Source organism: Luteimicrobium album, assembly GCF_030161555.1.
In the GTDB taxonomy this organism is placed as follows: domain Bacteria; phylum Actinomycetota; class Actinomycetes; order Actinomycetales; family Cellulomonadaceae; genus Luteimicrobium; species Luteimicrobium album.
This window is the reverse complement of record NZ_BSUK01000001.1, coordinates 623606-681276: the sequence shown is the minus strand read 5'-3', so window position 1 is coordinate 681276 and position 57671 is coordinate 623606. Positions and strand designations below refer to the sequence as shown.

46 protein-coding genes, 10 pseudogenes and 1 riboswitch (2 of these 57 running past the window's edge) are annotated in these 57671 nt (G+C 73.0%); of the genes and pseudogenes, 43 read left to right on the top strand and 13 right to left on the bottom strand.

Annotated features, from left to right (window positions below; genetic code table 11):
- Together QQK45_RS03415 and QQK45_RS03410 are read left to right on the top strand one after the other, a co-directional pair.
- Nucleotides 1-665: the 3' portion of a LamG-like jellyroll fold domain-containing protein gene (locus tag QQK45_RS03415; RefSeq protein WP_284292062.1), read on the top strand. It extends 388 nt beyond the left edge of the window; 665 of the gene's 1053 nt are visible here — the last part of the coding sequence; its start codon lies off the left edge, out of view; it ends in the stop codon at nt 663-665.
- 363 nt (nt 666-1028) lie between these two features.
- Nucleotides 1029-4796, top strand: coding sequence for a LamG-like jellyroll fold domain-containing protein (locus QQK45_RS03410; protein WP_284292061.1), 3768 nt, complete (start codon nt 1029-1031; stop codon nt 4794-4796).
- A gap of 61 nt (nt 4797-4857) precedes the next feature.
- On the opposite strand, the gene QQK45_RS03405 is transcribed toward QQK45_RS03410, so the two are convergent.
- From QQK45_RS03405 to QQK45_RS03385, 5 genes and pseudogenes are all read right to left on the bottom strand, one after another.
- A complete protein-coding gene (locus QQK45_RS03405; protein ID WP_284292060.1) occupies nt 4858-5835 on the bottom strand; it encodes a zinc-binding dehydrogenase in 978 nt (325 codons plus the stop codon).
- Nucleotides 5836-5899: 64 nt separating this feature from the next.
- Nucleotides 5900-6520 (bottom strand): MFS transporter, encoded by a 621-nt coding sequence (locus QQK45_RS03400; protein ID WP_284294933.1) that lies wholly within the window; start codon nt 6518-6520, stop codon nt 5900-5902.
- 27 nt (nt 6521-6547) lie between these two features.
- Nucleotides 6548-7761 (bottom strand): annotated as a pseudogene (gene metX / locus QQK45_RS03395) (homoserine O-acetyltransferase MetX); the annotation flags it as partial.
- A 78-nt stretch (nt 7762-7839) separates the two neighbouring features.
- Nucleotides 7840-9209: pseudogene (locus tag QQK45_RS03390) on the bottom strand (bifunctional o-acetylhomoserine/o-acetylserine sulfhydrylase).
- A gap of 272 nt (nt 9210-9481) precedes the next feature.
- Nucleotides 9482-11446, bottom strand: coding sequence for an HNH endonuclease (locus QQK45_RS03385; RefSeq protein WP_284292059.1), 1965 nt, complete (start codon nt 11444-11446; stop codon nt 9482-9484).
- A gap of 254 nt (nt 11447-11700) precedes the next feature.
- Between QQK45_RS03385 and QQK45_RS03380 the strand changes: the two genes are divergently transcribed.
- Both QQK45_RS03380 and QQK45_RS03375 read left to right on the top strand, forming a co-directional pair.
- Nucleotides 11701-12690: a hypothetical protein gene (locus QQK45_RS03380; RefSeq protein ID WP_284292058.1), complete on the top strand. Its 990-nt coding sequence runs from the start codon at nt 11701-11703 to the stop codon at nt 12688-12690.
- A complete protein-coding gene (locus tag QQK45_RS03375; protein ID WP_284292057.1) occupies nt 12687-13892 on the top strand; it encodes a hypothetical protein in 1206 nt (401 codons plus the stop codon). The genes QQK45_RS03380 and QQK45_RS03375 overlap by 4 nt, the downstream gene beginning before the upstream one ends.
- A 75-nt stretch (nt 13893-13967) precedes the next feature.
- Here QQK45_RS03375 and QQK45_RS03370 read toward each other — a convergent pair whose 3' ends face one another.
- The 3 genes from QQK45_RS03370 to QQK45_RS03360 are packed head-to-tail and all read right to left on the bottom strand — an operon-like array spanning nt 13968 to nt 16752.
- Nucleotides 13968-14540: a MutS-related protein gene (locus QQK45_RS03370; protein WP_284292056.1), complete on the bottom strand. Its 573-nt coding sequence runs from the start codon at nt 14538-14540 to the stop codon at nt 13968-13970.
- Complete coding sequence (locus QQK45_RS03365; RefSeq protein ID WP_284292055.1) at nt 14537-15526, bottom strand: hypothetical protein; 990 nt, start codon at nt 15524-15526, stop codon at nt 14537-14539. The genes QQK45_RS03370 and QQK45_RS03365 overlap by 4 nt, the downstream gene beginning before the upstream one ends.
- Nucleotides 15523-16752 carry a MutS-related protein gene (locus QQK45_RS03360; protein WP_284292054.1) on the bottom strand — a complete coding sequence of 410 codons (1230 nt, stop codon included), beginning with the start codon at nt 16750-16752 and terminating at the stop codon, nt 15523-15525. Before QQK45_RS03360 ends, QQK45_RS03365 begins: the two co-directional genes overlap by 4 nt.
- A gap of 15 nt (nt 16753-16767) precedes the next feature.
- Here QQK45_RS03360 and eno point away from each other — a divergent pair, with 15 nt between their 5' ends.
- Both eno and QQK45_RS03350 read left to right on the top strand, forming a co-directional pair.
- Nucleotides 16768-17877 carry a phosphopyruvate hydratase gene (eno, locus tag QQK45_RS03355; protein ID WP_284292053.1) on the top strand — a complete coding sequence of 370 codons (1110 nt, stop codon included), beginning with the start codon at nt 16768-16770 and terminating at the stop codon, nt 17875-17877.
- Nucleotides 17878-17908: 31 nt separating this feature from the next.
- Complete coding sequence (locus QQK45_RS03350; protein ID WP_284292052.1) at nt 17909-18181, top strand: hypothetical protein; 273 nt, start codon at nt 17909-17911, stop codon at nt 18179-18181.
- Nucleotides 18182-18354: 173 nt separating this feature from the next.
- Here the strand turns inward: QQK45_RS03350 and QQK45_RS03345 are convergent, their stop codons facing one another.
- Both QQK45_RS03345 and QQK45_RS03340 read right to left on the bottom strand, forming a co-directional pair.
- Nucleotides 18355-18903 carry a universal stress protein gene (locus QQK45_RS03345; protein WP_284292051.1) on the bottom strand — a complete coding sequence of 183 codons (549 nt, stop codon included), beginning with the start codon at nt 18901-18903 and terminating at the stop codon, nt 18355-18357.
- 40 nt (nt 18904-18943) lie between these two features.
- Nucleotides 18944-19018: riboswitch (Fluoride riboswitch) on the bottom strand.
- A 139-nt stretch (nt 19019-19157) separates the two neighbouring features.
- A complete protein-coding gene (locus QQK45_RS03340) occupies nt 19158-19685 on the bottom strand; it encodes an inorganic diphosphatase (protein WP_284292050.1) in 528 nt (175 codons plus the stop codon).
- 109 nt (nt 19686-19794) lie between these two features.
- Between QQK45_RS03340 and dacB the strand changes: the two genes are divergently transcribed.
- The 20 genes and pseudogenes from dacB (at nt 19795) to QQK45_RS03240 (ending at nt 40267) form a co-directional block, all read left to right on the top strand.
- Complete coding sequence (gene dacB, locus QQK45_RS03335; protein WP_284292049.1) at nt 19795-21252, top strand: D-alanyl-D-alanine carboxypeptidase/D-alanyl-D-alanine endopeptidase; 1458 nt, start codon at nt 19795-19797, stop codon at nt 21250-21252.
- Nucleotides 21189-22337 (top strand): zinc-dependent metalloprotease, encoded by a 1149-nt coding sequence (locus QQK45_RS03330; RefSeq protein ID WP_348525142.1) that lies wholly within the window; start codon nt 21189-21191, stop codon nt 22335-22337. Before dacB ends, QQK45_RS03330 begins: the two co-directional genes overlap by 64 nt.
- A 15-nt stretch (nt 22338-22352) precedes the next feature.
- A pseudogene (gene tilS, locus QQK45_RS22855) lies at nt 22353-23535 on the top strand (tRNA lysidine(34) synthetase TilS).
- 35 nt (nt 23536-23570) lie between these two features.
- Entirely contained in the window at nt 23571-24125 is a 555-nt protein-coding gene (gene hpt, locus QQK45_RS03320; RefSeq protein ID WP_284292048.1) for a hypoxanthine phosphoribosyltransferase, read from the top strand.
- Between the two features lie 170 nt (nt 24126-24295).
- Nucleotides 24296-26393, top strand: a pseudogene (gene ftsH, locus QQK45_RS03315) (ATP-dependent zinc metalloprotease FtsH).
- A 2-nt stretch (nt 26394-26395) separates the two neighbouring features.
- Nucleotides 26396-26971, top strand: coding sequence for a GTP cyclohydrolase I FolE (gene folE, locus QQK45_RS03310; protein WP_284292047.1), 576 nt, complete (start codon nt 26396-26398; stop codon nt 26969-26971).
- Nucleotides 26971-27756 (top strand): annotated as a pseudogene (folP, locus tag QQK45_RS03305) (dihydropteroate synthase); the annotation flags it as partial. The gene folE and the pseudogene folP, both read left to right, overlap by 1 nt.
- Nucleotides 27757-27841: 85 nt before the next feature.
- Nucleotides 27842-28249 (top strand): annotated as a pseudogene (gene folB, locus QQK45_RS21845) (dihydroneopterin aldolase); the annotation flags it as partial.
- A 401-nt stretch (nt 28250-28650) separates the two neighbouring features.
- Complete coding sequence (gene folK / locus QQK45_RS03295) at nt 28651-30495, top strand: 2-amino-4-hydroxy-6-hydroxymethyldihydropteridine diphosphokinase (RefSeq protein ID WP_284294932.1); 1845 nt, start codon at nt 28651-28653, stop codon at nt 30493-30495.
- Entirely contained in the window at nt 30492-30995 is a 504-nt protein-coding gene (locus QQK45_RS03290) for a DUF3180 domain-containing protein (RefSeq protein ID WP_284292046.1), read from the top strand. The genes folK and QQK45_RS03290 overlap by 4 nt, the downstream gene beginning before the upstream one ends.
- Nucleotides 30996-31038: 43 nt before the next feature.
- Nucleotides 31039-31554 carry a PH domain-containing protein gene (locus QQK45_RS03285; protein WP_284292045.1) on the top strand — a complete coding sequence of 172 codons (516 nt, stop codon included), beginning with the start codon at nt 31039-31041 and terminating at the stop codon, nt 31552-31554.
- A complete protein-coding gene (locus tag QQK45_RS03280; protein ID WP_284292044.1) occupies nt 31551-32369 on the top strand; it encodes a PH domain-containing protein in 819 nt (272 codons plus the stop codon). The genes QQK45_RS03285 and QQK45_RS03280 overlap by 4 nt, the downstream gene beginning before the upstream one ends.
- A complete protein-coding gene (locus QQK45_RS03275; RefSeq protein ID WP_284292043.1) occupies nt 32366-33100 on the top strand; it encodes a PH domain-containing protein in 735 nt (244 codons plus the stop codon). The genes QQK45_RS03280 and QQK45_RS03275 overlap by 4 nt, the downstream gene beginning before the upstream one ends.
- Complete coding sequence (locus tag QQK45_RS03270) at nt 33097-34140, top strand: Rossmann-like and DUF2520 domain-containing protein (RefSeq protein WP_284292042.1); 1044 nt, start codon at nt 33097-33099, stop codon at nt 34138-34140. The genes QQK45_RS03275 and QQK45_RS03270 overlap by 4 nt, the downstream gene beginning before the upstream one ends.
- The gene (panC, locus tag QQK45_RS03265; RefSeq protein ID WP_284292041.1) at nt 34137-35039 is read left to right on the top strand and encodes a pantoate--beta-alanine ligase; all 903 of its coding nucleotides are present in this window, start codon (nt 34137-34139) and stop codon (nt 35037-35039) included. Before QQK45_RS03270 ends, panC begins: the two co-directional genes overlap by 4 nt.
- A gap of 119 nt (nt 35040-35158) precedes the next feature.
- On the top strand, nt 35159-35644 hold the full coding sequence (panD, locus tag QQK45_RS03260; RefSeq protein ID WP_284292040.1) for an aspartate 1-decarboxylase: 486 nt from the start codon (nt 35159-35161) through the stop codon (nt 35642-35644).
- Nucleotides 35638-37320, top strand: a complete 1683-nt coding sequence (locus QQK45_RS03255) for an L-aspartate oxidase (protein ID WP_284294931.1) — start codon at nt 35638-35640, stop codon at nt 37318-37320. Before panD ends, QQK45_RS03255 begins: the two co-directional genes overlap by 7 nt.
- Before the next feature lie 114 nt (nt 37321-37434).
- Nucleotides 37435-38394 (top strand): carboxylating nicotinate-nucleotide diphosphorylase, encoded by a 960-nt coding sequence (nadC, locus tag QQK45_RS03250; protein ID WP_284292039.1) that lies wholly within the window; start codon nt 37435-37437, stop codon nt 38392-38394.
- Nucleotides 38395-38484: 90 nt separating this feature from the next.
- Nucleotides 38485-40008, top strand: a complete 1524-nt coding sequence (lysS, locus tag QQK45_RS03245; protein ID WP_284294930.1) for a lysine--tRNA ligase — start codon at nt 38485-38487, stop codon at nt 40006-40008.
- 40 nt (nt 40009-40048) lie between these two features.
- Complete coding sequence (locus QQK45_RS03240) at nt 40049-40267, top strand: hypothetical protein (protein WP_284294929.1); 219 nt, start codon at nt 40049-40051, stop codon at nt 40265-40267.
- A gap of 117 nt (nt 40268-40384) precedes the next feature.
- Here QQK45_RS03240 and QQK45_RS03235 read toward each other — a convergent pair whose 3' ends face one another.
- The gene (locus QQK45_RS03235; RefSeq protein WP_284292038.1) at nt 40385-40789 is read right to left on the bottom strand and encodes a hypothetical protein; all 405 of its coding nucleotides are present in this window, start codon (nt 40787-40789) and stop codon (nt 40385-40387) included.
- Between the two features lie 620 nt (nt 40790-41409).
- Here QQK45_RS03235 and QQK45_RS03230 point away from each other — a divergent pair.
- The 4 genes and pseudogenes from QQK45_RS03230 to mshA all read left to right on the top strand — a co-directional run bounded on the left by QQK45_RS03230 (nt 41410) and on the right by mshA (nt 44306).
- Complete coding sequence (locus tag QQK45_RS03230; protein ID WP_284292037.1) at nt 41410-41739, top strand: histone-like nucleoid-structuring protein Lsr2; 330 nt, start codon at nt 41410-41412, stop codon at nt 41737-41739.
- Nucleotides 41740-41825: 86 nt separating this feature from the next.
- Nucleotides 41826-42221: pseudogene (locus QQK45_RS03225) on the top strand (lactonase family protein); the annotation flags it as partial.
- Nucleotides 42173-42991: a lactonase family protein gene (locus QQK45_RS03220; protein ID WP_348525140.1), complete on the top strand. Its 819-nt coding sequence runs from the start codon at nt 42173-42175 to the stop codon at nt 42989-42991. The pseudogene QQK45_RS03225 and the gene QQK45_RS03220, both read left to right, overlap by 49 nt.
- Nucleotides 42992-43020: 29 nt before the next feature.
- Nucleotides 43021-44306 (top strand): annotated as a pseudogene (gene mshA, locus QQK45_RS03215) (D-inositol-3-phosphate glycosyltransferase).
- Here the strand turns inward: mshA and QQK45_RS03210 are convergent.
- A complete protein-coding gene (locus QQK45_RS03210) occupies nt 44275-44709 on the bottom strand; it encodes a nitroreductase family deazaflavin-dependent oxidoreductase (protein WP_284292035.1) in 435 nt (144 codons plus the stop codon). The pseudogene mshA and the gene QQK45_RS03210 overlap by 32 nt on opposite strands.
- Before the next feature lie 56 nt (nt 44710-44765).
- On the opposite strand from QQK45_RS03210, the gene QQK45_RS03205 reads away from it, so the two are divergent.
- Nucleotides 44766-45503 carry a phosphoglyceromutase gene (locus QQK45_RS03205; RefSeq protein ID WP_284292034.1) on the top strand — a complete coding sequence of 246 codons (738 nt, stop codon included), beginning with the start codon at nt 44766-44768 and terminating at the stop codon, nt 45501-45503.
- Nucleotides 45504-45677: 174 nt separating this feature from the next.
- On the opposite strand, the gene phoU is transcribed toward QQK45_RS03205, so the two are convergent.
- Nucleotides 45678-46328, bottom strand: coding sequence for a phosphate signaling complex protein PhoU (gene phoU, locus QQK45_RS03200; RefSeq protein ID WP_284292033.1), 651 nt, complete (start codon nt 46326-46328; stop codon nt 45678-45680).
- A 143-nt stretch (nt 46329-46471) separates the two neighbouring features.
- On the opposite strand from phoU, the gene QQK45_RS03195 reads away from it, so the two are divergent.
- From QQK45_RS03195 to QQK45_RS03140, 12 genes and pseudogenes are all read left to right on the top strand, one after another.
- Complete coding sequence (locus QQK45_RS03195; protein WP_284292032.1) at nt 46472-47716, top strand: sensor histidine kinase; 1245 nt, start codon at nt 46472-46474, stop codon at nt 47714-47716.
- Nucleotides 47713-48446: pseudogene (locus QQK45_RS03190) on the top strand (response regulator). The gene QQK45_RS03195 and the pseudogene QQK45_RS03190 overlap by 4 nt, the downstream one beginning before the upstream one ends.
- A 522-nt stretch (nt 48447-48968) precedes the next feature.
- On the top strand, nt 48969-50498 hold the full coding sequence (locus QQK45_RS03185) for a sugar ABC transporter ATP-binding protein (protein WP_284292031.1): 1530 nt from the start codon (nt 48969-48971) through the stop codon (nt 50496-50498).
- 39 nt (nt 50499-50537) lie between these two features.
- Nucleotides 50538-51644: an ABC transporter permease gene (locus QQK45_RS03180; protein ID WP_284292030.1), complete on the top strand. Its 1107-nt coding sequence runs from the start codon at nt 50538-50540 to the stop codon at nt 51642-51644.
- Nucleotides 51645-51803: 159 nt separating this feature from the next.
- Nucleotides 51804-52094: a sugar ABC transporter substrate-binding protein gene (locus QQK45_RS03175; RefSeq protein ID WP_284292029.1), complete on the top strand. Its 291-nt coding sequence runs from the start codon at nt 51804-51806 to the stop codon at nt 52092-52094.
- Complete coding sequence (locus QQK45_RS03170) at nt 52085-52819, top strand: substrate-binding domain-containing protein (RefSeq protein ID WP_284294928.1); 735 nt, start codon at nt 52085-52087, stop codon at nt 52817-52819. Before QQK45_RS03175 ends, QQK45_RS03170 begins: the two co-directional genes overlap by 10 nt.
- 66 nt (nt 52820-52885) lie before the next feature.
- Nucleotides 52886-53980, top strand: a complete 1095-nt coding sequence (locus tag QQK45_RS03165) for a nitrilase-related carbon-nitrogen hydrolase (RefSeq protein WP_284292028.1) — start codon at nt 52886-52888, stop codon at nt 53978-53980.
- Nucleotides 53981-54035: 55 nt separating this feature from the next.
- Nucleotides 54036-55034 carry a Gfo/Idh/MocA family protein gene (locus tag QQK45_RS03160; protein WP_284292027.1) on the top strand — a complete coding sequence of 333 codons (999 nt, stop codon included), beginning with the start codon at nt 54036-54038 and terminating at the stop codon, nt 55032-55034.
- A complete protein-coding gene (locus QQK45_RS03155) occupies nt 55031-56053 on the top strand; it encodes a LacI family DNA-binding transcriptional regulator (RefSeq protein ID WP_348525139.1) in 1023 nt (340 codons plus the stop codon). Before QQK45_RS03160 ends, QQK45_RS03155 begins: the two co-directional genes overlap by 4 nt.
- Before the next feature lie 43 nt (nt 56054-56096).
- A complete protein-coding gene (locus tag QQK45_RS03150) occupies nt 56097-57038 on the top strand; it encodes an aldo/keto reductase (RefSeq protein WP_284292026.1) in 942 nt (313 codons plus the stop codon).
- Nucleotides 57039-57092: 54 nt separating this feature from the next.
- Nucleotides 57093-57173 (top strand): annotated as a pseudogene (locus QQK45_RS21840) (hypothetical protein); the annotation flags it as partial.
- A gap of 199 nt (nt 57174-57372) precedes the next feature.
- Nucleotides 57373-57671, top strand: the 5' end (the start) of a protein-coding gene (locus QQK45_RS03140; protein WP_348525138.1) for a GMC oxidoreductase. 1069 nt of this gene lie beyond the right edge of the window; the window shows 299 of its 1368 coding nt (coding positions 1-299); the start codon lies at nt 57373-57375; the stop codon falls past the right edge of the window.

The window sequence follows — 57671 nt, the reverse complement described above, 5'->3', positions numbered from 1 at the left end:
AGTCGACGCACCGGCGGCAGGCGCTGCGCGTCGCGTTCCCGCCCGGCCACCAGAACCCGGTCGGGGCGTGGTCGCTGGACGAGGGCTCGGGGACCGTCGCGCACGACGTCGCCGGCGGCCACGACGCCACGCTCACCGGGGGCGCCACGTGGACGGCCGGCAGAGACGCGGCCGCGTGCACCGCGCTCCAGCTCTCGGGGAGCGGGCAGGCCGCGCAGACGAACGTGCCCGTGCTCGACACCGCCGGCAGCTTCACGGCCAGCGCCTGGGTCCGGCTGGACCGCCTGGGCTCGTGGGCGACGGCCGTGAGCCAGGACGGCGACGTCTCCAGCGGCTTCTACCTGCAGTACTCGCAGGCCGACAACCGCTTCGCGTTCTCGACGAGCGAGGGCAGGGCGCTCGCCGACGCGGTTCCGGAGACGGGCCGCTGGTACCACCTGGTGGGCGTTCACGACGCGGACCAGGGCACGTACACGCTGTACGTCGACGGGGTCAGGCAGGCCAAGGTCTGGGCGCAGGCGGCGGGCGACGCCGCCGCGGGCCGGTTCGCGATCGGCCGTGGCTTCTCGGGCGGCGGTCCGAGCGACTTCTGGCCGGGTGCGGTGGACCAGGTGAGCGTGTGGGGCCGCGCGCTCACGAGCAGCGAGGTCGCGGCGCTCGCGTGACCGGAGCGGGCAGTTCGCTCAGAAGGCGACATGTTCTGTGTTGGGAACTGTCGTTGATTGCTCGTAACTGTTGCCTTTTCTGGTCACCGTTGTCAGACTGTGTCTCGTTGGTGAGCGAAACCTGATCGAGCGGGGCGCCCACCGGCTCAGACGCACCTCGCCGAGTTCCGGCTCAACGATGAGAAGAGGTAGGCAGATGTTCGACCCACCCCCACCCGGGCCACGAGCCACGGGACCCGGCTGCTGCGGTCCGCAGCGATCGGCGTCCTCGCGCTCGCCACGGCGGTCACGGTCGTCCCGACGGCGACCGCCGGGACCCACACGGGTGTCGCCGACGCCCTGGCGTCCGCCGCGACGCCGAAGGTGGACCAGACCGGTCGCAGCGGGCTCCGCGCGGACTACTACACGATCACCAACACGAGCACGTTCGCGCTCGACCCGGCGAACCTCAAGGCGTCGGTCCTCGACCCGGACGTCGACGTCAACGACATGATCCCGGTCTACAAGGCGATGACCGGCGCGACGGAGAACGTCGGCGTGCGCTGGTCGGGCTTCGTCACCGCGGCCAAGACCGGCGACTACACGTTCTCGGCCATCGGCGACAACGGCTTCCGGCTGTGGGTCGGCGGCAGCGACGCGTCCGACCTGCTCATCGACTTCTGGGTCAACCAGTGGGACACGGAGCAGACCGCGACCCACACCGTGCACCTCGAGGCCGGCCAGCCGGTGCCGTTCACGTTCGAGCAGTTCCAGGCCACGGGCGGCGCCAACGTCCACCTGAGCTGGGCCTCGGCTGACGCCGGCGTCGCCAAGGAGGCCGTGCCGGCCTCCGCGTTCACCCCGCCGTCGGACTTCACGCCGTACGACGTCGACGCGGCGATCCCGTCGCAGGGCGACAGCGTCGTCCTGACGTTCCCCGGCGCCGTGGCGAACGTCGACGACCTCGCGAAGCACCTGCGCGTGCCCGTGGACGGCACGGACTACCCGATCACCTCGGTGACGGCGAGCGGCGACCGGGTCACGATCGCGCTCGGCGCCTCGGTGCTCGGCAACGCCTACGGCCGCGTCGTCTACGACGGCGAGGGCTCGCTCACGGCGGGAGGGGACAAGGTCTCCGGCTTCAACGCCGCGATCGACAACGCCTCGACCTACCAGCTCACCACCCAGTGGGCCAAGGACGTCGACCCGAACAACCCGCTGCCCGAGTACCCGCGCCCGCAGCTCACGCGCGACGACTGGCAGAACCTCAACGGCAAGTGGGACTTCGAGCCCCTCGCCGCCGCGGACACCGCGCCGCCCACCGCGTGGGACGACGCGCAGACCGCCGTCGTCCCGTACCCCATCGAGTCCCAGCTCTCGGGCATCCAGAAGCACTACGACCACTTCGCGTACCACCGCACGTTCACGGTGCCGTCGTCGTGGAAGATCGGCGACGAGGCCGGTCAACAGCGCCTCGAGCTCAACTTCGGCGCCGTCGACTACCAGGCCACCGTCTACGTCAACGGCAAGGTCGTCGCCGACCACACGGGCGGCTACGACGCGTTCACGGCCGACATCACCGACGCGGTGCAGCAGGGGACGAACGACATCGTCGTGCGCGTCACGGACACCACCGGCGCCCAGCCCACGGGCAAGCAGTCGGCGAACCCGTCCGGGATCTTCTACACGCCGTCGTCGGGCATCTGGCAGACGGTGTGGCTCGAGCCGGTGCAGCAGGCGCACGTGGACTCGCTCAAGCTCACCCCGCAGCTCTCCGCGTCCGACGACGGCACGGGAGACTCCGTGCAGGTCACCGCGAACGCGGCGGGCGCCTCGAAGGACGCGTCGGTCGTCGTGACGGCGTTCGACGAGAAGGGCAAGAAGGTCGGCGCCACCTCGGGCGGCGCGAACGAGCAGCTCGACCTGCCCATCGCCGGCTCGCACCGCTGGACGCCCGACGACCCGTACCTGTACACGCTGAAGGTCCAGCTCCAGGACGGGACGAGCAAGGACACCGTCGGCAGCTACGTCGGGGTCCGGTCGATCGGCATCAAGAGCATCGACGGCACCAACCGGATCGTGCTCAACGGCAAGCAGACCTTCCTGCTGTCGACCCTGGACCAGGGCTTCTGGCCCGACGGCGTGTACACCGCGCCGACGGACGAGGCGCTCGCGTGGGACATCCAGACCACCAAGGACCTGGGCTTCAACACGATCCGCAAGCACATCAAGGTCGAGCCGCAGCGCTGGTACTACGACGCCGACAAGATCGGGATGATGGTCTGGCAGGACATGCCGTCCGGGTCGAACAGCAACACGGCCCAGCAGGACGAGTGGAAGTCCGAGCTCAAGCGCATGATCGACCAGCACATCTCGACGACGTCGATCATCGGGTGGATCCCCTTCAACGAGGGCTGGGGCCAGTGGGGCATCCCGCAGGCCGCGGACGTCGCGAAGTCGATCAAGGCGCAGGACCCCTCGCGCCTCGTCAACACCCGCAGCGGCCAGAACTGCTGCAACATGCCCGGCGACACCAACTCGGGCGACATCATCGACTACCACGACTACACGGGCCCCGGTGACCCCGAGCCCGACGCCACGCGCGCCGCGATCGACGGCGAGCACGGCGGCTTCTCGCTCGCGACCCTCGGCCACATGTGGGCCGGTGGCTCGATCAACCCCTACGGCGAGGTGACCGACTCCAAGAGCCTCACCGACGCCTACGTGGAGAACACGGCGAAGCTCGTCGGGTTCGCGCGCGACCACCTGTCCGGCTCGGTCTACACGCAGCTCACCGATGTCGAGGGCGAGCTCAACGGCTTCTTCACCTACGACCGCCGCGTCTCGAAGATGGACCAGGCTCGTGTGAGGGCCGTCAACGAGGAGGTCATCGCCGCGGGTGCGGGCGAGCCGGCGGCCACCGGACGACCGGGCATCGACGGGGTCGGCTCGTGGAACTTCGACGCGGCGTCGGGTACGACGGCGCCCGACCTGAGCGGGCAGGCGAGCCCGGCGAAGCTCGCCGGTGGCGCGTCGCTCACCGACGGCAAGTACGGCCAGGCGGTCTCGCTGGACGGGAAGACCGGCCAGGCGACGGCGTCCGTGCCGAAGCTCGACACGACGCAGAGCTACTCGGTCTCGGCATGGGTCCGTATGGACGCCCTCCCGACCGCGTACTCGACGGCGGTCGCGGCGGACAGCGTCCAGGCGACGGGCTCGAGCCCGTTCTTCCTGCAGTACAGCGGGTCGAACAACCCGAGCCAGGGTTTCGCGTTCAGCTTCCCGAACGGGCCGCGAGCCATCGCCTCGGATGTCAAGGTCCAGGTGGGGCAGTGGTACCACCTGGTCGGCGTCCGTGACGCCGACGCCGGCACCATCGCGCTGTACGTGAACGGCACCCTCCAGAGCACCCAGAAGACGACCGAGACGCACGCCACGAACGGCACCGTCTCGATCGGCCGAGGCGAGTGGCAGGGCAACGGCGTCGACTTCCTCCAGGGGGCCGTCGACGACGCGCGGGTGTTCGACCGCGCGCTCACCGCGGACGACGTCGCCCAGCTCGTCACGGCTGCGCCGTCGTCCGGGCCCGAGCTGGCCTTCGTGACCCCGAAGGACGGGGAGACGGTGTCGGGGACGGTGCCGGTCACCGTCTCGCTCGCGGGGACCGACCTCCAGGCGTACAACCTCCGGGTGGACTCGGCGGGTCTGTCGTACGCGTGGAAGCCCACCGCCGGCGACCAGAGCTTCTCCTGGGACTCGACGACGGTCGCCAACGGTGCGCACACGCTGCTCGCGACGGCGACGGACGCCGCCGGGCACAAGTCGACGGTCACGGTGAAGGTGACGGTGCACAACGCGCCGACGGTTCCGGCATGGGACGCGAAGGCCGTCTACGACACCGGTGACCAGGTGTCCTACGGCGGTTCGGTCTGGGTCGCCTCGTGGTGGACCCAGAACCAGAAGCCCGGCGACGTGAACGGCCCGTGGCAGGAGATCGCGACGGCCGCGAACGGCACCGCGCTGTGGACGCCCTCGCGGATCTTCAGCTCGGGTGACGAGGCGGTCTACCAGGGTGCGACCTACGTCGCGCAGTGGTGGACCCGGAACCAGAAGCCCGGGGACCCGAACGGTCCCTGGAAGAAGCTCGGCTGACGGTTCGCCTGTCGACCAGGACCGCCGCCCGCCCGGGAGACCGGGCGGGCGGCGGGTCTCGTCACACCGTCACGACGACCTTGCCCACGTGCTCGCCGGACGCGAGGCGCGCGAACCCGTCGGCGACGCGCGCGAGCGGGTAGGTCGAGTCGATCGTCGGCCGGACGCCGGTCCGTGTGACGAACGCGAGCAGCGACTCCAGGTCCGCCCGCGACCCCATGGTGACGCCCTGGACGCGCAGCTCGGTGAAGAAGATCCGGCTCAGCTCGACGGCGTCCGGGTCGCCCGTGGTCGCACCCGCCGTGACGAGGGTCCCGCCCGGGCGGAGCGACCGGACCGAGTGCGACCACGTCGCCTTCCCGACCGTCTCGACCACCGCGTCGACCCGCCCGGGCAGCCGTTCGCCCGACTCGAACGCGGCCGCCGCCCCGAGGCGCAGCGCCTCCGCGCGCTTCGCCTCCGAGCGCGACGTCGCCCACACCTCGAGCCCCGCGGCCGCGCCCAGCGTGATCGCCGCCGTCGCAACGCCCCCGCCCGCCCCCTGGACGAGCACCCGGTCGCCCGGCCGCACCCGCGCCGCCCGGAACAGCATCGAGTAGGCGGTGAGCCACGCCGTCGGGAGGCACGCGGCCTCCTCCGGCGAGAGCCCCTGGGGAAGGGGCACGAGGTTCGCGGTCGGCACGGCGACCCGCTCGGCCAGGGTCCCCGCGAACCGTTCCGAGAGCAGCGTGCGCCGGTCGCCGGCCTCGGGCCCGGTCGCCTGCCCGTCGCCCCACACGACCCCGTGCACGACGACGTCCCGTCCGTCCGGTGTCCGCCCCACCGCGTCCGTGCCGAGGACCATCGGGAGCTGGTCCTCGCGGAGGCCGACGCCGCGCAGCGACCACAGGTCGTGCTGGTTGAGGCTCGCGGCGCGCACGTCGAGGGTCGTCCAGAACGGCGCGGCGTCGGCCGGGGGCGCGGGCTCGGGCCGGTCACCGACCTCGAGCGCGGCGAGCGGGTCGTCGGGGGAGAAGCGTGCGACGTAGGCGGCGAGCATGTCCCCACGCTACGTGCGCGGTCGGGCGGGTACCGGGTGACGCCGCGGGCGACTGCGCCCGCGGTCAGGCGCGGCGAGGGCGGCGCAGGCGCGGCCCGAGGAGGCCGATCGGCACGACGATCGCCAGCGCCAGCACGCTGAGCGCCGCGCACACGAGGAACACGTGCCGGTACCCGCCGAGGACGCCTGCGAGCGCGACGATCCCACCGGCCGCCACGGCGCCGACGCGTCGGACGTTCGAGAACAGCCCCGACGCCAGGCCGGGCGCCGGGATGATCTCCTGGAAGAACGTCAGGCCGATGCCGGCGACGATCGCGAAGAACGCCGCGTTGAGGACCTGGGACGCGACCAGCTCGACCGGCCCGTGGGCGAGCGCCAGCGCGAGGTAGTAGCCGGCGCCCAGCACGCAGGACGCCGTGATGAGCGTGAGGTTCGAGTACCGGGCGGTGAGCCTGCCCGCGAGCACCGGGATCACGAGCGAGCTCACGAACCCGCTCGCGTTGTAGAGCGCGAGCGCGAGGCCGATCTGCCCGTCGCTCGCACCGAACCGGTCGGCGAGGATCAGGGCGATGGCCGGGTTGAAGAAGGCGAACTGGAGCCCCCAGGCGAGGGCGGCGGCGGGCGCGACCGGGAGGCCGAAGGCGCGGGGAGGGTGTCGCCTCGGGAGCGGCCGGCGTCGTGACAGCCGGCTGCGCGCCGGCGCCGTCCACGGTCAGGAGACCCGGTCGGGCGTGCCGAGGAACTCGGCCACGATCGGGCCGAGCTGGTCGAAGTCGATGAGGAAGCCGTCGTGCCCGTGGTCCGAGTGCATGAGGTGCAGGGGCTCGGCGTCGGGGATGCCGCGCTGGATGCGTGCCGACTCGGCGGGCAGGAACAGCCGGTCGGAGTCGACCGCGACGACGAGCGCGCGCGCGGTGATCTGCCCGAGCGCCGTCTCGACGCCGCCCCGGTCGCGCCCGAGGTCGTGCGTGAGCATCGACTCGGTGAGCCGGACGTAGGTGCCGGCGTCGAACCGGCGGGCGAGCTTGTCGCCGTGGTGGTCGAGGTAGGACTGCACGGCGTACCGGCCCCCGTGCAGCGGGTCCTCGCCGCCCTGCGGCACGCGGCCGAAGCGCTCGTTGAGCTCGAGCGCGCTGCGGTAGGTCGTGTGCGCGATGGACCGGGCGATCGACAGGCCGACGTGAGGCCCGTCGCCGTCCTCGGCGTCGTAGTAGTCGCCGCCACGGAACCTCGGGTCGGCGCGGATCGCGAGGAGCTGGCTGTGGGCCCACGCGATCTGGTCGGCAGACGACTGTGCGGTCGAGGCGATGACCGTGACGGCGTCGACGCCGATCCCGGCCTCGGGACCCATGAGTGCCCACTCGAGGACGCGGAGCCCGCCCATCGACGCCCCCACGACGAGCGCCCACGACCCGATCCCGAGTTCGCGGGCCAGGTCGATCTCGGCCGTGACCTGGTCGCGCACGGTCACGACGGGGAAGCGGGAGCCCCACGGCTGGCCGTCGGGCGCGTTCGACGCCGGTCCCGTCGAGCCCTGGCAGCCGCCGAGCACGTTCGGCGCGACGACGAACCAGCGGTCCGTGTCGATCGGTCGCCCCGGACCGACCATCTCGGACCACCAGCCGGCGGTCGGGTGCCCGTCCCCGGCGTCGCCGGTCACGTGCGAGTCGGCCGTGAGCGCGTGGAGCACGAGGACCGCGTTGTCGCGGGCCTCGTTGAGCTCGCCCCACGTCTCGTACGCGAGCGTGACGGGCAGACGCCCGCCCCCTCCAGGTCCAGCGTCGCCAGGTCGGCGAACTGCCGCCGCCCGACCGGGTCGCCCACGCGCCACGCGCTCGTCACGGGGACCGCGTCGCGCGAGAGGCGCCGGGTCGCGGCCGAGCGTCCGCGCGCCGTCGGCGGGCGTGCGGAAACGAGGGGGACAGGTCGGGGAGGTCACTGGTGTCCAGCCTACGGACGGACAGTCGGAGGGGGTGCGGGCGTCCACGGATCGAACCCTCGGCCTCAGGCTTGCGCGTCCGAGGTCGCCGCGTTGGCACCGAGCGTCGCCTTGGCGGCCGTGAACCCGAGCTCGAGGTCGGCGAGGATGTCCTCGGCGTTCTCGATCCCGACGGCGAGGCGCACCAGGCCCGGCGTGACGCCGGACAGCGCCTGCTCCTCGGGGGTGAGCTGGCTGTGCGTCGTCGAGGCCGGGTGGATGACGAGCGAGCGCACGTCGCCGATGTTGGCGACGTTCGAATGGAGCTGGAGCGCCGAGACGAAGGCCTTCCCGGCGTCCGCGCCGCCGTCGAGCTCGAACGCGAGCACCGCGCCCGGACCCTTCGGCGCGTACTTCTGGGCGTTCGCGTGCCACGGGGACGACTCGAGGCCCGCGTAGTGCACGCGCACGACGTCGTCGCGGCCCTCGAGCCACGACGCCACCTTCTGCGCGTTCTCCACGTGGCGCTCGATGCGCAGCGAGAGGGTCTCGATGCCCTGCTCGATGAGGAACGCGTTGAACGGCGAGATCGCGGTGCCGAGGTCGCGCAGGAGCTGCACGCGCGCCTTGAGGATGAACGACAGGTTCACGCCGAAGATCCCGCCGACGCCGAGGTCGCGCGCGTAGACGAGCCCGTTGTACGACGGGTCGGGCGTGTTGTAGTTCGGGAAGCGCTCGGGGTGCTGGGCGTAGTCGAACGAGCCGCCGTCGACGATCACGCCGCCCACGGCCGTGCCGTGCCCGCCCAGGTATTTGGTCGCCGAGTGCACGACGACGTCCGCGCCCCACTCGAGCGGGCGGATCAGGTAGGGGTGGCGACGGTGTTGTCGACGATCAGGGGCACGCCGACCTCGTGCGCGACGCCCGCGACGCCCTCGATGTCGAGGACGTCCGTCTTGGGGTTGGGGATCGTCTCGCCGAAGAACAGCTTGGTGTTCGGGCGGACGGCGTCGCGCCACTGCTGCAGGTCGTGCGGGTCCTCCACGAACGTCGTCTCGATGCCGAGCTTCGCGAGCGTGTAGTGCAGGAGGTTGTACGTGCCGCCGTACAGGCTCGAGCTCGCGACGACGTGGTCGCCCGCCTCCGCGATGTTGAGGATCGCGAGGGTCTCGGCGGCCTGGCCCGACGCGACGAGGAGGGCGCCGACGCCGCCCTCGAGGTCGGCGACGCGGTTCTCGACGACCTCCTGGGTCGGGTTGTTGATGCGCGTGTAGATGGGCCCGAGCTCCTGCAGCGCGAAGCGTGCGGCGGCGGTCTCGGCGGACGGGAAGACGTACGACGTCGTCTGGAAGATCGGCAGGGCGCGGGCCCCGGTGGCGGGGTCGGGCTGCTGGCCGGCGTGGATCTGACGGGTCTCGAAGGACCACTGCGGCGTGGTCTCGGCGGCGTTCGACATGGCTGCTCCTGGCGGAAGGGGTGGACGGTGCGGCGGGGGAGGGGTGCGGCGATCCGTCGGGGCGAGGCCCGTGCGTCCGGAGCGTCCGAGGGGCGGGGACCTTCTCAGGTCCGGGTCGGCCCGGGGCGACGAACGGCTGCTGGAACGGATCACCGGTGCGGCCGGCGGGCGGCCTGCGCGGGTGCGTTCTCAGCGACACATTCGACGGGACATGGTGGCGACGCTACGACGGCGTCTCACGCTCGTCCACCCCATCTCGCATGGTGAGACCATCATGTGAGATGGAAGCGGGGTCTGTCCGGCAGGTGGCGCTGCCGGACGAGCGGCGCTGCCGGGGACGTCTCGTCAGCGGCCGAGCCCGGCGTCACGACAGGCGTTCCAGGCGAATGCTCAGAAGGGGGTGTGCCGGCTTCGGTCGACGGCTCCGACGGCTCCGGCTCCGTCCCCGGGCGTGCGTGACGCCGTCGTCGGGACACGATGCCGTGAGGGGTTGCTACCCCGCACGGCATCGCAGGGTCGAGCGGTGAGTGCGCCGTGGTGGCACGGCGCGCCAGGCTGGTGGTCCTGGCGCTCACGGGCGAGTTCTCGTTCGGGCTGTTGGCGGCGACGATGGCGGAGGTGTCGATGCGCGAGAGGTCGCGGTCACGGCGTGCGGGGTCGGCGACGTGCGCGCCGACCTGGTGCGTGTGCCCAGTGGGGGCTGTCCATGTCACGTTGCCTGCGCCGTCCCGGGACGTGGCCCAGCCGCCGTGGGTCTTGGCGTTGTGGTGTCGTCGGCAGACGGGGTGCAGGTTGTCGGTCCGGGTCTGGCCGGGCGGTGGCTCGCCCCCGGTCGGATCGGAAGCGTGGTCGAACGGTTCGACATGATCCAGGTCGCAGCGCCACGCCGGGACGGCGCAGCCGGGGAACGTGCAGGTGGCGTCACGGGTGCGGACGAGGTCCCCCATCACGCGGCCGGGGCTGTAGGTGCGACGCGACACGTCCGTCACGATCCCGGTCGCCGGGTCGGTGAGGATGCGCTGCCATGTCGTGTCCTGCCCCGCGGCCAGCCGGCGAGCCAGGTCCGCGGGGATGGGGCCGACACCCGCGAGGTCGCCTGCAGCGTCGTCGAGCCCGAGCAGCGTGGACGCCGCGACCGTGACGTGGACCACGGTCCGCACCGTCGGCGCCGTCCAGGCGACGCCGGTGGCCGCCTCGGCCGGCGGCCACGTGGTGGCACGGCGTGATCCGGTGGCTTCCCAGCGATAGGAGGATGTCGGGCGATCGGTCGGTGCGGCGTCGTCGGCGCGCGGGGCGCGACCGGCGATGCAGTCGCCGCCGCACGGGGTGAACGGGCGGGCGCCCGTGAGGAGCTTCACCAGGGTGTCGGCCCGTACCTGGTCCAGGGTTCGGGACTCGCCCGTCGAACGGTGCGTCGCGACGGCGACCGCTTCGAGATGAGCTCGCGCTCGCGCCGCGTCGTCGGCGGGCAGGAGCGCGGACAGCAACACGGAGCCGTCCGTCGTCGGATCGAAACGGACGTGCCGGTCGGCTCGTGCGCGGACCCGGCGACGTTCGGCACCTGCCGGGTCGCGGGTGGCGACCAGGCGTCGCACACGCTCGCGTACACGCGGGGGTGTCACTCGGCAGGCGGGGCCGGGCGCGGTCGCCGAACCGACGAGCGCCGCGGCGATCTCGTGACGGCCTTCCCGGTCGACCTCGGCCAGGCCGTCGAGGATCGCGTTCGCGCGCCGTTGGTCGAGACGACCGGTCGCGAGAGCGTCCGCGACCACCGGGAGGTCGTCGAGGCCGGCGCCGAGGCCCAGGAGCGTGTCCGCGGCAGGGCGCGTCAGGCAGAGTCGTGCCGCGATCTGCAGTGAGGCGCCTTCGAGGGCCGTGCTGGACCCGCCCGCCCGGGCACTCAGCTCGACGGCTGCTCTGGCCTGGACGGCGAGCGTCCACGACCGCAGTCGCTCAGCTGCCGCGACCACCTCAACGAGCGCGTCGTCAGTGAGGTCGGCGAGCTCGAGCCGCGCCAGAAGGTTCGCGAGCTCGGGGCCGGGCGCTTGGTCCTCGAGGCCTGTGAGCTCGGGGTCGATGGAAACAGCGGGAACGAAGGACTCGGGAACGAAGGACTCGGGAATCAGGGACTCGTACCGGTGATCATGGGCGAAAGGGTCGCCGGCCCAGGGGCCGTCCGCGCAGGGGGACGGCGACGCGTAGCGTCCGCAAGCCTCGTCTCCTGCACATTCGAACATGTGTTCGATTATGCCAGGATGTCGACCGAGATGCCAGTCCCGACCACGTGCCGGTCTCGTCGGCTGATGGATACCCGACGTGCGCCGGACCGCCTCGGCCGCGGACCACATCGGCCGCCGGACCGGCGCCGGCGCGCGGCTCGACACCGGGAGCGCTGCACGTCGAGGGCCAGCGCGCGCTGCGGACACGCCGAGTGCCCTGGGCCGACGCGTGGCTGCGGAGGAACGCGGACGAGGTCTCGTAGGCTCGGGCGGTGGTCGTCGTCACTCCCGCCCCGGTCCCGGAGGCGGAGTCTCGACCACGCATCCTCGAACGGGCCGCGCGGCCCCCGCGCCGGCCTGTGGTGCCGCGGCGCCTCTGGGTGCCCCGTGACCGCCCGGCATCCGCTCCCGAGCCGCCCGGGTTCGCCCAGAGCCTCGCGATTCCTGACGGCGCCGTCACGCTCCCGGCCGTGATGCGCCGCATCGCCGGGCTCACCACGACCACCACCACCACGACGCTGACCGAGGTGGCGGCCGCCGTCGTGGTCGGCGAGACGGCCGTGGTCGCGGAGGTCGTCGAGGAGACCGTCGTCCCCGCGCTGCTGCTCGCACCCCCGCGCGCCCCCGTGGTCCCCTCGCCGGTGCCGTCGGCGCCACCGGCCCCGCCCACACCCCAGGCCGAGGTGCGGTGGAGTCCGCCGCCCGCGCCGCCGTCGTCGGCGCCCCTCCCGACGCGGGGCGCACGCCCGTGGCGACGCCGCCACCCCCGGCTGCGGCTCGCCTTCCTGCTGCTGCTCGCGACGCTCGTCGCGGCGGGCGTGCTGCTGGTCTCGCGCGGCGACGGGATCACCCCGGCCCCCGCGCCGACGGCGCTGACGGCCGCGAACATCACGTTCGACGGCGCGGACGTGCGCTGGCAGCCGACCGGCGACCGCGCGACCGCATACCTCGTCCGGGTGGCGACGGACCCCGCGCTGCGCCACGTCGTCTGGACGCGGACGGTGGACGCCGCCGACCCGCACGTCCATGTGGGCGGGCGCGGCATCACCGAGGACCAGCAGCTCTACGTCGCGGTCACGTCCACGTGGCACGGCGTCACCGGCTCGACGACGCAGCCGCTCGCCGTGCACACCCCGCTCCGCCCGCCGTCGCCCGTGACCGACGTCGTGACGAGACCCGACACGTCCGGCGTGACGGTGAGCTGGGGGCGGCGGCCCGCGCGACCGGCTACCAGGTCGTCGTCGCGAGCGACGTCGCCATGACGAAGGTCCTCCACACGTCCGCCGTCGTGCACGGCATGAAGTACCGCGTGAACCTGCGCGACGGCGCCCGCTACTACGTTCTCCTGCGCACCGTCCGCGGCCCCGCGCACGCGAGCGAGGACGGCGACGAGCAGGTCGTGCGGGGACCCGACAGCCGGGTCCGCGGATTCTCGACGCCCCTCAAGAAGCTCGGCGTGCCGACGACCCCGACGGTCCGCCCGCTCAGCGCCTCCACGGTCACGGTGTCCTGGAAGCCCGTCACGAACGCGACCCGGTACACCGTGACGTTCGCCTCGACGGCGTCGTCGAAGCAGCGGACCGTCCTCACGACCACGCACACGAGCGTGACCCTCGACGGCGTCCGACCCAAGGCCATGCACCTGCGCCCCATCTTCTACGTGCGTGTCGTCGCGGACCGCTGGGGCCTCGTCAAGCACTCCTCGAAGCCCCGCACGGCGACCGTGCTCGCGGGGAACGCGCGCACGCCCGTCGCGTTCACCACGACGGTCGCCACCTACAACCTGCTGCGCACCCAGTTCGACGACGACGCCGGCCGGTCCTGGACGAAGCGGTTCACGCTGTCCGGCAAGCAGCTCCGCGGCGTCGGGATCGCCGGGCTGCAGGAGACGGGCTGGGGCAAGGTCGACGGCAAGCGACCCGTGAGCGTCGTCGCGAAGGCCGCGCACCTCACGGTCGCGAAGCACCCCCACGGCTCGAAGCCCTGCACGACGCAGAACCAGCCGGTGCTGTACGCGGCGGGGAAGTTCACCGTGGTGCACTGCGGGTACCAGAAGATCTCCGCGAAGGGCACGAAGGGCATCGACGCCCGCTACGCCACCTGGGTCGAGCTCAAGGACCGCAAGAGCCACCAGCCGGTCCTCGTGGTCAACGCGCACCTGACCGCGTACACGAGCACGCACTCCTCGACGTCGGCGACCGCCCAGCGTGCCCGCGCCGCCGAGGCGAAGCAGCTCGTGAAGCTCATCGGCCAGCACCGGCGCAGCGGCGAGCCCGTCGTGCTCACGGGCGACTACAACTCCTACCCGGGCCGCTGGGCGACCACGCCCTCGACGTCCTCGCCGCTGCCGGGTACACGAGTGCCGACCTCACCGCACGCAGCTCGACGGACGGCGAGTACGCGTCGTTCCACGACTTCGACGGTGCGCGCGCGAACGACAAGCCCATCGACCACGTCATCATGAACGGCAAGGTCGTCGCGACGTCGTACCGCGTGCACGTGACGAACAGCAAGAAGGCGCCTTCGGACCACTACGAGGTCAGTGCCGTGTTGCAGTTCCACCGGTCGCACTGACCTCGGGCTCCGCTCCGACCGGCGTCTCGGCTGCGAACTCCCGGTCGTACAGGTCGCGGGCGAAGCTCGTCGGCAGCGGGTCGCCGCGCTCGAGCCGGTAGGACCGGCTGCCGTCCTCGCGCCGGGGCGCGCGCAGGTACACGGCCCGCGGATCGTCGGAGATCTGGAGCTCGTGTGCGAGGTCGTAGAGGTGGGTCACCGCGACGACGCGCACCCCGGCCCGCGTGAGCGCCCGCAGTACCTGCAGCCCGATCTCGGAGCCTTCGACCTCGTTGGTCGAGGAGAACGACTCGTTGGACAGCAGCAGGTCGCCGGGCTCGATCCGGTCGGCGATGCCGCTCATCCGGGCGAGCTCCTCGTCGAGCTTGCCGTGCTCGAGCGCGGTGTCCTCCTCCCGGGCCCAGTGCGTGAAGAGCTGTCCGGCGAGCGAGACGCGCAGCTCGCGCGCCGGGACGTGCGCGCCGGCCGACGCGAGGAGCTGCGCGACGCCCACGGACCGCAGGAACGTCGACTTCCCGCCGTGGTTGGCTCCCGTCACGACGACGAGGCGCACCCCTCGGCGTGCACGTCGCTGGGGACGGCGGGCTTCTCCGTGCGCAGCACGAGGCACGGGTCGTACAGCCCCGCGGCGTCGAGCGTGTCGGTCCCGGGCTCGAGGACGTCGGGCAGGCTCACGGGCATGCCGAGCTCCTCGAGCCGCGCGGCCAGCGCGAGACAGCCGAGGTAGAACGCGACCTCGCCGCGCAGCGTCACGAAGAACGACAGGACGTGGTCCACCGCCGACGCCGCCGCCGCGGCCACCCCGACGAGCGCGCGGTCGCGCAGCGCGCCGAGGGCCTCGAAGCCGGCCTCGTCCCGGTCGGGGATCGTGAACGAGTACGTGGGCTTGCGCAGCGCGACGTGGCTGAACAGGGACCGTCCGGCCACCCGCGGCAGGCGCGGCACCTGCTCGGTCGTGGCGCCCCCGGTCGCGAGCCCGGCCGACATGACGAGGCCGTCCTTGCGGGCGAGGTGGTCGAGGGTCTCGCGCAGCTCGGCGAGGTAGGCGTCGTCGAGGTCGCGGCGGACCGTGGCGACGAAGCCACGCAGGCCTCGCGAGCGCAACGCGTCGCCGTGCTCGGCGACGAGGGCACGGAGCTCCTCGACGACGTCGACGAGCAGCGCGAGGACGCGCAGCGACCGGTCCAGCACGAGCTCCGGGCGCAGCCTGAAGACGGACGAGAACACGCTCTTGTCCGCCGCGATCGCCCTGCCCGCGACGTCGTACAGTGCGCGCACCACGTCGGGGTGGGCGCGGGCGTCCTCGAGGACCTCGTGCCGGTAGCGCACCGCGGCGCGCGAGGTCAGCGGCACGAGCAGGGCGGTGCGCACGGCGGACCAGACGAGCGCGTTGCCCGCGGCCGCCGCGTCGAGCACGAACCCGAGCTCGAGGTCCTGCTCGGCGTCGGCCGCCCAGGAGGGCGGTCGGCGGTCGCCCGCCGACGGCACGAAGTCCGCGTCCGCGTGCATCAGGTGGACCTTCACGACGCCGCCTCCGTCCTCTGGGTCTCGCGGTCTCCCGGTGCGAGGCGCTGCCTCAGGTGCTCGTCGGTCAGCCCGTGCTTCGCGGCGAGCGCGAGCGCGTACGCGCGCCCGTCGGCCTCGCGACGCTCGATCCGCAGCGTGCGGCGCGTCGGGTCGTCGGGATCGACCTGGGCCACGACCGACACGGTCTGCGGCCCGAGCCGCGACATGGCGTCGATGAACGTCACGCACACGGCGAGCACGTCGAGCGCGATCAGCCGCTCGAGCACCGTCCGGGTCAGGAAGCGGGCGTCCTCGAGCGTGGTCGACGAGAACACCTCGTTGAGCACGACGACGCTGCGCGGCGTCGCGGTGTCGAGGAGCCGGTGCATGCGCGCGAGGTCCGTGCCGAGCCGGCCCTCGAGGCTGTCGAGCGACTCCTCGCGGTCGAACTGGGTGAGCACCTGGTCGGCCAGGAACACGCGTGCGTCCCGGCCGGGGACGGGGCAGCCGAGCGCCGCGAGGTGGTGGAGCTGGCCGAACGTGCGTGCCGCCGTCGTCTTGCCGCCCTGGTTGGGGCCCGAGACGACGAGGATCCGCTCGGCGTCGTGCAGCTCGAGGTCGTTCGCGACGACCGGCTTGTGCTCCGAGACGCGCACGCGGGCCAGCGCCAGGTCGTAGGTGTCGCGCACGTGGAGCGCCTTGGTCGTGGTGACGTCGGGCAGGCACGTGGCGAGCCCGGCCTGCTCGAGGGGGCGGAGCAGCTCGAGGTAGGCGGTGTAGAAGAGCAGCTCGCCCGCCGCGCGCCGCAGCACCGGCTCGACGACGTCCGGGACGTCTCGCGCGAAGCCTTCGAGGTCCGCGAACAGCTCGGGGTAGAGGCGCGCGACCTCGCCGAGGATCGCCGCCTGCACGTGGTCGAGCCCCAGGTCGGACCCGACGGGCCGGGGGTGGCTCGCCGGTGCGTCCTGGCGGAACCGCGCGAACGTCTCGAGGACCTCCTGCTCGAGGTCCGCCTCGCCGTCGTACCGTGCGACGGTGACCTTGGCCCCGCGGACCAGGATGTCGACGCGCACGCCCGCGACGCCCTCGACGAGCCGGGCGACCCGGTCCCGCAGCTCCTCGAACGCGGTCGAGGCGACGTACGCCTGCACGTGCCGCGCAAGCCCGGCGAGCGCGTCCGAGGTCGCTCCCGCCTCCTCGAGCGCCGCCGGCAGCGTGGTCGCGAGCGCCGTGACGGCCCGCACGTAGGCGTCCCCCGCGTGCAGGTGCCACAGGTCGCGCTCCTGCGCGGTGTCGTCCGGACGGTCGTCGACCGCATCGGGCCCGCGCTCGCGGCGCGGACCTGGGGTTCGATCGGAGACGTCGACGAGCTCCTGCGCGAGCTCGACGGCACCGACAACTTCGCCGGGATCGGGTCGAACGCCTCGGTCGCGGTGTCGATCGCCGCGGCTCGCGCGTTCGCCCACCTCGGCGGGAGCGAGACGTGGCGCTGGGTCGCGGACGCGCTCGAGGCGACGCCGCGGCTGCCGGTCCCGCACTTCAACGTGCTCAACGGCGGCGCGCACGCGCCCAACCCGCTGGCGTTCCAGGAGTTCATGATCGCGCCGGTCGGCGCCCGGACCTTCGCCGACGCCGTCCGCGCCGGCGCCGAGGTGTACGCCGCGCTCCGCGGGCGCCTGCGCGAGCAGGGCAAGCTCGCGGGCGTGGGCGACGAGGGCGGGTTCGCGCCCGACATCGACGCCCCGGAGGAGGCGCTCGACCTGCTGGTCGGCGCGATCGAGGACGCCGGGTACACGGCGTCGCGCACGGGCGTCGCGATCGCCATGGACCCTGCCGCGAACGGCTTCGGCACCCGGACCGGGATCTACGTCTTCTCCGGTCGGGAGCACGAGCGCGACGAGATGCTCGACCTCTATGCGCGCCTGGCCCGCGACTACCCGGTGTGGAGTCTCGAGGACCCGTTCCACGAGGGCGACCACGAGTCGTGGCGGGCCATCACCGCCCACCGGGGCGACGAGGTACAGATCGTCGGTGACGACCTGTACGTGACCTCGGCCGAGCGGATCGACCGGGGTGCCAAGCACCACGAGACCAACGCGGTCCTGATCAAACCGAACCAGACCGGCACCGTGACCGGGACGTTCGACGCGCTCCGCGCGGCCGGCCGGCACGGCATGGGATCGATGGTCTCCCACCGCTCCGGCGAGACCCTCGACGCCTTCATCGCCGACCTCGTGGTGGGGGCCGGCGTCGGGCAGCTCAAGTCCGGCGCCCCCTCCCGCGGTGAACGCGTCGCCAAGTACAACCGGGTCCTCGAGATCGAGGCGGCTGACCCGTCCCTGCCCTACGGGCTCGTCCCCCGTCCGTAGCCCGACCCCCTCGTCTGCTCAGGAGATACCCATGAACTGCTTCGACTGCATGACCGCCCACTCCCGCACCGTCGCCGTCTCCTACGGCTCCGCGACCGCCGTCGGCGTCTGCTCCGTCTGCGGCGTCGGCGTGTGCGAGCAGCACGCCCGCGTCGGCCACCAGCGCGTCGAGACCCACTCGATGGGCAATCCCTCGTCGACCGAGCTCCCGGGCCGCTGCGTGTTCTGCAGTGTGTGCGCGCCGGCCGACACCGCGTCGGCGCTCGCCGCCCCGGCTGGTCACGCGGTGCGCGTGACCAGCTGACCCGGACTGGCGGCCCGGGCTACCGATCGCCCGGGCCGTCGGAGGCGGTGCGCGGTCAGCGATCGGCCGCGCGCGAACCGCCTCGTACCCGGCGCGTGCCGGACCTACGCGCCGGCGGGTGGCGCGCGGAGCCGTTCTCTCCGTTCCGGCTCCGTGCGCCACCCCTCTGTCCGTCAGTGCTCCCAGGGCGCGCGGAGCTCCTTCCAGTCCACGACGGCCAGCGGCACCGTGACGACGGCGCGGTGCTGGTGGTGCGCCAGGTGCGCGGCCACGGACCCCTCGAGGATCTCGCGCATGTGGCGACCTCCGCCCGGGGCCCGCGTCCCCACCACGATCGCGCTGGCATCGACGGCCCGTGCCAGGTGCGTGAGGGCACGGTCGGGGCGGCCCGCGAGGTACCGGAACTCCCAGTCCAGGGTCTCCCCGCGGAGCGTCTCGGTCAGGTGGCGGCGCAGGTTGGCGTCGACCTCCTCCCAGCGGTCGTCGACCGAGTCCGGGTCGAGCGCCGTGTGGTCCACGCTCCCGTCCTCGTGCTCCTCCACGGCGAAACGTGACGTGTCGACGAACGCGAAGTAGGCCCGGACCCCGAGAGCACGCGCCAGGGAGACGGCCGTACTGACGACCAGGGGATCCTGGTCCTCGACCACGCCGACGACGAGCGGGTGCCCGGGGAAGGGCACCATCCGATCGACGCCGGGCTGCGGAACGCTTGTGCTGCTCACCGAGCCACCTCTCGCGGGCAGCCTCCTGCCCGCCGTCGCACGACGGTCAGGAACCATCGGCCGGGTCGGCGGTTCGGGCGTCAGCGCCCGGGCGGGATCCATCGCCCGACCGCCATGCTAGAGGCGCCGGGGACGGTTCACCTCCCGAGCGGCCGGTCCCGGACCTCGGCCGCGCCGACGACGCGCGCGGTGCGGGGACGACGAAGGCCGCCGTCCCTCGCGGGGCGGCGGCCTTCGTGCGGTGCGGCGGACCGTCAGTGGCCGGGGAGGCCCTGGGTCTGCGCGTTGTGCTCGTAGTAGCCGGTGTCCTTGGCCCGCTGGAACGAGCGCTCGACCTCGGCCTCGGCCTCGGTGCGGCCCACCCAGTGCGCGCCCTCGACGGACTTGCCGGGCTCGAGGTCCTTGTAGACCTCGAAGAAGTGCTGGATCTCCAGGCGGTGGTAGTCCGACACGTCGTCGATGTCCTGGCGCCACGCGGCGCGCTGGTCACCGGTCGGGACGCAGAGGACCTTGTCGTCCGGGCCGTTCTCGTCGCTCATGCGGAACATGCCGAGCGCGCGGCAGCGGATGAGGCAGCCCGGGAACGTGGGCTCCTCGAGCAGCACGAGCGCGTCGAGCGGGTCGCCGTCCTCGCCGAGGGTGCCCTCGATGAAGCCGTAGTCGTCCGGGTAGCGCGTCGAGGTGAAGAGCATCCGGTCGAGCTTGATGCGACCGGTCGCGTGGTCCACCTCGTACTTGTTGCGCTGACCCTTGGGGATCTCGATCGTGACGTCGAACTCCACTGTTCTCCTCCGTGCCGTGCGTCGGGCTCTAGTGTGTCATGCGCACGTCCACCCATCCGGCCTGGGACGCTTCTCGCACCGGGCCAAAACGGGTGCGGACGTGTGCGACATGTCACAGGCGGGGCCGCTGCCCGCCACGAGCAAGCTCAGGGGGAGCCGCATGGGCCGGACGCTCCGCGTCACGTCGATCGCCGTCGCGGCGGCGGTCGTGCTCGCGGGCGGGTACGCCGTCGCCGACGCGAACGACGTCGTCCCCGGCGTCCTCACGACCGCGCCGGAGCCGACGCCGCCCCCGCCCTTCCCGACGGCGCCCGCCGCGTCCGCGCTGGCCAAGCCGTCGCCCGCGGCAGGGCTCTCCGAGGACGCACCCGCGCCGTCGTCGGCGACCGTGGCCGCAGCGACGTCGACGCTGGTGCACGGGAAGGCGATGGGCTCGCACGTCGGGGTGCAGGTCGTCGACCGGCTCACCGGGGACGTGCTCGCCGCGTCCGGTGCGAACGACACCTACGTGCCGGCGTCGACGCAGAAGCTGCTCACCGGCGTCGCCGCGCTCACCGAGCTCGACCCCTCTTCGACGCTCACCACGAAGGTCGTCCAGGGATCCGGGAGCACGATCGTCCTCGTGGGCGGCGGGGACCAGCTCCTCGCGGCGGGCAAGGGGTCCGCGTCGAAGGTCGAGGGCCGCGCCGGGCTCGCCGACCTCGCCACGCAGGTCGCGGACGCCCTCGAGCTCCAGGGGCGGACCACCGTCCACCTCGCGCTCGACGACTCGCTTTTCACGGGTCCCTCGGCGAGCTCGACGTGGGACCCCGGGTTCCTCGACGACGGGTACGTCGCGCACGTCAGCGCGCTGGCGGTCGACGAGGGACGCATGACGGACGACGAGTACGCTCACCGCTACGACGACCCCGCCATGAACGCCGCCGAGGCGTTCGCGGCGGCGCTCGCGAAGGCGGGTGTCGAGGTCGAAGGCATCAAGCGAGGTGAGGCGCCCGCGAACGGCGCGGAGCTCGGCCGCGTCGAGTCCGCGCCGGTGCGTGACGTCGTCGCCTACGCGCTCGAGCTGTCGGACAACACCATCACCGAGGGCCTCGGCCGCCTCGTCGCCGACGCCGGCGGGCTGCCTACGAGCTTCGACGGTGCGACCAAGGCGGTCCTCGCCTCCGTCGGGCGGCTCGGCGTCGACCTCGACGGCGCCCGGCTCGTCGACTGCTCCGGCCTCGGGAAGGGCTCGCGCCTCAGCCCCCGCCAGCTCGGCGACGTGCTCGCGCTCATCACGTCCGACGACCACCCCGAGCTCACCGGCATCGTCTCGATGCTGCCCATCTCCGGGCTGCGCGGCACGCTCGACGACCGCTTCCTCGACAGCGACGCGCGCGGCATGGTGCGCGCCAAGACCGGCAGCCTCAACGGCGTCACCTCGCTCGCCGGGACTCTCGTCACCAAGGACGGGCGCGAGCTGCTGTTCGTCGTCATGGCCGACGAGACCGGCGCCGTCGGCCAGTGGGGCCCGCGCGCCGCGCTCGACGCGTTCGTGTCGACGCTCGCGTCCTGCGGCTGCTCGTAGGGTGGGGCGATGAGCCCCGACGTGCAGCCCGGAGCCGTGAGCCTGGTCGACTGGTCCGCCGCGGCGTCGGTCGCCGGGCGGCTCGCCCGCCCCGGGCCGACCGCCCCCGCGCTGACCTCGACCGGCTCGTCGCGGGCCTGCGGGACGCCGCGAGCCGCGCCGTCGGGCCCGTCGAGGAGGTCACCGGCCTCGTCCCCGCCGACCCCGCCGCGCCGCTGAGCGTGGTGTACGTCGTGGACCGGCCCCGCTGGGCGCGCGCCAACACCGAGGTCATGGACCACATGACGCGCGGCGCGCTCGACGACCTGCTCGACGACGCCCAGCCCGTCACCGCACTGGTCGGGGGCGCGCAGGTCGGCGCGACGCTCGCGCTCCTGTCGAGCCGCGTGCTCGGCCAGTTCGACCCCTACAGCCGCCCCGGCGGACCAGGGCGCCTCCTGCTCGTCGCCCCCAACGTCCTCGGCGTCGAACGCCAGCTCGGGGTCGACCCGGCCGACTTCCGGCTGTGGGTCTGCCTGCACGAGCAGACGCACGCGCTCCAGTTCGCGTCGACGCCCTGGCTCGCCGACCACCTCGCCGGCCGGGCCCGCGACCTCATCGGCGACGTCGCCCGGTCGTCCAAGGACTTCTCCGAGTCGCGCGTGCGCGACAAGCTCGCCACGGTCGGCCGCGCCGTCCTCGCCGCCGTCCGCGGGGAGGGGCAGGCGCTGCTCACCGGCATCGTCGACGACGAGCAGAAGCATCGACTCGCCGACGTCACCGCCGTCATGGCGCTCCTCGAGGGGCACGCGGACGTCGCGATGGACGCCGTCGGGCCCGCGCTCGTCCCGACGGTCGCGCACATCCGGGCCCGGTTCGAGGCGCGGCGCGACGGCGGCGGCACCCGCGCCGACCAGGTCCTGCGCCGGCTCCTCGGCATGGACGCCAAGATCGCCCAGTACCGCGACGGCGCCGCGTTCGTCCGCGAGGTCACGCAGCGCGTCGGGCAGCACGGGCTCAACGCCGTCTGGACCTCGCCGGACACCCTGCCCACGGCCCGCGAGATCGCCGACCCGCGCGCCTGGGTGCGGCGCGTGCACGGCTGACGGCGGGCGCGACACATGGCCGGCCCCACGTCGTCCGAGGCCGCCGCGCGCGTCGCCCTGCGCGCGGCGCTCGCGGACCTGCCGCCCGGCGCCCTCGTGCTCGTGGCGTGCTCGGGCGGCGCCGACTCGCTCGCCCTCGCCGCGACGGCCGCGTTCGTCGCGCCGCGCGCCGGGCTGCGCGCGGGGGCGGTCGTCGTCGACCACGGCCTGCAGCCCGGGTCCGACGACGTCGCCGCCACCGCCGCCCACGCGTGCCGCGGGCTCGGGCTGGCTCCCGTGGAGGTGCGCACCGTCACCGTCGGTGAAGCCGGGGACGCCGGGGGCCGGAGGCGGCGGCGCGCACGGCCCGCTCCACCGCGCTCGAGGAGGCCGCCCAGGAGCACGGGGCGGCCGCCGTCCTGCTCGCGCACACCCTCGACGACCAGGCCGAGACCGTGCTGCTCGGGCTCGCCCGCGGGTCCGGGGCGCGGTCGCTCGCGGGCATGCCGTCCGTGCGGGGCGTGCTGCGCCGGCCGTTCCTCGGCCTGCGGCGGGCCGACACGGAGGCCGTCTGCCGCGCCGTCGGGCTCCCCTGGTGGCACGACCCGACCAACGGTCCCGTGCGTCCGTCCGGCCGCTCGTCGAACCGACGCGGATCGTCGCCCGGCGCCGCGGCGGGCGACGATCCGCGTCAGGTCGACGCGACGGCTCTGCCGCTGCGGTCGCGCGTGCGCACCGAGCTGGTGCCCGAGCTCGAGCGCGTCCTCGGCCCGGGGGTCCCGGCGGCGCTCGCGCGGACCGCCGCGCAGCTCCGCGACGACGCCGACGTCCTCGACGTCCTCGCCGCCGAGCTCCTGGCCCGAGCGACCCTCGCCGAGGGCGACACTTCGCCCGCCGACGGTGACGCACGGTCGGCGAACGGAGCGTCGCCGTCGGCGGGGGTGTCGTGCTCGACGTGGGGGCGCTCGCGGACGCACCCCGGGCGCTCCGGACCCGGGCGCTCCGGAGCGCGGCGACCCGGGCCGGCTCGGTGCCCGGAGCGCTCTCGGCGGCGCACGCCGAGGCCCTCGACGCGCTCGTCACGCGATGGCACGGACAGGGGCCGGTGCACCTGCCGGGCCCGGTCCTCGGGTCGCGCGAGTGTGGCAGGCTTGTGCTGCGCGCCGTGGGCGCCGCCCGGACCCCGTCCCCCGGCTCCGACCCGGCGCCCCACCCCTGACGCGCACCCCACCCCCGAGACCCTGAGGAGCTGTCGTGGACCGATCCGACGTCGCGGCCGACCTGTCGAGCGTGCTGCTGTCCGAGGAGCAGCTCCAGAACCGGCTCGACGAGCTGGCGGCCCAGATCGACGAGGACTACCGCGGCCAGGACCTCCTGCTCGTCGGGGTGCTCAAGGGTGCCGTCATGGTCATGGCGGACCTCGCGCGCCGCCTGCACCACAGCGTCGAGATGGACTGGATGGCCGTGTCGTCCTACGGCTCGGGGACCAAGTCCTCGGGCGTCGTGCGGATCCTCAAGGACCTCGACTCGGACCTCACGGGTCGCAACGTCCTCATCGTCGAGGACATCATCGACTCCGGCCTCACGCTGTCGTGGCTCACGTCCAACCTGCGCAGCCGTGGGGCGGCGTCCGTCGAGATCGCGACCATGCTGCGCAAGCCGGATGCCGCCAAGGTGGAGGTGGAGGTCCGCTACGTGGGCTTCGACATCCCGACCGAGTTCGTGGTGGGGTACGGCCTCGACTACTCGGAGAAGTACCGCAACCTGCCGTTCGTCGCGACGCTCGCCCCGCACGTGTACGGAGGGTGAGCGGACGGTGCACGTCCCGGACCCGTCGCGTGACGTCGTCGGGCAGGTAGGGACGTGCGCCGTCGCGGCGCTGTGCCCTGGGCGAACACCCCGGGGTCCTCGCAGCGCGAACGTGTAGTTTCGCTGCAGACGAGTGCGAGCGGAGGGACGAGGGCACAGCCCCGGCACCTATGAACATGAAGCGAATCCTCAGCGGCCCGATCATCTGGGTGGTCGTGGCCCTGATCGTGCTCTGGGCGGCGTTCAGCGTCCTGGCCCGACCGAAGGTCGAGCGGATCGACACGTACCAGGGCATCGAGCTGCTGAACGAGGGCAAGGTCGAGTCGGCGCTGATCGTCGACGGCGACCAGCGTGTCCAGCTCGACCTGAAGTCCGACTTCGAGGCCGACGGCAAGAACTACGGCAAGAGCGTGCAGTTCTACTACGTGGAGCCTCAGGGCAGCCAGGTCGTGGACGCCGTCGTGAAGGCCGACCCGCCCAAGGGCTACGACTCGCAGATCGCGCAGGCCTCGTTCTGGTCGTCGCTGCTCTCGCTCGTGATCCCCTTCCTGATCATCGGCCTGATCTTCTGGTTCCTGCTGTCCCGCATGCAGGGTGGCGGCAACCGCGTCATGGGCTTCGGCAAGTCCCGCGCGAAGCTCATCACCAAGGACATGCCGCAGGTCACGTTCGCGGACGTCGCAGGCGAGGACGAGGCGGTCGAGGAGCTCCAGGAGATCAAGGAGTTCCTCGCGGACCCGGCCAAGTTCCAGGCCGTGGGCGCGAAGATCCCCAAGGGCGTGCTGCTCTACGGGCCCCCGGCACCGGCAAGACGCTGCTCGCGCGCGCCGTCGCGGGCGAGGCGGGCGTGCCGTTCTACTCGATCTCCGGCTCGGACTTCGTCGAGATGTTCGTGGGCGTCGGCGCCAGCCGCGTGCGCGACCTGTTCGACCAGGCCAAGCAGAACGCACCCGCGATCATCTTCGTCGACGAGATCGACGCCGTCGGGCGCCACCGCGGCGCGGGCATGGGCGGCGGCCACGACGAGCGCGAGCAGACGCTGAACCAGCTCCTCGTCGAGATGGACGGCTTCGACGTCAAGACGAACGTCATCCTCATCGCCGCGACCAACCGCCCCGACATCCTCGACCCGGCGCTCCTGCGCCCGGGCCGGTTCGACCGCCAGGTCGCCGTCGAGGCCCCGGACCTCAAGGGCCGCGAGGCGATCCTGCGCGTGCACGCCCAGGGCAAGCCGATGGTCCCCGAGATCGACCTCGCCGTCGTCGCGCGCCGCACCCCGGCTTCACGGGTGCCGACCTCGCGAACGTGCTCAACGAGGCCGCGCTGCTCACCGCGCGCAGCGGCGCCCAGCTCATCGACGACCGCGCCCTCGACGAGGCCATCGACCGCGTGGTCGCCGGCCCGCAGAAGCGCACGCGCGTGATGAACGTCAAGGAGCAGAAGATCACCGCGTACCACGAGGGCGGCCACGCCCTGGTGGCGGCGGCGATGCGCTACACCGACCCGGTCACGAAGGTCACGATCCTCCCGCGCGGCCGCGCCCTCGGCTACACGATGGTCATGCCGCTCGAGGACAAGTACTCGACGACGCGCAACGAGCTGCTCGACCAGCTCGCCTACGCCATGGGCGGGCGCGTCGCGGAGGAGATCGTCTTCCACGACCCGACGACGGGCGCCAGCAACGACATCGAGAAGGCCACCGCGATCGCCCGCAAGATGGTGACCGAGTACGGCATGAGCGAGCGCGTCGGCGCGATCAAGCTGGGCCAGGCGCAGGGCGAGCCGTTCCTGGGCCGCGACATGGGCCACCAGCGCGACTACTCGGAAGAGGTCGCGGGGGTCATCGACGAGGAGGTGCGCAAGCTCGTCGAGCAGGCGCACGACGAGGCGTGGCAGGTGCTCGTCCAGTACCGCCGCGTCCTCGACGACCTCGTGCTGCGGCTCCTCGACAAGGAGACCCTCAACCAGAACGAGCTCGCAGACGTCTTCTCGCCCGTCGTGAAGCGGTCGCCGCGCGAGGTCTGGCTCTCGAGCGAGCAGCGCGCCGTCTCCCCGGACGGTCCCGTGCTCACCGAGGCCGAGAAGAAGGCCCTGGGCAACGGCAAGGTCATCCCCGAGGACGAGGCCGCGGCCGCGCAGCCGGAGCACCCGGCCGAGCCCGTCGGCGAGGTCCCCGAGGACCAGCGCGTGAGCGACACCGCGGGCTTCGTGGTGCAGGCCCCGCCGGTCGATCATCAGCCTGACCCGTCGCACCCCACGGAGGGCTGAGCGTGACGCACGACGGCGCGTTCGACGTCGCTCGCGCGGAGGCCGCCGTGCGCGAGCTGCTGCTCGCGGTGGGCGAGGACCCGGAGCGGGACGGGCTCCAGGACACCCCGGCGCGCGTCGCCCGGGCGTACCGCGAGATCTTCGCGGGCCTGCGCCAGGAGCCGGCCGACGTGCTGTCGACGACGTTCGACATCGGTCACGAGGAGATGGTCCTCGTGAAGGACATCGAGGTGTACTCGACCTGCGAGCACCACCTCGTGCCGTTCCACGGCGTTGCGCACGTGGGCTACATCCCGCGCGACGGCAAGGTCACGGGCCTCAGCAAGCTCGCCCGCCTTGTCGACGTGTACGCGAAGCGCCCCCAGGTGCAGGAGCGGCTCACCTCGCAGGTCGCCGACGCGCTCGTCCAACACCTCCAGCCGCTCGGCGCGATCGTCGTCGTCGAGTGCGAGCACCTGTGCATGTCGATGCGCGGGGTCCGCAAGCCGGGTGCGCGGACGGTCACGTCGGCGGTGCGCGGCCAGATGCGCGACGGCGCGACCCGCGCCGAGGCGATGAGCCTCATCCTGGGGCGCTAGTGCTCCACCCGACCTCCGCGCGTCTCCCGCTGCCGGCCTCGCTGACGGCGCTGGACCGCACGCTCGTGCTGGGCGTGGTCAACGTGACGCCGGACTCGTTCTCGGACGGGGGCGAGTGGTTCGAGCCGGACGCGGCGATCGCCCACGGGCACGAGCTGCTCGCGGACGGCGCGGACCTGCTCGACGTGGGCGGCGAGTCCACCCGCCCGGGCGCCGTCCGGGTCGACGAGGCCGAGGAGCTGCGCCGGGTCCTGCCGGTGATCGAGGCGCTCTCGGCCGCAGGCGCGACCGTGAGCATCGACACCACACGGGCGCGTGTCGCCGAGCGTGCCCTCGAGGCCGGAGCCCGGATCGTGAACGACGTGTCGGGCGGGCTCGCGGACCCCGCGATGGCGCGGGTCGTCGCGGACTCGGGCGCCGTCTTCGTCGTCATGCACTGGCGCGGGCACGCCGACGTCATGGACGCCAACGCCCACTACGACGACGTGGTCCTCGACGTCCGCGACGAGCTCGCCGCACGCGTCGACGCCCTCGTCGGGGCGGGGGTGGACGCCCGCCAGGTCGTGCTCGACCCAGGCCTCGGCTTCGCGAAGCCCGGTGTGGACAACTGGCCGCTCCTCGCCCACCTCGACGTGCTCCAGGCACTCGGTCTGCCGGTCCTCGTGGGGGCGAGCCGCAAGCGCTTCCTCGGCCACCTGCTCGCCCGGCCCGGCGTCGACCCGGTACCGCCCACCGAGCGCGACGCGGCGACCGCGGCCCTCACCACGCTGTGCGCGGCGCAGGGCGCGTGGGCGGTGCGCGTGCACGACGTGCGCCCGTCCGCGGACGCGGTGCGGGTGGTCGCGCGGTGGCAGGACGTGAGAGCATCCCGTGCGGCGTTCTCCAGGCCATCCGGGGAGCGCTGCCAGGGGAACAGCAGGAAGGACGACCATCGTGACGCTGCCAGGGACCGGACCCGTCCACGACGACGACGGCGAGGTGCTGGACCAGATCCGGCTCGTCGGACTGCGCGCCATCGGCCACCACGGGGTGTTCGAGCACGAGCGCGTGAACGGCCAGGAGTTCGTCGCCGACGTGGTCGTCCACCTCGACACGCGGCCCGCCGCCGCGGGGGACGTGCTCGCCCGCACCGTCCACTACGGCGAGCTCGCGGAGCGGGTGACCGCGGTCCTGAGCTCGTCGCCCGTGGACCTCATCGAGACCGTGGCCGAGCGCATCGCGGCCGTCGTCCTCGCCGAGCCCGCAGCCGTCGCGGTGGACGTCGCGCTCCACAAGCCCGAGGCGCCGATCACCGTGCCGTTCGAGGACGTCGTCGTCGCGGTGCGCCGCTCGCGCACGCGCCCCCGGTCGTCGGGGTGCCGTCGGAGCCGGTCGCCGAGCCGCTGGCCGGCGACGCCGCCCAGGTCGCGCTGCCCCCGACGATCCCGCCGGGCGACGCCGCGGTCCCGGACGCCGTGGCAGCGCCCGCCGCGGTCGTCGCGCCCGTCGCGCTCCCACCCGTCACCCTGCCCGACGACGTCGCTTCGGTCGCGTCGCAGCCGGCGGAGGAGGTCGGTCCGGTCGAGGCCGATGTCCCGCTCGTCACCGAGGTCGCGCCCGGGCCGGCCGACGACGACGTCCTCGTGGATCCTGCCGACGAGGACGACGCAGCCTTCGCCGCCCTGCGCACCCAGGACCGGATGGACGAGATCCCCGCGTCCCCCGTGGACGTGGTGCTGTCGCTCGGCTCGAACGTCGGCGACCCCCAGCAGACCCTGCGCGACGCGATCAGCGCTCTCGACGCGATCGGCGGCATCGAGGTCCTCGACGTCTCGCCGCTCGCCCGCACCGCGCCCGTGGGCGGGGTCGACCAGGACGACTTCCTCAACGCCGTCGTCGTCGCCCGGACGTCGATGTCGGCGCGCGAGCTGCTGCACGCGTGCCAGGACGTCGAGCACAGCTTCGGGCGCGTGCGGGAGCAGCGCTGGGGGCCGCGCACGCTCGACGTGGACCTCATCGTCTACGGCACGCTGACCGACGTCGCCGAGGACCTCGAGCTGCCGCACCCGCGAGCCCACGAGCGCGCGTTCGTGCTCGAGCCCTGGTCGCAGGTCCAGCCCGACGCCGTCCTCCCGGGTCTGGGCGGCGGTCCCGTCGCGCAGCTCGCGGCGACGGCGCCCGACCGGGCCGGGATCCGCTGGCTCGCGCTCGACTGGCTCGGTGACGAGGAGTCGGCGGCCCCCGACGCCCACCCGCAGGCGGAGCAGAGCCCCGCGGCGGCCCCGGCCGTCGCGGTCGCGCCGGCGGACGCCGAGCAGCAGACGGCGCCCCGCGACGCGGCCCCGAGCGGGCCTGCGAGCACGGCGACGCCGGCGGTGGTGCAGCGGGCCCCCTCGACGGAGGCGACTCTCGCCGCACAGCCGGTGCCCGCAACGCAGGCGGCGCCCGTCGTCCAGGCCGCCCCCGCGGCCGACCTGCTGCCGGAGCCGTCGTCGGCGCCGACCCAGTCGACGCCGACGCACCTGCCCGAGCCGGGGAGCGACCCGCAGCCCGTCGCCGGCTACCCGCCCGCCGAGCCCGTGGCTGCCCGGCCGACGCTCCCCGAGCAGGCGCCGCCGGTCCCGCCGGCCGCGCCGGAGTCCTTCGACGCGCTGCTCGCGCCGGCGCCCGCGCAGCCGGTCGCGCCGCCGCCGGCCGTCGAGCCCGTCGCACCCGTGCCGACCCACGCGGTCGAGCCGGCGCAGGCCGCGCCGCCCGCTCAGCCCACGGCTCCGGCCTCCGCCGACGACGACCCGCAGCGACTGCCGCACGGACCCGTCGACGCCGCCACGTCCGCGCCCGCAGGCCTCTTCGGGGCGCCCGCGGCGACGCCGCCGGTCGGCGCGCACCAGGCCGCGTCGGCCCCGTCCACCGGGGGAGCGTCCGACCCGCTCGCGGTCCCGTCCGCCGAGCCCGTCGTGTTCCCGCCGGTCCGCCACGCCGAGGTGCAGCCCTTCGCGCCGACGTCCGCGGGCGTCGTCGGGCACGTCGTGGCGCCGACGGCGGTGCTCGTCGACCCGCACGAGCCGGCCGCGCCCGCGGTGCTCGACGCGCCGGCCGGGTCGTGGGCCGACGCGCTCGTGCCGCCCTCGTCCACCGCGCCGACGGCGCCCGGGACCGGCCCCGCGCCGGTCGCCGCTCCCGCGCCGTTCGCCGCCCCCGCTAGTGCGACGCAGCCGGTCGCACCCGCGACGCCGGTCGCGCCGGCTCAGCCTGCGGGCGGGCTGCTCACCGGCGTCCCGCTGTCGTTCCCGCCCGTGAGCGGCGGCACGCGCGCCGTCGAGCCGCCACGGACCGAGCAGCCCAGGACCGGGCAGCCCGTCCCCGCGCAGTCGAGCGACGGCGGCCCGGCGTTCTTCGCGGGTGCCCCGGGTGCCCCGACGTTCGCGGCCCCGGGCAATGCTCCCGGCGCCGACCAGGTCCCCGGCTTCGGCGCACCCGCCGACCCGACCCGTCCCGCGGCGCCGCTCTTCCCGCCGACGCGCGAGGAGCCGCCGACGCGATGAGGCGCACCCCGATCCGGTGGCTCGTCGAGCTCGCGGTGGCCGCGGCGCTCGTCGGCTGGCTCGTGCTCTGGCTCCTGGAGTCACGCGGCACGTACCTCGCGGACGTGCCCTGGGTCGTCGACGTCTCGCTGCTCCTGCTCGCGGGCGCCGTCTTCTGGGCGGGCTGGACGGTGCGGGCCTACCAGCGTGGCCGTCGTCCGGACCTGGACGCCCTCCGCGCCGCGCGCACGTACGTGCTCGGCAAGGCCGCAGCCGTGACGGGTTCGCTCCTCGTCGGGTGGTACCTGGCGCAGGTGCTCGTCGTCCTGGGTGACCTCGACGTCGAGTCCAGGAAGGCGCACGGGCTCGCGGCCCTGTGGGCGGTCGGCGCCGCACTGGTCCTGTGCGTCGTCGGGGTCCTCGTGGAGCGGTTCTGCCAGCTCCCGCCCTCCGACGACGACGGCAAGGAGCACGAGGGCCGCACCCCGCCCGGCTCGCCCGAGATGGACGCGCGCGCCTGAGCCGGGCCTGGGACGCGCCCGACCGGGATGGGAGGATGGGCGGGTGACCGACGACGCCCCTGCCGTTCGCGCCCCTGCCGACCCGTTCGACCCGCCGGGGCTCGAGTGGTCGCGCGTGTCCGGGAAGCTCGTGACCGCGCGGCTCGTCCCGTCGCTGACCACGGTGGGACTGCTGGCCGTCGTGGGTGCGGTCGTCGCGCTCGCCACGGGCGCGGCCTGGGTCTGGGTGTTCCCCGCGTTCTTCGTGCTGCTCGCGCTCTGGCTGCTGTGGCTGGTGCCGCGCCAGGTGCACGCGATCGGCTACGCCGAGCGGGCCGACGACCTGCTGATCCGCAAGGGCATCATGTTCCGCACGCTCGTCGTCGTGCCCTACGGGCGCATGCAGTACCTGGACGTGCAGCGTGGCCCGCTGACCCGCGCGCTGGGCCTCGCGTCGCTCCAGCTCCACACCGCGTCCGCCGGCACGGACGCCAGCATCGACGGGCTGCCCGCCGAGGTCGCCGAGCGGCTGCGCGACCAGCTCGCCGCGCGCGGCGAGGCGCGGCTGGCCGGGCTGTGAGCGGCGGCGTGGCCGGGCCCGCCCCCGAGGGCGTGAGCGCGCCGCCGGCCCTCGCCTGGCAGCGGGTCCACCCCGTGACGCCGCTGGTGAAGGGCTGGCTCGTCCTCGTCGTCGTGGTCCTCGGGCTCCTGCGCTCGACGGCGGAGCAGGGCGGGGGCGACAGCACCCGGTTCGCCCTGCACCACCTCGCGTGGGTGGTGCTCGGGGTCGCGGCGATCGTCGTGGTGGCGGGCGCGTACTCGTGGCTGGCATGGCGCGTGACGGCGTACGCGATCGACCCGGACGCCGTGCACATGCGGTCGGGGATCCTGTTCAAGCAGCACCGCAAGGCCCGGCTCGACCGGATCCAGGCGATCGAGGTGCGTCAACCCCTCGCCGCGCGGATCTTCGGGCTCGCGGAGGTCAAGGTCGAGGTCGCGGGCGGCGACGGGTCGGGCGTGTCGATCGGCTACCTCACGGAGCGCACCGCCCAGGAGCTGCGCGCGGACCTGCTGGCGCGCGCGGCGGGCCTGGGGGCGCCGTCGTCGGGCGGGAAGCAGGCAGCGGCCATCGCGGCGCCCGTCCCGGGTGCCGACGCGGCGGGCGAGCCGGACCGCGTCGCGCCGGCGCCCACGGTGGGTCAGGGCGCTGCGCCGACGCTCCACGCGGCCGAGGCCCCCGAGCAGCCGCTGTTCGAGGTGCCGTCGGGGCGGCTGGTCGCGTCGACCTTCCTGACCGTCGAGGCGTGGGTCCTGGTGCTCGTCGTCGTGGGCGCGGTCGTCGCGGCCACGGCTGCCCGGACCCCGCTGTCCTGTTCAGCTTCCTGCCGATCGTGATCGGCTTCGGCTCCGCGCTCTTCGGCCGGTTCAACCGGTCGTTCGCGTTCCGCGCCGCGACGTCGCCCGACGGCATCCGGCTGCGTCACGGGCTCACCGAGACGCGTGCGCAGACGATCCCGCCGGGCCGCGTGCAGGCCGTCGAGCTGGTGCAGCCGTTCCTGTGGCGCCGGTTCGGCTGGTGGCGCGTGCACGTCAACGTGGCCGGCTACGGGCGCGAGGCGAACGCGAAGGGCCCGACGACGGTGCTGCTCCCCGTGGGCTCGCGCGCCGAGGCGACGACGGCGTTGTGGCTGGTCCTTCCGGACCTCGGCACGCCGGACCCGCTCGCGCTGCTCGGGGAGGCGCTCGACGGCGCCGGGCCGAGCGACGCGTTCACGGCCGCGCCCCGGCGGTCGCGCTGGCTCGACCCGGTCGGCTGGCGTCGCAACGGCTACGCGGTCACGGCCCGAGCCGTGCTCGCCCGCAGCGGCCGGGTGCGGCGTCGGCTCGTCGTGGTGCCGCACGAGCGGACGCAGTCGCTGGGACTCGAGCAGGGGCCGCTGCAGCGCCGGCTCGGGCTGGCGTCGTTCGTCCTGCACTCGACGCCGGGGTCCGTGCACCCCGACGTGCCGCACCTCGACGCCCGCGACGCCCGCGTGCTGCTCGACGAGCAGTCCGTCCGGGCCCGCGAGGCGCGTTCCCAGGACCTCAGCGAGCGGTGGCTCCAGCCGCCCGGGGCGCGCGCATGACGGCGGGCGGCGGGCCGGTGCGGCTCGGCGTGGGCGTCGTCGGGGCGGGCCGCGTGGGCGCGGTCCTCGGCAGCGCGCTGCGGTCGGTCGGGCACGCCGTCGTCGGGGCGAGCGGGGTCTCCGAGGCGAGCCGGGAGCGCATCGACGTCATGCTGCCCGGGGTCCCCGTGCTCGAGGTCCCCGAGGTCGTCCGGCGTGCCGAGCTGGTCCTCCTCACCGTGCCCGACGACGAGCTCGCGCCCCTGGTCCGGGGCCTCGCCGACGTCGGGGCGTGGCAGCCGGGGCAGCTCGTCGTGCACACGGCGGGCAGCCAGGGCGTGCGGGTCCTCGACCCGGCCCGGGCCGCCGGGGCGATCCCCCTCGCGATCCACCCGGCGATGACCTTCACGGGCACCTCCCTCGACCTGTCCCGGCTCGAGGGCACGACCTTCGCCGTCACGGCCGCCGCCCCGGTGCTGCCCATCGCGCAGGCGCTCGTCGTCGAGCTCGGCGGGGAGCCCGCCGTCGTCGCCGAGGAGGCCCGCCCGCTCTACCACGCGGCCCTCGCGCACGGCTCCAACCACCTCGTGGTGCTCGTCGCGCAGGCCGCGCAGGCGCTCGCGGCAGCCGGGATCGAGCGGCCCGGCCGGGCGCTCGGCCCGCTGCTCGGGGCCGCGCTCGACGGCGCGCTGCGCTACGCGGACGTCGACGGGGCGACGGAGCCACGGGCCGACGGCGGGGTGGACGTGCCGGTCGCCAACCCGCTCGGCCTCGGCGCGCCCGGTGCCGCCGCGATCGGGGCCCTCACCGGCCCCGTCTCGCGCGGCGACGTCGGGACGGTGCGCGCCCACCTCCAGGTCCTCGGCGCGCAGGCCGCCGACGCACCCGACCTGCCGCCCGCGTACCGGGCCCTGGCGCGCGGCGCGACCGTCCGCGCCCTCGCCGCCGGCCGCATCGGCGAGCGGCAGGCGGCCGAGCTGCTCGACGCGCTCACGGAGCCGGCCTCACCCGCCGCACCCCACGACGCCCCACCCGCCCCCGGTCCGGAGAGTGACGCATGACCAGTCCGCTCGTCGCCTCGACCGTCGCCGACCTCGACGACGCCCTCGCACCGTTCGACGCCGCCCGCGGCCCGGGCGACCGACCCGACCGGCCCCGCCGCGCCGTCGTCATGACCATGGGCGCGCTCCACGAGGGGCACCTCACGCTCGTCCGGCGCGCCCGCGAGCTCGTCGGACCGGCCGGGCAGGTGGTCGTGACCGACTTCGTGAACCCGCTCCAGTTCGGCCCGGGCGAGGACTTCGACCGCTACCCGCGCGACGTCGACGGCGACGTGAGGTTGCTCACCCCCGAGGGCGTCGACGTCGTCTTCGCGCCGCACCTCGACGAGATGTACCCCGACGGCGACGCGCTCGTCCGGGTCAGTGCCGGCTCGCTCGGCACGATCCTCGAGGGCGCGGCCCGGCCGGGGCACTTCGACGGCATGCTGACCGTCGTCCTCAAGCTCCTGCACCTCGTCCGGCCCGACGTCGCGCTCTTCGGCGAGAAGGACGCTCAGCAGCTCCTCCTCGTCCGCCGCATGGTGCGTGACCTGGACGTTCGCACCGAGATCGTCGGGGTCCCGATCGTCCGCGAGCCCGACGGCCTCGCGCGGTCCTCGCGCAACGCCTACCTCAGCGCCGACGAGCGGACCCGCGCCCTCGCGCTCAGTGCGGCCCTCCGCGCGTCGGCGGACGTCGCCGAGGCGGGTGGCAGCCCGACCGACGTCGTGGGAGCCGCCGCGACCGTGCTCAACGACGCCGAGGGCGTCGTCGTCGATTACCTCGCGCTCGTCGACCCGACTACCGTGGAGGACCTGACCCTCGCCGGAAGCGTCGCGTCGGGTCCGGCGTTGTTGCTGGTGGCGGCACGTGTCGGCTCGACCCGGCTGATCGACAACACCACGGTCCGGCTCGCGTAGCGCGCCCGCCGGCTGCGGCCCACCGGCACCATGCCGACGTTCCATGACCACTTCGCACTCGGAGGCACAGCACTGTGACCCGACGCCCGCACGAGCGTGCGACCACGCTCCGGCGTCCGATGATGATCGCCAAGATCCACCGGGCGACCGTGACCCAGGCGGACCTGCACTACGTCGGTTCGCTCACCGTCGACTCCGACCTGCTCGACGCCGCGGACCTGCTCCCCGGCCAGCAGGTCGACGTCGTCGACGTCGCCAATGGCCACCGGCTCACCACGTACGTCATCCCCGGCGAGCGGGGCAGCGGCGAGATGTGCATCAACGGCGCCGCCGCGCACCTCATCAAGCCCGGCGACCTCGTCATCGTCATCGCGTACGGCACCCTCGCCGACGACGAGGCCCGCACCTTCGTCCCCAACGTCGTCTTCGTGGACGAGCACAACAAGATCGTCGAGATCGGCGACGACCCGGGCCAGGTGCCCGGAGGGTACGGGCTCGAGCCCAGCGGGGTCCCGTTCGAGCAGGTGCAGGGGAGCGAGGGCGTCCTCGGCACCCGTTCCCAGGGTTCGCCCCTCGCCGGCGACGACGCCCTGGCCGCCTGGTAGTGGCCCGCCTCCACCGGCGGCTGCGCGCGCCGCAGCCGGGCTGGACGGCGTCCGCCGACGTCGTCGTCGTGGGCAGCGGGATCGCCGGCCTCACCGCGGCTCTCGAGCTCCGGACGCGCGTGCCGCGGGTGCTGCTCGTCACCAAGGGCGCGCTGTCGTCCGGGTCGACCGTGTGGGCGCAGGGCGGCATCGCCGCGGCGCTCGACCCGACCGACTCGCCCGAGGCGCACCTCGCCGACACGCTCGCCGCGGGCGGTGGGCTCTGCGACCCGCGGGCCGTCGAGGTCCTCGTCACCGAGGGCCCCGCGCGCGTCAGCGAGCTCGTCGCGCGCGGCGCCGTGTTCGACACCGACTCGGGCGGCGGCATCGCTCTCGGCCGCGAGGGCGGGCACCACGCCGACCGCATCGCGCACGCCGGCGGCGACGCGACCGGCGCCGAGATCTCGCGGGCCCTCGTCGCCCAGCTCGAGGCCGTCCGCACCGACCCCGGCATCGAGGTGATCGAGAACGCGCTCGTTCTCGACGTGCTCACCGGCAGCCCCGGGCCCGACGGGCGCGCGCCGGCCTGCGGCGTCACCCTCCACGTCCGCGGGGCGGGGTCGCGCGACGGGGTCGGGGCCGCGCTCGCGCCCGCCGTCGTCCTCGCGACCGGCGGTATCGGTCAGGTCTTCCGCTCGTCCACGAACCCGCCCGCCGCCACCGGAGACGGCATCGCCGCCGCCCTGCGCGCGGGCGCGAGCGTCGGTGACCTCGAGTTCGTCCAGTTCCACCCCACCGTGCTCTGGCTCGGGTCCGGCGCGAAGGGCCAGTTGCCGCTCATCTCCGAAGCCGTCCGCGGCGAGGGCGCGGTGCTCCTCGACGAGCTCGGCACCCGGTTCATGCCCGCGGTCCACCCGATGGCGGAGCTCGCGCCCCGCGACGTCGTCGCCCACGCCATCGTGCGGCAGATGGCCGCCACCGGCTCCGACCACGTCCTGCTCGACGCGCGCGGCCTCGCCACCGCACGGGGGCGAGACTTCCTCGCGCGCCGCTTCCCGACCATCACCGCGCGCCTCCTCGACGCCGGCATCGACTGGACCGAAGAACCCGTGCCCGTGGCCCCCGCGCAGCACTACCACTCCGGCGGCGTCGTGACCGACGTCGACGGACGGTCCGACGTCCCCGGGCTCTACGCCGTCGGCGAGGTCGCCTGCACCGGCGTCCACGGCGCCAACCGGCTCGCCTCCAACTCGCTCCTCGAAGGGCTCGTGTTCGCGACCCGCGCCGCCCGTGACATCGCCGCCCGCCTCGCTGCGGGCGACCTCGTGCAGCACGAACCCGTCGAACGGGACGGCGCGCCCGGCCTCGTGCCCGCGGCCGCCCGCTCCCGCGTCCAGGCCATCGCCACCGCCGGGCCCGGCGTCATCCGCGACGAGCGCGGACTCCTCGGCGCCCGCACCCACCTCGCCGCCGTCCTCGACGCCGCCGACGAGGGCGACGTCGTCGCCGAACCGCAGCTCGCCGAGTGGGAGACCACCAACGTGCACCAGGTCGCGTCGGCGCTCACCGAGGCCGCGCTGCGCCGCACCGAGAGCCGAGGCGGGCACTTCCGGTCCGACTTCCCCGCGGTCGACCCCGCCTGGGCGCGGCGTGTCGTCGTGCGGTTGGGCGACGACGGGGAGCTCGTCGTCTCCTGAGCCCGGCTCGCTTGCTGTGGTCGGGGTTGCGGGCCGTCTTCCGTTCGCCATCGTCCCGCTCGCCGAGGTACCTCGCGCGGAGGACTACGTCGCGGAGCGGATAGCGTGAGGCCCGTGACCGAGACCTCGACGCCGTCCACCACCCGCTCGCCCGCGTTCGACGACGGGCTCGACCCGGCGTGGGTGGCCGCCGTCGTGCGCACCGCGCTCGACGAGGACCTCGGGGCCGAGCCCGGACGCGACGTGACCACCCAGGCGACGGTCGACGTCGGCGCCCGGGGGACCGCGGACCTGGTCGCACGCGAGGAGGGTGTCGTCGCGGGGCTCGTGGTGGTGCCGGAGGTGCTCGCGCAGGTGGCCCGGCGGTTCGGGCTCGAGGCGCCGGCCGTGACGTTCGTCGCGCGGGACGGCGACCGGGTCGGTCGGGGCCAGGTGCTCGCGACCGTCGAGGGGCCGACCCAGGCGCTGCTCGTCGCCGAGCGGACGCTCCTCAACCTCGCGAGCCGGGCGAGCGGCGTCGCGACCCACACGCGCCGCTGGGCGGACGAGCTCGAGGGGACCGGAGCGCTCGTCCTCGACACCCGCAAGACGACGCCCGGGCTGCGCGCGCTCGAGAAGTACGCGGTCCGGGCGGGCGGTGGGACGAACAAGCGCATGGGCCTGTACGACGTCGCGATGGTCAAGGACAACCACGTCGTCGCCGCCGGGTCGGTCGCCGCGGCAGTCGCGGCGGTCCGCGAGCGGTTCCCCGAGGTCGCGGTCCAGGTCGAGGCGGACACGACCGAACAGGCGGTCGAGGCGGTCGACGCCGGCGCCGACTTCCTCCTGCTCGACAACATGCCGACGCCCGTCCTGGCCGCCACGGTCGCGGCGGTCCGCGCCCGGCAGGGGACCCCGGCGTCGGGCGTCCCTGGTGCGACCGTGCCCGAGCACGTCGAGCTCGAGGCCACCGGCAACCTCACGCTCGACCGCGCCGCCGAGGTCGCGGGGACCGGCGTCGACTACCTGTCGGTGGGGGCGCTGACCCACTCGTCGCCGATCCTTGACCTCGCCCTGGACCTGCGCGCATCCTGACCGGACGCCCGAATGGTCCGTCCTTCGGGTGCTCGCAGGCGTCGCCCGTAGAATCACGGGGTGACTTCCCCCGACCCCGCGCGTCCCGCCGTGCCCACGAGCTCGCCCGCCACGAACACCCCCGAGGCCGCCGCGGACGACCTGCCCGAGCAGCTCCGGATCCGCCGCGCCAAGCGCGACCGGCTGATCGAGGAGGGCACCGCGGCGTACCCGGTGTCGGTCCCGCGGACGCACACGATCGCCGAGGTCGTGGCGGGTTACGGGCACCTCGAGGCCGGCCAGGAGACCGACGACGTCGTGGGTGTCGCCGGCCGCGTCGTGTTCCTGCGGAACACGGGCAAGCTCTGCTTCGTGACCCTGCAGGACGGCGAGGGCAACCGACTGCAGGGCATGCTCAGCCAGGCCGTCGTCGGCGAGGAGTCGCTCGCGCGCTTCAAGGGCGACGTCGACCTCGGCGACCATCTCTTCCTCCACGGGCGCGTGATCAGCTCCCGCCGCGGGGAGCTGTCGGTGTTCGCGGACGAGTGGACGATCGCCGCGAAGGCGCTGCGCCCGCTCCCGGTGCTGCACAAGGACCTGTCGGAGGAATCGCGCGTCCGGCAGCGTTATGTCGACCTGATCGCGCGCCCGGCCGCACGGGACATGGTGCGTTTCCGCGCGGCCGTCGTGCGTTCTCTGCGTGAGAACTTCCACCGGCGCGACTTTCTCGAGATCGAGACCCCGATGCTGCAGACCGTGGCGTCCGGTGCGGCGGCCCGTCCGTTCGAGACGCACATGAACGCGTACGACATCGACCTGTTCCTCAGGATCGCCCCGGAGATCTTCCTCAAGAAGGCGGTCGTGGGTGGTGTGGAACGCGTCTTCGAGATCAACAGGAACTTCCGCAACGAAGGCGCGGACTCGTCGCACTCTCCGGAGTTCGCGATGCTCGAGGCTTATGAGGCCTACGGCGACTACGACACGATGGCGGCGCTGACGCGGAACCTCGTGCAGACGGCGGCGCAGGACGCGCTCGGCACCACGACGGTCACCCTGCCGGACGGCGAGGAGTACGAGCTCGGGGGCGAGTGGACGACGCTCACGATGTACGGGTCGCTGTCGGAGGCGCTGGGTGAGGAGATCACGCCCGAGACGTCGGTCGAGCACCTGTCGAAGCTCGCGGAGCGCCTCGAGGTCGTGCACGACCCGAAGCGCGCCAGCCACGGCAAGCTCGTCGAGGTGATCTGGGAGCACCTGGTGGGCGACCACCTGGTGGCGCCCACGTTCGTGCGGGACTTCCCGGTCGAGACGTCGCCGCTCACGCGCGACCACCGCACGATCCGCGGGGTCGTGGAGAAGTGGGACCTGTACGTGCGCGGCTTCGAGCTCGCGACGGCCTACTCGGAACTGGTGGATCCGGTGATCCAGCGCGAGCGGTTCGAGGCGCAGGCGCTCCTCGCGGCAGCCGGGGACGTCGAGGCGATGCGCCTCGACGAGGACTTCCTCACGGCGATGGAGTACGCGATGCCGCCGTCGGGCGGCATGGGGATGGGAATCGACCGGCTGCTCATGGCGCTCACGGGCCAGGGCATCCGGGAGACGATCCTCTTCCCGCTGGTCAAGCCGGCGCAGTGAGAACGATGGACGAGCTGCTCGGCCGAAAGGTGGCGTGACGATGGTCGGTGTTCTCGAGGCGGTCATCCCCTCGATCGCGGTGGGCCTGATCTTCTGGCTCGTGATGCGCTTCGTGGTGCGCGCGGACCGCAACGAACGGAATGCGATGGCGGCGTTGTGGGCCAAGGAGGACCTGCAGCTCGCCGAGCGGCGCCTCGCGGCCTCGGAACCGGGAACGGTCGGTACCCAGCCGACGACGGAGCCGCAGAAGCCGGAGTGACCTGCCGGCTGCTGGGCTTGCCCGGCACGCGGCGGTGGTGGCGAGCGACGTCGTTGTGAAGTCGGTCGTTGACCACGGATCCCGGGCGGATGGTGCAGGGTTCGAGGGGCACCCGTCTCAGGCGCGGCCGTGGACGTGGTCCCAGAGGGTGATGAGGCCGAAGGCTGCCGCCCCGACGGACGGCGCGACGATGTAGAGGGCGATGTCGAACCTTGCATCGCGGTAGCGCACACCGTGGCGCCGGGCCCACGCGAGCTGGGCTGCGGCGAAGCGGAACACGACGACGCCGAACAGGATGGCGGCGGCGGCGAAGATCGTGACGAACGCGATCGTCGCCACCCAGGTCCCTGCACCCCAGTGCGTCGCGTCGCTGGCACGGTGGGTCGCACCCCAGAGGGACGCGACGGGCAGGGCGATCCCGAAGATCGTCATCAGGATGCCCATGCCAACCCCTCCCCACGGGCTGGTGGGGCCCTGGAGCGTGCCCGCGCCGTTGCCGTTGAACCAGCCTTCGTGGGGCATGGGTTCGCTAGGCATCTGCGGGTTTCCGTCGGCGTCGAGGGGTAGATCAACCGACTCGGTCGCGGACTCCGTGCGGTCCCGCCCGTGTGGGTCTCGTGCGGCGAGTCGCCCTGCGGACGTTCGGGCCTGGGCCGATGACGACTCGTCAGGATGATGACCACGATCATGACGATGATCAGTGCACCCACGCCGCACACGTGCAGCATGAGGTCCCCGGTGCGCTGATGGGCAGGCGAACGCACGACGAGATCGACGAAGAGCGCGCCGAGCACGACCATTTCCGCGGTGAGAGCGATTCTCCTTTTTCCCGACACAGCCCTGATCCTAGTGTTGTCGGTGCTGCTTCTCCGGCCGGCTCGTGATTCACCAACGGCGGAGCGCATGAGGAGACGCGGCTGTCGGGCCACCCACGGGGCCTTTCGTCAGGCACCGGCATGTCACTCGATGAACATCTTCATCCCTGGCTCGCCGAGCGGGAGCCGCGTCGCTCGCGCATTTTCTTCGGTAGGGAATCCGCGAAGTGCTTGCGCGTCGTCTTTGACGTCGCGCACCGTGGGTGGCATCATCTTCAGGTCTGTTGATGCAATATTCCTACAATGCAGGAATCGTGAGGTGCCCTTGTGGCTCAGAAGGTTCAGGTCCTCCTCGTCGACGATCTCGACGGTGGCACGGCCGAGCAGACGGTGACGTTCGCGCTGGACGGCGTCTCGTACGAGATCGACCTCAACGACAAGCACGCCGCCGAGCTGCGTGAGGCCCTCGCGACGTGGATCGGTCACGCGCGCAAGGTGACGGGCCGCGCCGCCGCACGCCCCGCCCGCCGGTCGGCCCGTGGCGGCGCCTCCGAGGCCACGCAGGTCCGCGAGTGGGCCCGCGCCAACGGGTTCACGGTCTCGGACCGCGGCCGCATCCCGGCCGACGTCAAGGCGAAGTACGACGCCGCTCACTGAGCTGCATTCATCGAGCGACGCGACGGCGTCCAGGGGTCCGGCACCGGTGGTGCCGGGCCCCTGCCGCGTCTGGCTACGCTTTCCGCATGACCTCTCCGACCGTCGAGCCCCCAATGTCCGACGTCCGCCGGCTCTGGCTGGGGACCTACCCGGCGCCGGGGACGCCGTCGGGCAGCGGGGAGGGCGTGTGGCGCGTGGACCTGGACGTGACCGCGGGCCGGTTCGACGGCGCCCGCCAGGTCGTGGTGACGCCGTCGCCGTCGTTCCTGGCGCTGTCGCCGGACGAGCGGACGCTCTACGCGGTGGGGGAGACGGCCGAGGGCATGGTGTCGGCGTTCACTGCAAGCACTGTCAGCACCGTGGCCACAGGGGCTGCCGTCGACGGCGACCGGCTCGAGCTCCTCGCGACCCTGCCGAGCGGCGGAGCCGACCCGTGCCACGTGGTCGCCCGCGGGGACGCGGCGTGGGTGGCGAACTACTCGTCGGGCACGTTCACGACGGTCCCGGTCGGCGGCGACGGTGCGTTCGCGGGCGAGCCGGCGGTGCACCCGGGGAGGGCACGGGACCGGTCACGGACCGGCAGGAGGGCCCGCACGCGCACTTCGTCGCCCCGACGCCGGACGGCTCGGCCGCGTGGGTCGTGGACCTGGGTGCGGATCGGGTCCGCCGGTACCGCGTCACCGCCGACGGCGCGGGCGTCGAGCCCGCCGGCACGGCGGTCGCGCTGCCCCCGGGCACCGGCCCGCGCCACCTCGTCTTCGGCGCGCCGGGGACGCCGGGGGAGGGCTTCGCGTTCGTCGTCGGCGAGCTGGACGACCGCGTCCACGTGCTCGCGCTGCGCACCGACGACGACGGCCTCCTCGCCGCCGACGCCGTCACCTCCGTCCCGGCGTGCGTCACGCCCGGCCCGGAGGGTGTGGGGGCGTTCCCGTCGCACGTCGCGCTGAGCTCGGACGGGACGCGGCTCTACGTCGCCGTGCGTGGCCCGGACGTCGTCGCGGTCTTCGACCTCGTGCGCGACGACGCCGGCGTGCGCCTCGTGCACCGCTCGGATGCCGCGCTCGAGGGCGTCTGGCCCCGCCACTTCGCGGTCCTCGACACCGCGGCCGGCGACGTGCTCGTCGTGGCCGGGCAGAACTCGTCGACGCTCGAGGCTCTGCGGGTCCGGTCCGACGGCGGCTCCGACCCGCTGGCGTCGCTGTCGCTGCCGAGCCCGGCGTGCGTCGTCGAGCGGCGGATACTGGAGGGGTGACCGACCCCCGCCGACCGCTGCGCGTCGCGATGCTCAGCGTCCACACCTCGCCCCTCGACCAGCCCGGCACGGGCGACGCGGGCGGCATGAACGTGTACGTGACGGGACTCGCGCGGGCCCTGGCCCGCGAGGGGGCGACGGTCGAGATCTTCACGCGCCGCACGTCGGGCGCGCAGCCGGACGTGGTCCCGCTGGCCGACGGCGTGTGCGTGCGCCACGTGAGCGCGGGCCCGTTCGAGGGCCTCGACAAGAACGACCTGCCCGGTCAGCTCTGCGCCTTCACCGCGGGCGTCCTGCGCACGGAGGCGTGGCGCGAGGCCGGCTGGTACGACGTCGTGCACGCGCACTACTGGCTGTCCGGGCAGGCGGGCTGGCTCGCGGCCGACCGCTGGGACGTCCCGCTCGTCGGGACCATGCACACGCTCGCGCGCGTCAAGAACGCCGCCCTCGCGCCGGGGGACACCCCGGAGCCGGCCGGCCGGGCGATCGGCGAGGAGCAGGTCGTGGACGCTGCCGACGCGCTCGTCGCGAGCACCGCGCAGGAGGCGCACGAGCTCACGAGCCTGTACGGCGCGGACCCGGAGCACGTGCACGTCGTCGAGCCGGGTGTCGACCTCGACGTCTTCCGGCCCGCCCTGGTCTCGACGGACGGCCTCGACCGCGGTGCCGCGGCGGCGGTCGTCGACGCCGACCGCCGCGCCCGCCGGGCCGCGCTGGGACTGCCCCCGGACCGTCCGCTCGTCCTGTTCGCGGGCCGCGTGCAGCTCCTCAAGGCCCCCGACGTGCTGGTCCGTGCGCTCGGCGTGCTGCGCGACCACGAGCGGCTCGTCCCCACGCTCCTCGTGCTCGGCGGCGCGAGCGGCCGCCCGACGGCGGTGCGGGAGCTCCAGGCGCTCGCCGCGCAGCTCGGCGTCGAGGACCGGCTCGTCGTCCGGCCCCCATCCCCGCGGACGAGCTCGCCGCGCACATGCGCGCCGCGGACCTCGTGGCGGTCCCGTCGCACTCCGAGTCGTTCGGGCTCGTCGCGGCCGAGGCGCAGGCCGCGGGCACGCCCGTGGTCGCGGCCGCCGTCGGCGGGCTCCCCACCGTGCTCGACGACGGCGCGACGGGCGTTCTCGTGGGCGACCACTCGTCGTGGACCTGGGCCGAGGCGATCGGCGGGCTGCTCGACGACCCGGAACGCCGGGCCGCGCTGCGCGAGGCCGGGCTCGCGGCCAGCCCACGGTTCGGGTGGGACCGCGCCGCGAAGGAGATGCTCGCCGTCTACGCGGACGCTCGGGCGGTCAGGAACGCTCGAGCACGAACACGGGGATGACGCGGTCGGTGCGCGTCTGGTACTCCGCGTAGTCGGGGTAGGCCGCGACGGCACGCTCCCACCACAGGTCCCGCTCGGCACCGTGCACCTCGCGTGCCGTGTAGTCGTGACGCTCGGGGCCGTCCTGCAGCTCGACCTCCGGGTGGGCGACGACGTTGGCGTACCACTGCGGGTTCTTCGGGGCGCCGCCCAGCGAGGCGACGACGGCGTAGGCGCCCTCGTGCTCGACGCGCATGAGCGCGTTCTTGCGGACCTTGCCCGAGCGTGCGCCCGTCGTCGTCAGGATGATCACGGGCATCCCCCGCAGCGTGGTGCCCTTCGTGCCGCCCGACGACTCGTACAGGGCGACCTGGTCGGCGGTGCGGGCGGACGTGCTGGGTACGTACTCTCCGGTCAGCGGCATGTCCACGGAACGTCCTCGCCGCACGCGCGCATTCCGGGTGCGGCAAAATGGGTTCCATGACCTACACCCTCGTGCTCCTCCGCCACGGCGAGAGCGACTGGAACGCCAAGAACCTGTTCACCGGCTGGGTGGACGTCCCCCTCACCGAGAAGGGCACCGAGGAGGCGAAGCGCGGCGGCACCCTCCTCACGGAGGCCGGTGTGCTGCCCGACGTCGTGCACACGTCGCTGCTGCGCCGCGCGATCACGACGGCGAACCTCGCCCTCGACGCCGCGGACCGCCACTGGATCCCCGTGAAGCGGAGCTGGCGCCTCAACGAGCGCCACTACGGCGCCCTGCAGGGCAAGGACAAGAAGCAGACGCTCGAGCAGTTCGGCGAGGAGCAGTTCATGCTCTGGCGCCGCTCCTACGACGTCCCGCCGCCCGCCATCGAGCCCGGCTCGGAGTTCTCCCAGGACACCGACCCGCGCTACGCCGACGCGCCGCAGGTCCTCACCGAGTGCCTCAAGGACGTCCTCGAGCGTGCGCTGCCGTACTGGGAGGGCGAGATCGTCCCCGACCTCAAGGCCGGCAAGACCGTCCTCGTCGCGGCGCACGGCAACTCGATCCGCGCGCTCGTGAAGCACCTCGACGGGATCTCCGACGACGACATCGCCGGCCTCAACATCCCGACGGGCATCCCGCTGCTCTACGAGCTGGACGAGGACCTCCAGCCCGTCACCCAGGGCGGCACGTACCTCGACCCCGAGGCCGCGAAGGACGCCATCGCGGCGGTCGCGAACCAGGGCCGTTGAGCCCCGCGGCTCGCTGACCCGACACGCGTGAGGCCCGGCACCCTGAGGGTGCCGGGCCTCACGTCTGGCCCGTCCCGTTGAGCGCCCCGGTCCCGCTGAGTGCGTAACTTTTGTGCGACACGCCCGGCGTGTCGCACAAGAGCTACGCACTCACGGAGGGGTGGGGGCTTGGGGTCAGGCGAGCTCCGCCGGCTCGCCCGTGACCAGGTAGGCGATGCGGCGCGCCACGGAGACCGCGTGGTCGCCGAAGCGCTCGTAGTAGCGCGACGCGAGCGTCACGTCGATGGTCTCCTGGACCGAGCCGATCCAGTCCGCCGACAGCAGCGCGCCGAACGTCTGCTCGTGGAGCACGTCGAGCAGGTCGTCGTCCCGCTCGACCGTCGTGGCGAGCGCGAGGTCGCGCGTCTCGAGGAGTGCGGTGGTGCGGCGCGCGACGCGGGTGGCGGCGTCGTGCATCTGGGTGAACGTGTCGGTGACGGTCGGGGGCAGCGCGTGCGCCGGGTAGCTGCGGCGCGCGAGCTGGGCCAGGTGGCGTGCGAGGTCGCCCATGCGCTCCAGGCTGGAGCTGATGCGGAGCGCGGTCACGACGACGCGCAGGTCGGTCGCGACCGGCGCCTGCTGCGCGAGCAGGCGGACGCACTGCTCGTCGAGCTCGCGCTCGCGCCCGTCGATCTCGCGGTCGGACGCGATGACCTCCTGGGCCAGGGCGAGGTCGGCGGTCAGGACGGCCTGGCCCGCGTCCGTGATGGCGCGCTCGACCAGCCCGCTCATCGCGGTGAGGTCGTCACCCACCTGGCGCAGCTCGGCCTCGAAGATCTCTCTCATGCGCGCCACGGTCCCACGCGCGGGCGCCCGCCGTCCGGCTGCTCGGTGAACGCCCGGCCGACGGCTGGTGAACACTTCGCGGCAGGTGACCATGGGGTGGACCTGCGGCCGGGCCGGGTGTCGCACGTCCGTACGCTGGTGGGGTGGAGTTCTTCGACGGGGGCTGGAGCGCGCTCGCGGCCGGGCTGGTGGGCCTGCTCGTGGGCGTGTCGGCCGCGCTCGCCTTCCGGACGAGCGAACGGCAGCGTTCCCGCCCTGCGCGCACCCCGCGTCCCGGTGCCGAGGAGACCACGCCAGGCCCGGAGCTGGACGAGGGCCTCGTCCGGGCGCTCGCGGTCCTCCGTTCGGCGGCCGTCGTGCTCGACGACGAGGACCGGGTCGTGCGTGCCAGCCCGCCCGCGTACGCGCTGGGCGTGGTCCGGTCGTCCGAGGTCGCGCACGCCGCGATCCGCGATCTCGTGGCGGCGGTCCGCCGGGACGGTGTGATCCGCGACGAGGAGCTCGAGCTGCCCCGTGGACCCGTCGGCCGGGGGACCGTGGTGCTGCAGGTACGTGTCGCGCAGGTGACGCCCCACCTCCTGCTCGTCCTCGCCGAGGACCGCACGGAGGCGCGCCGCACCGAGGCGATCCGCCGTGACTTCGTCGTCAACGTGTCGCACGAGCTCAAGACCCCCGTGGGTGCTCTCGCGCTGCTCGCCGAGACGGTGCAGGACGCCGCCGACGACCCCGAGGCGGTGCGCCGCTTCGCCGGCCGCATCGTGACCGAGGCCGAACGGCTGTCCGCGCTCGTGCACGAGATCATCGAGCTCTCCCGCCTGCAGGCCGCGAGCGCGGCCCAGCAGGTCACGGTCGTGCCGGCGCGCGCCGTCGTCGACGAGGCCGCGGCGCGCGCCCGCACCACCGCTCAGGCCAAAGGCGTTCGGATCTCCGTCGGAGGGGACCTCGACGCCCGCATCTACGGCGACCACGCCCTGCTCGTCACGGCGGTGCGCAACCTCCTCGACAACGCGGTCGCGTACTCGGGCGAGCACTCCCAGGTGTCCGTCGGGGTGCGACAGGCCGACGACCTCGTCGAGATCGCCGTCGTCGACGAAGGCATCGGCATCGCGCCCGAAGACCAGGAGCGCGTGTTCGAGCGCTTCTTCCGCGTGGACCCCGCCCGGTCGCGGGCGACAGGGGGCACCGGGCTCGGCCTCAGCATCGTCAAGCATGTCGCCGCCGACCACGGTGGCGACGTGACAGTCTGGTCAGAGCCGGGGCACGGCGCGACGTTCACGCTGCGCATCCCCGCCGCGCCCGACGACGTCCCCCGAGCTCGGCCCGACGGCGCCGATGACCTCGACGGGCCCGACCGACCGATCGACCGAACCAAGGAGGTGGATGCGTGACCCGCATCCTCGTGGTGGAGGACGAGGAGTCCTACCGCGACCCGCTCACCTACCAGCTCGAGCGCGAGGGCTTCGACGTGGCGTCGGCCGCGACCGGCCCCGACGCGCTCACGGCGTACGACGCGCTCGAGCCACAGGGCGGCGTCGACCTCGTGCTGCTCGACCTCATGCTGCCCGGGCTCGACGGGACCGAGGTGTGCCGCGAGCTCCGGCGCCGCGGCGACGTGCCCGTCATCATGCTGACCGCCAAGGACACCGAGATCGACAAGGTCGTCGGTCTCGAGCTCGGTGCCGACGACTACGTCACCAAGCCCTACTCGTTCCGGGAGCTGCTGGCGCGCATGCGAGCCGTGCTGCGCCGTCGCGCCGCCGCCCAGCCGTCCGCGGGTGCGGGGACGCAGGCCCCGACGAGATCGACGACGACGTCCTCGAGGCCGGCCCCGTCCGCATGGACGTCGACCGGCACACCGTCACGGTCAGCGGCGAGCCCGTGTCGTTCCCGCTCAAGGAGTTCGAGCTGCTCGAGCTGCTGCTGCGCAACGCCGGCCGCGTGCTGACGCGCGGGCAGCTCATCGACCGCGTGTGGGGCTCCGACTACGTCGGCGACACCAAGACCCTCGACGTCCACGTCAAGCGCGTGCGCGCCAAGGTCGAGCCCGACCCCGGCAACCCGCAGCACCTCCTGACCGTCCGGGGGCTCGGCTACCGGTTCGTCGACGACGAGGACTGAGGTCCCGGCGTCGTCGGCTCCGCAGCGGGGGCGCGAAGTCCAGGACGGGCGAGCCGTCCACTGCGGTACGCGACGAGCGCCGTCGTGCTGCGCCGCGACGCGGGGCGGTGAGGCCCGCGTCGTGCGTGCGCAGCCGTGGGGTCGTCGGCCTGCGGTGTCACACCGGCGCTCTGGACGGTGGCCTGCGCGGTCGTGCCACGGAGCGTCCCATCCCTTTTCCCCTGCCGCTCGGCAGCGCCGGAGGCTCTGATCCTCCTGCTCCGACGGGCCGGGCGCCTCGATCGTCGGGTACTCCGTCGACGACGTGCCCGTGCGTCCCCGCTCTTCAGCTGCGCCGCACATCGCGCGCTGATGTCGCTGGGGACTCAAGGGAGCGCTCACTTTGTTCGTGCCAGGCTCGGGCGACACGATAGATCAGAGTGTTGAGATTCCAACGAAAAGTCAGGGGTTGTGGCGTCCTTGTCGCGCTGTTACGCTCATTGTGAGCGCTAACAACTGGGAATCCAGCAAGCGATGGCGAAGGTGGTGGACGCAGTGGTCCTCGAACCAGATCACGGGCTCGCGCTCGACGTGCGCGGGCTACGGAAGACCTACCCGGGCGTGGTCGCGCTCGACGGGGTGGATCTCCACGTCGAGCGAGGAGCGGTGGTCGGCCTCGCGGGCGCCAACGGGGCCGGCAAGTCGACCCTCGTCAACATCCTCTCGGGCGCGCAGGCGCCCGACGGCGGGGAGATCTGGGTCGACGGGCGGCCGGTGAACTTCGTGAGCCCGCACGAAGCCCGCGCCGCCGGCGTCTACACGATCTTCCAAGAGCTCAGCCTGGTGCCGCAGCTCTCCGTCGCGGAGAACATCTATCTCGACGAGCTCCAGGGTGGTCGCGTCGTGCGCCAGCGGGACCTCGAGCGGCGCTCGGTGGAGATCCTGGACTCGCTCGGTGGTGGAGTCGACCCGCGTGACCGCGTCGGCGACCTCAGTCTCGCGCAGCAACAGCTCGTCGAGATCGCGAAGGCCCTCAAGGGCCAGCCCTCGGTCCTCCTCCTCGACGAGCCGACCACCACGCTGCCGCCTCGCGAGGTCGACAAGCTCCTCGAGCTCATGCGGTCGCTCGCCACCTCAGGGGTGGGCCTGATCTTCATCTCGCACCGTCTCGACGAGGTGACGGCGATCTGCGACAGCGTCGAGGTCCTGCGCGACGGCCGTAAGGTCACACGGTTCGAGTCGGTCCCGGCGCCGCGCGAGATCGTCCGGGCGATGATCGGAGAGAGGTACGAGAACTCGCTCGCCGCGGCCGCCGCCGACACGGGCGCCGGCCGGATCGGCGGCCAGGTGCGCGGCGACGTCGTCCTCAGCGTCCAGGGGCTCGCCGACGGTCAGAGGTTCGGGCCGTGCTCGTTCGAGCTGCGCAAGGGCGAGGCGCTCGGCGTCACCGGGCTCCTGGGGTCGGGCCAGAACGAGCTGGCAGAGGCGCTGTTCGGGTCACGGCCGGTGAGTGCCGGAAAGATCCAGCGCCACGGGCGGGAGACACCCGTGCGCAGTCCCCGCGCGGCCGTCGCTGCCGGGATCGGCTACATCCCCGAGGACCGCAAGACGGAGGGCCTCGTCCTCGGCATGAGCGTCCGTGACAACACCACGCTCGCGTCGCTCGGTACCTTCTCCCACGGCGGCTTCCTGCGCCGCGCCCGAGAGCGGCACGCAGCGGAGAAGCTGGTCGACGAGCTGCACGTCAAGTGCACGGACGTCGGACAGAGGGTCGTGACGATGTCGGGTGGAAACCAGCAGAAGGTGCTGTTCGCCCGCTGGCTCGTCCGGTCCAGCGAGGTGCTCGTCATGGTCGAACCCACCCGCGGTGTCGACGTCGGGGCGAAGGAAGAGATCTACCGACTCGTCCGCGCCTACCTCGAGGGCGGCGGAGCAGTGCTGCTCGTCACCTCCGAGGTCGCAGAGGCGTCGCTGTGCGACAGGGTCCTCGTGATGTCGATGGGCCGGGTCGTCGCCGAGGCGACGCACGAAGAGCTCCAGAACAGTCGAGACCTGCTCGGCCACCTGCGCTGAGCCTTCTCGAGCCCACAAGTCCTCAAGGAGGAGGCAACCATGAGTTCAACGCCCGCCCGGTTCGACGGGGACGTGCTTCGCACGGGCCGTCGGATCCCGTTCCGACTCGGCACCCTCGGCTACCTGATCGTCGTCCTGCTGGTGGTCGGCATCATCGGGAGCCTGGTCTCCGAACACTTCCTGAGCGTCCGGAACATCGAGAACATCCTCGTGGCGGCTTCCGTCGTCGCGATCCTGGGCGTCGCGCAGTTCTTCGTCGTCGTGACGCGGGGGATCGATCTGTCCGTGGGCTCGATCGCGGCCCTGGCCACGGTGATCGTCGCGGTCCTGCTCCGGCAGGGCCACAGCGCGTTCGTCGCCGTGCTGCTCGCTCTGCTCGCATGTGCCCTCGCCGGCCTGGTCAACGGGGCGCTGGTGGTGTTCGGGCGCATCGCGCCGTTCGTCGTCACGCTCGCGATGATGAGCATCGCTCGCGGCGTCGCCTTCATCATCCAGGTCGGCACGCTCATCGTCATCAGCAACTCGTCGTTCCTGCACGTCTTCGGGGGCAAGACCGGTGCCGTGCCCAATCCCGTCCTCATCGCCGTCGTCGTCGCCGTGCTCGCGGCCGCGGTGATGCGCTTCACGACCGTCGGCCGGCGGCTGTATGCGTTCGGCGGCAACCCGGAGGCCGCGCGGCTGTCGGGACTGCCGGTCCGGCGTGATCAGCTCACGGCTTACGTCATCAGCGGGCTTCTCGCCGGCCTCGCCGGGCTGGTGCTCGCCGGGCGGCTTCAGCAGGGCAGCTCGCTGGTCGGCCAGGGGTACGAGCTGGACTCGATCGCCGCGACCGTCGTCGGCGGGACCTCGCTCTTCGGGGGTGTCGGTGACCCCATCAGCACCGTGGTGGGTGCGCTCATCATCGGCATGATCAGCAACATCATGAACCTCGCCGGGATCCAGTCCGAGCCCCAGCTCGTGATCCGCGGTGTCGTCATCCTGGTCGCCGTCTTCCTGACGTCCGGCGGCGGCACGGCGCTCCTGCGACGCGGCCGGGGTCGACGTCGGCGTGGCGGTGGCGCGGCAGACCCGGGCACGGCTCCGTCGCAGGACGGGATCGAGCAGGCACCCGGCGTCGTCGAGACCGCGTCGTCGCGGCAGTCCTGAGACCGGCCAGCGCCGGAGTCCCGGTCCCGACCGCTCACGGTTCAGGGATCGCTCCCCGGGCGTCCCCTGACGTCGACGCCCGGTGGCGGAACATCCCGTGGCCCGCCATTGAAAACCCAGCGCACGAAGACGTGCCATGAGGAAGGAACGACCATGCGAGTGCGTACCACGATTGCCGGCGCAGGCCTGTGCCTGGCGGTGGCCCTGACAGCGAGCTGCTCGAGCGATCCCGGCGCCGACGAGAAGAAGTCCGGCGACAGCATCGTCCTCGGCTTCTCCCAACGCCGCCTCGCCGGCAGTGACTGGTGGAAGACGCTCCTCCAGGGCGCGCAGGACCGCGCCAAGGAGCTCGGCGTCAGCATCGAGGTCACCGACGCCGGCGGCGACACCGTCAAGCAGAACTCCGACGTCGACACCCTCATCACGAAGGGGTCGACGCGATCATCCTGAACCCGCAGGATCCGACTGGTGTCGCGCCGGCCGTCGCATCAGTTGCGAGCGCACAGCTTCCCCTCGTCGTGGTCAATAGCAACCTCTCGGACGAGCTCGCACCCAAGCAGTTCTGCTATGTCGCCGAAGACCAGTCGGCTGTGGCCGAGAAGCTCGGCGCCACGATCGCGAAGGCGGCCATCAAGAAGTTCGGGGACAAGCCCGTCAAGGCTGTGGTCGTCGGCGGGTACTCCGGCGAGACCGTCACCCAGGTCCGCAACGACGGCGTCATCGCCGGCTACAAGTCCGTAGCGGGCGCGCCGAAGATCACGTACCTCCCGACTCGCTACGGCGAGTGGCTCCCCGACAAGGCCCTGACGCCCGTTCGCGACATCGCGACTGCCAACCCGGATCTCGACATCGTCTTCAACCTCAGCGACGTGATGCTCCCTGGTGTCAAGCAGGGGCTGACGGACGCAGGGATTCTCGACAAGACGTTGATCGGTAGCTACGACGGCCAGATGTCGGTTGTCAAGGAGATGATCGACGACCCCGACGGACCGGTCCAGGCGGACGCGTCGAACGAGCCCTACAAGCAGGGTCAGACGGCGGTCGACATGGCTGTCGACGCGGTCAAGGGGAAGTCTCAGGACGCGGTCTGCCCTGGCGGGCACCTCTGGGTCGACACGTTCCTCGCGACGCCAGCGGACGCCTCGAAGTACTACGACGCGAGCCGTTCCTACTGACGTCGTCGAGCCCCGGTCGCCGTATCCGGTGACGGGGTCACGAAACCACGAAGAAGGAGATGTGAGATGACTGAGCCCTACGCCGTCGTGGCGGTCTCGCCGCGCACCATCACCGTCAAGGAGAAGGGCGACGCGCTCCGCAACGTCCGGCGGATCAACGAGTTCATCGACACGGCCGTCATGGTCGGCGAGTGGCAGGGCGCCCCCGTGCGGCTCGTCGTGCTCCCCGAGATGGCGATTCAAGGGATGATCGCGAACACGCCGGGAAACCGCGAGCGCGAGCGTCACTTCGCCGTCACGATCCCTGGGCCGGAGACGGACGAGCTCGGCAAGAAGGCGCGCCAGCTCGACACCTACATCGCCGCCGAGCTGTACATGGTCAAGGACGAGGACTTCCCCGACCGCTACTTCAACGTGGCGTTCATCATCGACCCGTCCGGCGAGGTCGTCTACAAGCGTTATAAGGCGACGAGCGACGCGTACGAGGGCGGGATGCTCGGCAACATGAACCCGCACGACATCTGGGACGAGTTCATCGAGAGTCGCGGCGGCGACGTCATGGACGCGATCTTCCCGGTGGCACGGACGGAGATCGGCAACATCGGGATCGCCATCTGCCACGAAGGGGTGTACCCCGAGGTCGTCCGCGGGCTCGCCATGAACGGCGCCGAGATCATCATCCGCCCCACTTTGATCGAGCCCGCCATCATGCAGGGCGGCTGGGAGATCCAGAACCGTGCGCACGCGCTCTTCAACGCCGCTTACGTCGTCGCGCCGAACCTCGGACCAGAGGTGCGGGAAGACGGGAGCATGCAGGACCTGTTCGGCGGCCGATCGATGATCGTCGACCCTCGAGGGACGATCGTGGCGCAGCAGACCGGATGGACCAGCGGCGACTCGTTCGTCTGCACGACCATCGACCTCGAGGCGCTCCGCCGCCATCGGATCGCGAACGGCTTGCACAACCAGTTCAAGGACCTCCGGACCGAGCAGTACCGCGCGATCTACGACCGCCCCATCTACCCGAAGAACCAGTACGCCGCCGCGCCACCTGCCGAGGGCTGGCTGGACCGGGAGAAGCAGACGCGCGCGCGAACGATCGAGCTGCTCGTCGATCGTGGCGTCCTCACTCCTCCGTCGCGGGCGACGGACGAGCACTGAGCCGGGGTTCGGTGGGCGGATGCCGGGGCATCCGCCCACCGGGGAGGAGGAGGGGATGAACGGTACGCGGATCGTCGTGCTCGGCACCGGTCGGTGGGGACACGTCTGGTTGGACGTCCTCGACGGCCGGACGGACGTCGAGATCGTCGGCGCGGCCGGCCGCACCGGAGCACCGGAGCACGTCGGGCGTGCGGACGGATACGTCGAGTGCCCGGACTACGAGGACCTGCTCGACCGCGTCGACGCGGATGCGGCCGTCGTCGCCCTCCCGGCCGCGCTCCACGCCGAGGCCGTGCGGCGCTGCCTCGCCCGCGGGCTCCATGTCCTGTGCGAGAAGCCCGCCACGACCTCGATCGACGATCTGCGGTCCCTGCTCGACGCCAGCGCCGGTCGGCCCGACCGCGTCGTCGTCGTGGACCAGAACTACCGGTCCCGGCCGTGGGCTGCCCGTGTCCGACGCGCGGTGCTCGCACACGTCCCGGAGCCGGTGCACGTCTCCGTGCGGTTTCGGCGACCGGCGTTCCTGGAGCCGGGCGTCGCGAAGATGCCCAGGCCGCTGCTCGACGACATGGCGGTCCACCACCTGGACCTCGTCCGGTTCGTGCTGGGCACGGACCTCGTCCGTGTGGCCGGGCGTCTCGGGCGGGCGGCGACGTCCCCGTACCCCGGTGCACCCGACCTGGACGCCCTTCTCGAGACGAGCACCGGGATCCCGGTGCTCTACGAGGGGAGCTGGGACTGTGACGCGACGGTGACCGGCTGGGAGGGCGAGTGGGAGGTCCGCGACAGGGTTCGGGTGCTGCGGGCGACCGCGGGTGAGCTCACCCTCACGACGCGATCCGGGACCGAGGTGCTCTGGCAGGAGGAGACGCCTGCCGACGACGACGCCCACGACGATCTGACGCGTGTCCTCGACACCTTCCTGAGTGCGGTGCGGGGCGGCGCGGAACCACCGACGAGCCTGCGGCGCAACGCCAACACGGCTGCGGCGGTGCTCGCCCTCGCGCGCTCGGTCGAGACGGGTGCTCCCGTCCACGTCAGGGATGGGCGATGAAGCCAGGCACGACGGTGACCGACCGAGCCGTGCGCATGATCGACGTCGCACGGTTGGCCGGCGTCTCCCAGCAAACCGTCTCACGGGTGGTCAACGCGCATCCGAGCGTCTCGGCAGACGTTCGCGCGCGAGTGGAGCGCGCGGTCGCCCAGCTCAACTACCGGCCCAACCCGGCCGCACGGGCACTCGTCACGAGCAGGTCCATGAACATCGGTGTGCTCTCGTACGGCCTGGCCCAGTACGGCCCGTCGGTCGTTCTCACCGGGCTGGTCGAGGAAGCGCGCGTCCACGGCTACGCGACCATGCTCGCGGGCCTCGGCGACCTTGACCCGGCGTCCGCGCGCGCCGCCTTGGGCCACCTGGTCGACGACGCCGTCGACGGCATCGTCCTGCTCGCCCCGGTCGAGCCCGCCATCGAGGTGGTGCACCATCTCGAGGTCGCTGTCCCGCTCGTGGAGTTCGCACCCGGCCGAGGCAGCGAGCGGTCGGCGTTCGGCCTCGACGAGGTGCTCGGCGCGCGCCTCGTGACGGCGGCGCTGCTCGATCTCGGACACGAGACCGTGATCCACGTGACGGGCGCGCCCGGCTGGCTTGGGACCGAGGCCCGGCTGGGCGGCTGGCGTGAGGCGCTATCCGATCGCGGCCGCGTGATGCTCGCGCCCCACGTCGCCGACTGGTCCGCCGCCTCGGGATACCAGGTCGGGCAGGTGATCGCGCGCGAGAGGGCAGCTACTGCCGTCTTCGCTGCGAACGATCAGACCGCGATCGGCGTCATCAGAGCGTTGAAGGAGCACGGCGTGGCCGTGCCCGGAGACGTCAGCGTCGTCGGGTTCGACGACATCCCCGAGGCCGCCTACGTCGATCCTCCGCTGACGACGGTGCACCTCGACTTCGCGTCCCTCGGGGCGCTCGCGGTCCACGCGCTGCTCGGGGCAATGGGGGACGACGAGGCGGGCGCGGCGCGCAGCACGCCCGTGCCGCGCGTCGTCACGAGAGCCAGCAGCGCACCACCGGGATGACGTCCGGTGTCCGAGCTATCCCTACGACGATGTGAGGAAAGAGATGGAACGCAGAAGACTCGGAAGGACCGAGCTCGAGGTGTCCAGCCTGTGCCTCGGGACGAGCGCCCTCGGCAGCTTCCCCGAGCAGTACGGATACGAGATCGACGAGGACACTGCCGTCCGCACCGTGGAGCGGGTGTTCGACAGCGCGTGCACGTTCCTCGACACGTCCAACGAGTACGGTCACGGCGAGGCGGAACGTCGGGTCGGACTCGCGGCAGCGGGGAGAGGGGGCTATCCCGACGGTTTCGTCGTCGCGACCAAGGTCGATCCTCTTCCTGGGAGCGCCGACTTCTCCGCGGCGCGGGTACGACGCTCCGTCCAGGAGAGCCGCGAGCGGCTCGGTTTGGACGTGCTGCCGCTCGTCTACCTCCACGACCCGGAGAAGATCTCGTTCGAGGAGGCGACGTCCGCCGGCGGGCCCGTCGAAGCCCTCGTCGAGCTGAGAGAAGAGGGACTGATCCGCCATCTCGGGGTCGCAGCCGGACCGATCGACCTCGAGCTGGCCTTCCTGAAGACGGGCCACTTCGACGTGGTCCTGAGCCACAACCGGTTCACGTTGATCGACCAGAGTGCGGAACGGTTGATGGACGAGGCCGTGGCGACGGGGGTGGCCTTCGTCAACGCCGCCCCGTTCGGCGGCGGGATGCTCGCACGCGGCCCGGCGCAGGTGCCGACGTACTGCTACCGACCCGTGGACCGCGACACGTTGGCACGGGCACACGCGATCGAGCGCGTCTGCTCCGAGCATGGCGTGCCCCTCGCGGCCGCGGCACTCCAGTTCTCGACCCGAGACCCACGGGTCACGTCCACGGTCGTCGGGATGTCGAGACCGGCGCGGGTCGACGAGGTGCTCGGGCTCCTCGAGACAGTCGTGCCGGACGAGCTTTGGGACGCGCTGCGACCCCTGGTGGAGCCGGGTGCGGTGGGAGTCCTCGCGTGAGGCGGCGTCTTGCTGGTCACGAAGACACCAACGAGTGAGAGAGCGGTGAGATCGATGAACAGGGCGAGGAAGCCCGAGCCGGTCGACGTGGTGATCGTCGGTTCGGGATCAGGAGGAGCGACGGCGGCCAAGGTCCTGTCCGAGGCGGGCCTGCGGGTGGTCGCTCTCGAACGGGGACCGTGGCTGCGCCCCGACCATGCATCGGGGGACGAGCTGAAGTACCTCAATCGGAACTACTTGTGGCAGGACCCCAAGATCAAGCCACGCACGTTCCGGACCGACGAGTCCGAGAAGGCGGTCGTGACCAACTTCTCCGCCACGCCGCAGGTCGTGGGTGGCGGCACGACTCATTGGGGCGGGATGGTGCCGCGGCTGTCGCCGACGGACTTCCGGATGCGAACGCTCCTGGGTGACGTCGACGGTGCCTCGGTGGTCGACTGGCCGATCGGCTACGAGGACCTCGAGCCCTACTACACCAAGGTGGAGTGGGAGTTCGGGACGTCCGGGCTGGGCGGAGCCAACCGCTTCGAGGGCCCGCGGACCCGCGACTACCCCACCCCCGACGCCACTGAGCCGGATCGGCTACCGCTTCGCCAAGGGCATGGCGGAGCTCGGGCACTCCACGTTCCCGAT

Excerpts from the sequence above, each read along its gene's own strand:
- QQK45_RS03160 (WP_284292027.1), top strand. The coding sequence starts at position 54,036 with ATGAACGGTACGCGGATCGTCGTGCTCGGCACCGGTCGGTGGGGACAC.
- panD (WP_284292040.1), top strand. The coding sequence starts at position 35,159 with ATGATGATCGCCAAGATCCACCGGGCGACCGTGACCCAGGCGGACCTG.
- QQK45_RS03205 (WP_284292034.1), top strand. The coding sequence starts at position 44,766 with ATGACCTACACCCTCGTGCTCCTCCGCCACGGCGAGAGCGACTGGAAC.
- panC (WP_284292041.1), top strand. The coding sequence starts at position 34,137 with ATGACCAGTCCGCTCGTCGCCTCGACCGTCGCCGACCTCGACGACGCC.
- QQK45_RS03150 (WP_284292026.1), top strand. The coding sequence starts at position 56,097 with ATGGAACGCAGAAGACTCGGAAGGACCGAGCTCGAGGTGTCCAGCCTG.
- QQK45_RS03155 (WP_348525139.1), top strand. The coding sequence starts at position 55,031 with ATGAAGCCAGGCACGACGGTGACCGACCGAGCCGTGCGCATGATCGAC.
- QQK45_RS03405 (WP_284292060.1), bottom strand. The coding sequence starts at position 5,835 with ATGCTCGCCGCCTACGTCGCACGCTTCTCCCCCGACGACCCGCTCGCC.
- QQK45_RS03240 (WP_284294929.1), top strand. The coding sequence starts at position 40,049 with ATGGTCGGTGTTCTCGAGGCGGTCATCCCCTCGATCGCGGTGGGCCTG.
- QQK45_RS03210 (WP_284292035.1), bottom strand. The coding sequence starts at position 44,709 with ATGCCGCTGACCGGAGAGTACGTACCCAGCACGTCCGCCCGCACCGCC.
- QQK45_RS03385 (WP_284292059.1), bottom strand. The coding sequence starts at position 11,446 with ATGTTCGAATGTGCAGGAGACGAGGCTTGCGGACGCTACGCGTCGCCG.
- QQK45_RS03375 (WP_284292057.1), top strand. The coding sequence starts at position 12,687 with ATGACGAAGGTCCTCCACACGTCCGCCGTCGTGCACGGCATGAAGTAC.
- QQK45_RS03270 (WP_284292042.1), top strand. The coding sequence starts at position 33,097 with ATGACGGCGGGCGGCGGGCCGGTGCGGCTCGGCGTGGGCGTCGTCGGG.
- dacB (WP_284292049.1), top strand. The coding sequence starts at position 19,795 with ATGTCACAGGCGGGGCCGCTGCCCGCCACGAGCAAGCTCAGGGGGAGC.
- QQK45_RS03350 (WP_284292052.1), top strand. The coding sequence starts at position 17,909 with ATGAACTGCTTCGACTGCATGACCGCCCACTCCCGCACCGTCGCCGTC.
- folK (WP_284294932.1), top strand. The coding sequence starts at position 28,651 with ATGGACGAGATCCCCGCGTCCCCCGTGGACGTGGTGCTGTCGCTCGGC.
- QQK45_RS03290 (WP_284292046.1), top strand. The coding sequence starts at position 30,492 with ATGAGGCGCACCCCGATCCGGTGGCTCGTCGAGCTCGCGGTGGCCGCG.
- phoU (WP_284292033.1), bottom strand. The coding sequence starts at position 46,328 with ATGAGAGAGATCTTCGAGGCCGAGCTGCGCCAGGTGGGTGACGACCTC.
- QQK45_RS03235 (WP_284292038.1), bottom strand. The coding sequence starts at position 40,789 with ATGCCCCACGAAGGCTGGTTCAACGGCAACGGCGCGGGCACGCTCCAG.
- QQK45_RS03165 (WP_284292028.1), top strand. The coding sequence starts at position 52,886 with ATGACTGAGCCCTACGCCGTCGTGGCGGTCTCGCCGCGCACCATCACC.
- QQK45_RS03180 (WP_284292030.1), top strand. The coding sequence starts at position 50,538 with ATGAGTTCAACGCCCGCCCGGTTCGACGGGGACGTGCTTCGCACGGGC.